The following is a 57,671-nucleotide window of genomic DNA, read 5'->3' as shown; positions in this document are numbered from 1 at the left end:
GCCCCCGGGCGCCGGGAAGACCATGCTGGCGGAGCGCCTGCCGAGCCTGCTGCCCCCACTGGACCGCCAGGAGTCGCTGGAGGTCACCGCGGTGCACTCGGTGGCCGGCCTCCTCCCGCCGGGCAAACCCCTCGTCGCCACCGCCCCCTACTGCGCCCCGCACCACTCGGCCACGCTCCAGGCGCTCGTCGGCGGCGGACCGGGCGTCGCCCGCCCCGGCGCGGTCTCGCTCGCCCACCGGGGCGTGCTCTTCCTGGACGAGACCCCCGAGTTCAGCAGCCACGCCCTGGACGCCCTGCGCCAGCCGCTGGAGTCCGGGCACGTCGTGATCGCCCGCAGTTCCGGGGTCGTGCGCTTCCCGGCCAGGTTCCTGATGGTGCTCGCGGCCAACCCCTGCCCGTGCGGACGGTTCTCCCTGCGGGACGGCTCCTGCGACTGCCCGCCCTCCGCGGTCCGCCGCTACCAGGCGCGGCTCTCCGGACCCCTGCTGGACCGCGTCGACCTCAGGGTGGAGGCCGACCGCGTCACCCGCGCCGAACTCACCGCCGCCGGCGCCCGAGGGGAGTCCACCGCCACGGTCGCCGCCCGGGTGCGCTCCGCCCGAGAACGCGCGGCGGCCCGGTTCGAGGGCACCCCGTGGCGCACCAACAGCGACATCCCCGGGCGGGAGCTGCGCAGCCGCTGGGGAGCAGCTCCCGGCGCCATGGACGACGCCGAGCGGAGCCTGGAGCGGGGCGTGCTCACCGCCCGGGGCCTCGACCGGGTGCTCAGGGTCGCCTGGACCGTCGCCGACCTGGTCGGCCACGACCGTCCCCAGGTCACGGACGTCGCCCTCGCCCTGCAACTGCGCACCGGCGTCCCCCGGGGCGTGCCGATGGCCATCGGAGCCCTGACGTGAGCGCCGGGGCGCGGGTGAGCGGCGGCGGGGCGGACGAGAAGGCCGGGACCGGCCCCGGCCGCGGCTCTGCCGGGCACGCCGCACCCGGGGACGGCCGGGTCCCGCACCGCGCACCGGGGTCCGCCGCCGGCCACGGTCCGCACGACGGCGGGTGCGCGCGGCGCGGGGACGGCGGGAACCACGACGGAGACCCCGCCGACGACCTCCTCGCCAGGGTCTTCCTCGCCCGGGTGTTCGAACCCGGCGACGAGGCCGGCGGACGGTGGGTGCGGGAGCGCGGGGCGCCGGCGGTGGTGCGGCGGCTGCGGTCGGCCGGGCAGCCCCTGCCGGGAGTGAGCGGCAAGCGGTGGGCCGGGCTCCTCAGCCGGGCCGATCGGGCCGACCCGCGCGCGGATCTCGCCGTCGCCCGGGAGGCCGGCGTGCGCTTCATCTGCCCCGGTGCCGCCGAGTGGCCCCGGCAGCTCGACGACCTCGGGGACGCGCGCCCCCTCGGACTCTGGGTGCGCGGCCCGGCCGACCTGCGGATGTGGGCCCTGCGCTCGGTCGCCGTCGTGGGGGCGCGCGCCTGTACCCCGTACGGCGCCCACATGGCCACTACGCTCTCCGCCGGACTCGTCGAGAGCGGCTGGGTCGTGGTGTCCGGCGGCGCCTACGGCATCGACGGCGCCGCGCATCGCGGGGCTCTCGGCTCCGGCGGCGCCACCGTCGCCGTCCTCGCCTGCGGCGTCGACCGCCCCTACCCGCGCGGCCACACCGGCCTCATCACCAGGATCGCGGAACAGGGCCTGGTCATCGGTGAGTTGCCGCCGGGCGACCATCCCACGCAGAGCAGGTTCATCCTCCGCAACCGGGTGATCGCCGCCCTCACCCGGGGCACCGTGGTCGTCGAGGCCGCCCACCGCAGCGGCTCCCTGGTGACGGTGCGGGCGGCCCGGCGTCTGGGACGTCACACGATGGGGGTACCGGGACCCGCCACCAGCGGCCTCTCCGCCGGCGTGCACGAACTGCTGCGGCAGGACGCCGTACTCGTCACCGACGCGGCCGAGGTCGTGGAAATGGTCGGCGGCATGGGCGACCTGGCACCCGAGCGCCGGGGGCCCGTGCTGCCCAGGGACCTGCTGGAACCGGCCGCCCGCCGCGTTCTCGCCGCACTGCCGGGACGCGGTACAGCCGGCCCCGACGAGGTCGCCCGCGGCGCGCAGACCACGCCGGACGACGCGGTCGCGAGACTGTACGAACTGCGAGCACTTGGATACGTCGAACGACACGGCGACGGCTGGAAGTTGACACGCCAGGCGGTGATCCCGGCCGAGCGGTGATCACTTCGCGTTCTGACCGAGCGTGTTCGGCCGTCCGGGGGAACGCCGACATCCCTTGGAAAATACGTCAGTTGGGACACCCGGGTGATCACTGAGAGCGACGGTCGGGCGGCCGTGCGGCCGGGTGCGGAACGTCGTGGTGCGGGGTCCGCCTCACCCTCTTCGCGCAACGCGACGCCTCAGTCACGCTACGCTCACAAGGGCCCGAACGGGCACGCACCCCACCACACCGGTACTCCGGCACCAGGCAGCACCACTCCACGGCAGAACGGCACAAGGCGACGAATGCCCCAGCACACCTCCGGGTCAGACCGGGCGGCGATCCCCCCAGCCGCCCGCGACCATGGCAACGTGCGGCCGCCCGCTCCCTCGACGCTCGACGAGCTGTGGCGGTCGTACAAGGAGACGGGGGACGAGCGGCTGCGGGAGCAGTTGATCCTGCACTACTCGCCGCTGGTGAAGTACGTCGCCGGCCGGGTCGGCGTGGGGCTCCCGTCCAACGTGGACCAGGCGGACTTCGTCTCCTCCGGCGTCTTCGGGCTGATCGACGCGATCGAGAAGTTCGACGTCGAGCGGCAGATCAAGTTCGAGACCTACGCGATCACCCGCATCCGGGGCGCGATGATCGACGAACTGCGCGCACTGGACTGGATCCCGCGTTCCGTGCGGCAGAAGGCACGCAACGTGGAGCGGGCCTACGCGACCCTGGAGGCGCGGCTCCGGCGCACCCCGTCGGAGAGCGAGGTCGCCCGCGAGATGGGCATCGCGGTGGACGACCTGCACGCGGTTTTCAGCCAGCTGTCGCTCGCCAACGTCGTGGCCCTGGAGGAGCTGCTGCACGTCGGGGGCGAGGGCGGCGACCGGCTGAGCCTGATGGACACCCTGGAGGACACCTCCGCCGACAACCCGGTCGAGGTGGCCGAGGACCGGGAGCTTCGGCGGTTCCTGGCCCGCGCCATCAACACCCTGCCCGACCGGGAGAAGACCGTCGTCACGCTGTACTACTACGAGGGCCTCACCCTGGCCGAGATCGGCAACGTGCTGGGCGTGACGGAGAGCAGGGTCAGCCAGATCCACACCAAGTCGGTGCTCCAGCTGCGGGCCAAGCTGGCCGGTTTCGCCCGCTGAGCCGAAGGCTCGGGGCGACCCTCGCGGAGGGGCGGGCACACACACTGCCCCGTTGCCCCCAGTCGGCGAATCGCCTGACGCCGACCGCCCCTGCGTCCGGCGGATGCCCCTGCGCCCGTTGGCTGCCCCTGCACCGTGGGCGCTTGCGTCCATCGCTTTTCGGCCGTGGCCGTGGCCGTGGCCGGGACCCGGTCGCGGAACGGCCGGGCACCGTCCGGCCGGAGGCCCGGCGACCTGCGGTTCCGGTCGGGTGACTCCCGTCCCGGACGGTCCATCCGTACAGTGGACGGCGTGCCAAGGATTCGAGCGGCCTCCGTGGCCGAGCACCGGTCGATGCAGCGAGCCGCCCTGCTGGACGCGGCACGCTCCCTGCTGTCCGAGGGCGGTACGGAGGCGCTGACCTTCCCCGCGCTCGCCGAGCGCACGGGTCTCGCGCGCTCGTCCGTGTACGAGTACTTCCGGTCGCGGGCCGCCGTGGTCGAGGAACTGTGCGAGGTCGACTTCCCGGTCTGGGCGGCCGAGGTCGAGGCGGCGATGGCCGCGGCCGAGGGGACCGACGCCAAGGTCGAGGCGTACGTCCGCACGCAGCTGGAACTCGTCGGCGACCGGCGGCACCGGGCCGTGGTGGCGATCTCGGCCAGCGAGCTGGACGCCGGCGCCCGGGAGAAGATCCGGGCCGCGCACGGCGGTCTCATCACCATGATCGTCGAGGCCCTGGACGAACTGGGCCACGCCCAGCCCCGCCTGGCCGCCATGCTGCTCCAGGGCGTGGTCGACGCGGCCGTGCGACGCCTCGAACTCGGCGCGGCGGAGGACCCCCGGACCATCACGGACGCGGCGGTCTCCATGGCCCTGCGGGGCGTCCGCGCCTGACCCTCCCGAAACCGCTGCCCGGCCGCCGGCGCGGCTCCCGGACCACAGACGACGGTGCACCGAGGCTGCGGTCACGCGGTGCAACGAGGCTCCGGTCACGCGGAGCACCGAACTCCGGTCGCGCGGAGCAACGTCACCCGGATCAGAGCGGGACCCGGACCCGGACCCGGACTACCGCCCAGGCCCGTCACCCGTCCCCGTCCCCGCTCCCGCACGCTCACCCCGGCACCGGAACGTCCAGCACCGGCAGGAGTCTCGACGGGCCGCGGTGCAGCAGCCACGGCGGGAGCAGGGTGAGCGGGTCCAGGTAGGTGTCCCCGCGGAGCAGCCCCCAGTGCAGGCACGGGGCGGCGGCGCAGTGGGAGCCCGTGGGTTCCACGGTGCCGAGGACCGTGCCCGCGCCGACCAGGTCCCCCTTCGTCACGGACACCCGGACCGGCTCGTAGGTCGTGCGCAGCGGAGGGTCCCCCGTGTCCGCCAGCTCCACCGACACGACCCCCTTTCCGGCCACCCGGCCCGCGAACGAGACCCGTCCCGCCGCCACCGCCCTCACCGGCGTCCCGGGAGGCGCCCCCAGGTCGACGCCGCGGTGTCCCCGCCCGTACGCCGTCGCCGGAGGCTCCCAGCCCCGCAGCACCCGTGGCCGCACCCCCACCGGCCAGGTCCGTCCCACCGCCGGGACCCCGCCCGGCGGCCCGGTGGCACCGCCGGCCGGAGCCGGATCCGCCGGCGACCGGACCGCGCCGGCGCCCGGCCGGGCGGAGCGCGCCGGGGGCGCGGCGGGGTCCGCGGCCACCCGCGACGCGGCAGCGGTCGGCCGGGAGGCGGCAGCGGTCGGCCGGGAGGCGGCAGGAGCCGTGCCCGGCCGCGTCGTGCCAGGGGTGCCCGCCGCCGACAACTGGGCCGGGGAGGGTGCCAGCAGCACCGTCGTGGTCATCAGCAGCAGCAGTGCCGTCCGCGCGCACCGCCGTGGCCACCCGGCGGCCCGGGGGCGGCCGGAGTCCCCGGCATCGGTCGTGGATCGCATGCCCGCAGCCTCCCGGAGATCCGTGATCACGGCGGCGGCCTGTGGACCGACCGGCGGTTGTGGACAACGGCGTCACCCGGCACGCCGTGGGTCCCGTACACTTCTATGGCGACCCGGGCAGCCGGGTCGACTTCGCACGCCCCGACATCGGGACCGGCCACGGCCGGAAACCCGGTGTCAGCGCCCCTCGGTCCTTCGTGGCACGGCGCGTCGTGGGCGTCAGGCGCGGGAGCCGTCCGGCACCCGCGGCACAACCGAGAAAATCAAGGAGATACGGCCATGGCCGTCGTCACGATGCGGGAGCTGCTGGAAAGCGGCGTCCACTTCGGTCACCAGACCCGCCGTTGGAACCCGAAGATGAAGCGCTTCATCTTCACCGAGCGCAACGGCATCTACATCATCGACCTGCTCCAGTCGCTGTCGTACATCGACCGCGCCTACGAGTTCGTCAAGGAGACCGTGGCCCACGGCGGCACGGTCATGTTCGTCGGCACGAAGAAGCAGGCGCAGGAGGCCATCGCCGAGCAGGCCACCCGCGTCGGCATGCCCTACGTCAACCAGCGCTGGCTGGGCGGCATGCTCACCAACTTCTCGACCGTCTACAAGCGCCTGCAGCGCCTGAAGGAGCTCGAGCAGATCGACTTCGAGGACGTGGCCGCCTCCGGCCTCACCAAGAAGGAGCTGCTGGTCCTCTCCCGCGAGAAGGCCAAGCTGGAGAAGACCCTCGGCGGTATCCGCGAGATGCAGAAGGTGCCCAGCGCCGTCTGGATCGTGGACACCAAGAAGGAGCACATCGCGGTCGGCGAGGCCCGGAAGCTCAACATCCCGGTCGTCGCCATCCTCGACACCAACTGCGACCCCGACGAGGTCGACTACAAGATCCCGGGCAACGACGACGCGATCCGCTCCGTCACCCTGCTCACCCGCGTGATCGCCGACGCCGTGGCCGAGGGCCTCATCGCCCGCTCCGGTGTCGCCACCGAGGGCAAGGGCGAGAAGGCCGCCGGCGAGCCGCTGGCCGAGTGGGAGCGCGACCTGCTCGAGGGCGAGAAGAAGGCGGAGGCCGCCGCCGAGGGTGAGAAGCCGGCCGAGGCCCCCGCCGCCGAGGCCGACAAGCCGGCCGAGGCCGAGAAGCCCGCCGAGGCCGCCCCGGCCGCCGAGGCCGAGCAGGCCTGACCGCGCCCGTCCGTGGTGTCGACGGCGGGAGCGGTGACATGACGTCCCCTCCCGCCGTTCACCCGTAGGCCCGCGGTGTGCCGGGCCCCCGCAGTCCCGCTGCGGACCCGGCCCGCGGACCTCCGAACCTCCAGACTTCGAGAAAGACACAGACTCATGGCGAACTACACCGCCGCCGACGTCAAGAAGCTCCGGGAGCTCACCGGCGCCGGCATGATGGACTGCAAGAAGGCGCTGGACGAGGCCGAGGGCGACGTCGACAAGGCCGTCGAGGCGCTCCGGATCAAGGGCCAGAAGGGCGTCGCCAAGCGCGAGGGCCGCTCCGCCGAGAACGGCGCCGTGGTCTCGATCATCGCCGACGACAACTCCTCCGGTGTCCTGGTCGAGCTGAAGTGCGAGACGGACTTCGTCGCCAAGGGCGAGAAGTTCCAGGCCGTGGCCACCGCCATCGCCGAGCACGTCGCCAAGACCTCCCCGGCCGACCTCGAGGCCCTGCTCGCCTCCGAGATCGAGGCCGGCAAGACCGTCCAGGCGTACGTGGACGAGGCCAACGCCAACCTCGGCGAGAAGATCGTCCTGGACCGCTTCGCGCAGTTCTCCGACGGTTACGTCACCGCGTACATGCACCGCACGATGCCCGACCTGCCCCCGCAGATCGGTGTCCTCGTCGAGCTGGACAAGCCGAACGCCGAGGTCGCCAAGGGCGTCGCCCAGCACATCGCCGCCTTCGCGCCGAAGTACCTCTCCAAGGAGGACGTGCCGGCCGAGGTCGTCGAGTCCGAGCGCCGCGTCGCCGAGGAGACCACCCGCGCCGAGGGCAAGCCCGAGGCCGCCCTGCCGAAGATCGTCGAGGGTCGCCTCAACGGCTTCTTCAAGGACGCCACGCTGCTCGGCCAGCCCTACGCGCTCGACAACAAGAAGTCCGTCCAGAAGGTCCTGGACGAGGCCGGTGTCACCCTGAAGCGCTTCACGCGCATCAAGGTCGGCATCTGAGTCCGTACCGCGACGGGCGGCCGGCCCCGATAGGGTCGGCAGCAGTCGTCCGGACATGCCGTCACGCACGCGCGCGTGCCGGGCGACAGCAGATCTGACGAGGAGGCCATTGCCGCATGGGATGCGAACCACGCCCCACCGGCAATGGCCTTCTTCGTATGTGCAACGAAAGAGGCGGGATCCCCGATGACCACCAAGGCTGAGAAGAGCGACGACGGCAAAGTACACGGCCGGTTCCTGCTGAAGCTGTCCGGAGAGGCCTTCTCCGGCGGCGGCGGCCTGGGCGTCGACCCCGACGTCGTGCACGCCATCGCGCGTGAGATCGCGGCCGTCGTCCGTGACGGCGCGCAGATCGCGATCGTCATCGGGGGCGGCAACTTCTTCCGCGGAGCCGAACTCCAGCTGCGCGGCATGGACCGGGCCCGCTCCGACTACATGGGCATGCTCGGCACGGTGATGAACTGCCTCGCCCTGCAGGACTTCCTGGAGAAGGAGGGCGTCGACTGCCGGGTGCAGACCGCCATCACCATGGGCCAGGTCGCCGAGCCCTACATCCCGCTGCGCGCCGTGCGCCACCTGGAGAAGGGCCGCGTCGTCATCTTCGGCGCCGGTATGGGCATGCCCTACTTCTCCACCGACACCACCGCCGCCCAGCGCGCCCTGGAGATCGACGCCGAGGCGCTGCTGATGGGCAAGAACGGTGTGGACGGGGTCTACGACTCCGACCCGAAGACCAACCCCGACGCGGTGAAGTTCGACCACCTCGGCTACGGCGAGGTCATCACGCGCGACCTGAAGGTCGCCGACGCCACGGCCGTGACGCTGTGCCGGGACAACAAGCTCCCGATCGTCGTCTTCGAGCTCCTGAAGGAGGGCAATATCGCCCGCGCCGTCAAGGGTGAGAAGATCGGCACGCTGGTCGGTGACCCGGTCAGCCAGGGCTGATCAGCCCGGCCGGGGGTGGACAACGACCCGCCGGTCGGGAACCGTGCAGAAGGAAGACACGACGCAGCCGGCCGCCGCCCCGACAGGCACCGCAGCCGGGCCTACTCAAGACACGCAGGAGCAAGTGGTGATCGAAGAGACCCTCCTCGAGGCCGAGGAGAAGATGGAGAAGGCCGTCGTGGTCGCCAAGGAGGACTTCGCCGCGATCCGCACCGGACGTGCGCACCCGGCGATGTTCAACAAGATCGTGGCCGACTACTACGGCGCGCTGACCCCGATCAACCAGCTGGCCTCGTTCTCCGTGCCCGAGCCGCGCATGGCCGTGGTGACGCCGTTCGACAAGACCGCGCTGCGCAACATCGAGCAGGCGATCCGCGACTCCGACCTGGGCGTCAACCCGAGCAACGACGGCAGCATCATCAGGGTGGTGTTCCCGGAGCTCACCGAGGAGCGCCGCCGCGAGTTCATCAAGGTCGCCAAGGCCAAGGGCGAGGACGCCAAGGTGTCCATCCGTGCCGTGCGCCGCAAGGCCAAGGACGCCATCGACAAGATGATCAAGGACGGCGAGGTCGGCGAGGACGAGGGCCGCCGTGCCGAGAAGGAGCTCGACGACACCACCGCGAAGTACGTCGCCCAGGTGGACGAGCTCCTGAAGCACAAGGAAGCGGAACTCCTCGAAGTCTGATGAACGACTCTTCCTGGAGGGCGTCGCCGCAGGCCGGGTACTGGGGGCCCTCCGACCAGGGGCCCGTCCAGGGGGCCGTCCCGGCGGGTCCCGCGTACGATGCGCATCCCGCGCAGCAGACTCGCCCCATGCCCATCGTGCCCGACGTGCCCGAACCCGGTGGAGACCAGGACCCGGACCAGGGGGCCGCTCGGCTGAGCGGTCCTTTGTTCCGGGACGAGACACCGCAGGCACGGCCCCACCCGGGGGAGGTGCCGCAGAATCCGGAGCCCATGCCCGACGCCCCGCAGCCGGCCCCCGCCCCGCAGAAGAAGAGCGCGGGCCGTGACCTGGGTGCCGCGATAGGGGTGGGCGTCGGACTCGGCGCGGTGATCGTCGCGTCCCTGTTCATCGTCAAGGCCGTCTTCGTCGGCGTGATCGCCGTCGCGGTCGTGGTGGGCGTCTGGGAGCTGACCAAGCGGCTCCAGGAGCGCAAGGACATCCGTGCGCCCTTCGTGCCCCTCGCGATCGGCGGCGCCGCGATGGTCGTCGCCGGGTACGCGCGGGGCGCCGAGGGCGCCTGGGCCGCCATGGCGCTCACCGCGCTCGCGGTCCTGGTCTGGCGGATGACCGAACCGCCACAGGGCTACCTCAAGGACGTCACGGCCGGCGTGTTCACCGCCTTCTACGTGCCGTTCCTGGCGACCTTCGTGGCGCTCATGCTGACCGCGGACGACGGTTCCTGGCGGGTGCTGACGTTCCTGGTGCTCACCGTCGTCAGCGACACCGGCGCCTACGCCGTCGGCTGGCGCTTCGGCACGCACAAGCTGGCCCCCCGCATCAGCCCCGGCAAGACCCGCGAGGGCCTGCTGGGCGCCATCGGCTTCGCGATGGTGGCCGGCGCGCTGTGCATGCAGTTCCTGATCGACGACGGCTCCTGGTGGCAGGGCCTGCTCCTCGGCCTCGCGGTCGCGGTCAGCGCCACGCTCGGCGACCTGGGCGAGTCCATGATCAAGCGCGACCTCGGCATCAAGGACATGGGCACCCTGCTCCCGGGCCACGGCGGCATCATGGACCGCCTGGACTCCCTGCTCCCGACCGCCCCGGTGGTCTGGCTGCTCCTGGTGCTCTTCGTCGGCTCGGCCTGACCCGGCACACCCTCCCGCCCGGCCCCCGCCCCGCTCACGGGACGGGGGCCGCGTCGTGGCCGGGCGGGCGGCGGTGCGCACGCCCCCGGCGCGTCCCTTCCTGTGCGGCGACGCCGTGGTCACACGTCCTCCGGCCTACCCGTCGCCGGGCGAGGGCACAGCGGCGGTGTCCCTGGTGTCGCGCAGGATCGCGACCAGCCCGCCCGTCATCGGAGCACACCACCGAGCGCCCACGGCCGGTATCGGGACGGGCGCGCGTATGCCGGTGCCCGCCAGTGCGGCCAGGAGCACCACCGGCAGGAGAAGGGCGTACGCGACCAGAAGCGTCGCAATCCTGCGCCGTGGACTCCAGCCCGCCGTGGGTGCGAAGACCCGCTGCCCGAGCGGCACGTCCGGCGTGCATCGGGGAACCGTCAGGACCTCCACTCCACGTAGGCCGCGAACGCGCGGCGGGGCATCCGGAGGGCAAGGCGGTCCTGCGTCTCGCGGGACAGACCGGCGAAGGAGCATCCCGCCGTCATCAGCCCCATGACGGTGACCACGAAGACCGCCAATACCGCATCGACACCGCCCTCCCTCGTGTATCCGCCGAGCAGCACCGTCCTGGCCCGTTCATGCTGCCCGGTCCGGCCGCCGGACCAGGAGATCCGCGCGTCCCGGTCGACGAGGCTCCCGTCATCGGAGACGAACACGCCGGAACACGACGTGTTCTTGCCGCCTCGGCCGCTCTCCTCCAGACGGCACTCATCGGCTGTGAAGACTCCCGGCGTCCCGGCCAGCCCGACCGTGGACGCACCCACTGTGCCGACCACCACCGTGCCGACGAAGAAGGCCAGTGCGGCACAGCACCACAGGAAGCGCCGAACGGGGCCGGGCCGGGTCCCCCGCGCAGCCGCTTTCCGCAGGGCCTGCCGCCGCGCGTCCGGGCTGTCCACGGCGGGTCGTTCGGCACGGGCAGGCAAGCGGCCTTCGTCGCCGTCACCCACCGCCCCCCTGCGCCGCCGCGCCCGAGCCGCCTTGCTCCTCGATCTCGCCACGCTTTCCCCACCAGCCGAGAAGAAGAGGAGCCCACCGTCCGCGGAGCCCCGTGCCTCGTGCCATGCTCGCATTCGCGACGCAGAGCCTCCATGGGCGCTTCTGCCCATGTCCAGGTCCTCGGAGACGCCGGACTGCGGGACGGTGAGCTTGAGGATCTCCACCTCGTCGGGCGTGGAGAACATGACCTCCACGACCATCAGGGTGGCACCGTCCTTGTCGAGGGCGATCTCACCGGTCCGACGATCCTTCACCTTGGGCTGAGGGGCCTTGGCGACCATCACGGTGGCGTTGGCGGTGTCCACGGGGATCTGACGCATCGTCTTGTCTCCAGTTGCTGTGAGGTGTTGACCGGCATCCCGTCGGTGAGATCAGGAGACCGTGAGAAGGAGTGGACGCATCACCGCCCGTATGGACGTTTGGGGACGTCTGAGCTACCGTCAAAACGTCCCTAGCCGTCCGAGTGAAGGGCACGTCATGGCGAACGAGCGGCTGCGCGCGGCGATTTCAGCGAAGGGCGAGACGATTCAGTCCGTTGCCGAGCACGTCGGAGTGGACCCCAAGAGCGTCGAGCGGTGGATCACCACCGGCCGCACTCCGCACCGCGGGCACCGCTGGAAGGCGGCGAGCTTCCTCGGCGTCGACGAGGTCTACCTCTGGCCGTCCGTGGAGAAGCAGGTGGAGAAGGCCAGCACGTCCGAGCTGATCACGTACTACCCGCACCGTGGCGCGGTGCCTGCCCCGCTCTGGTCATCCCTGATCGAGAAGGCGACGGACCAGGTCGACATCCTCGTGTACGCCGGACTGTTCCTCTTCGACAGCAACCCGGTCCTGCCCGACCAACTGGCTGAGAAGGCGAAGGCTGGCGCCCAGGTCCGCATCCTGCTCGGCGATCCCGACTCCGAAGCGGTCCGTCAGCGCGGCGAAGAGGAGGGCATCGGCGGCGACCTGGCCGCACGTGCCCGGATCACCCGGCGCTACCTCGAGCCCGCCATGTCGACGCCCGGCGTCGAAGTCCGGCTGCACGACACGATCCTCTACAACTCGATCTACCGGTTCGACGAGGACGTTCTTGTGAACCCGCACGTCCTCGGAGCTCCCGCCGGCCAGAACCCGGTGATGCACTTCCGGTACCTCCCCGGAGCGCGGACCTTCCGGCACTACATGCGGAGCTTCGACTATGCATGGGAGCGGGGCCGGGAGGCGTAACAGGCCCCGGACGTGCAACGCTGAACACATGGCCCGTGTCGACTACTTCAACGATCCCAACGCTCCGACGGCGAACAGCCTCGTCCCCTCCGTGACCGCCGTGGCCCGCAACGAGGTCGGAGAGGTCTTGTTGATCCACAAGACCGACAACGACCTCTGGGCTTTGCCCGGTGGCGGCGTCGACCTGGGCGAGTCGGCCCCGGACGCAGCCGTGCGCGAGACGAAGGAAGAGACCGGCTTCGACGTGGAGGTGACCGGCCTCGTCGGCATCTACACCAACCCCGGGCACGTCATGGCGTACGACGACGGCGAGGTCCGCCAGCAGTTCTCCATCTGCTTCCAGGCCCGCATCACCGGCGGCGAGCTGCGGACGAGCAGCGAGAGCAAGGAAGTGGCATTCGTCGACCCGAGCAAGCTGGACGAGCTGAACATTCACCCGTCGATGCGCATGCGGATCGAGCACGGCCTGGCCGACCGGACGGAGCCCTACATCGGCTGATGCGCCATGCGGTCGCGAGTCCGCTCGACAGCGCCCCGGAGATACGGCCGTGCCTTGCTGATCGCGTTGTGAACCTCGCTGCCGGGCTCGTAGCGGACCAGGATCTCGTCAATCCGGGTGTCGAAGTCGAAGGACTGCCCGGCGGGGCCGGTCGTCATATCAGCGAAGATCAGTGCGTCCAGGACGGGGGAGTCTTCCCGCTCGTAGACGGCCAGCTCTGCCGAGAGCCCGCGTTGCTCCGCTTCGTACACGGCTCCGGAGTGGTGAGCGACCAGCCGCACCAGGCGCGCCGGCGCACCCAGCGATTCGAGGTGCCGAGCACCGTCGAGGGGATGGAAACCGGTGTCACGCAGCTCGGGTGCGTAGCCGATGTCATGCAGCCATGCGGCAGCGACGAGGAGATCCCGGTCAGCCTCGGACACAGCCGCGGAAGCCTCGCGAGCCCGAGCGGCCACGGCCTGAGTGTGCAGCCAGCGGTTCCCGAGCGGAGGGAGCAGGGATTCGGCGAGTTCGGCCGCTCCCTGGGGCGTGTCCAGTGCAGAAGGCATGGATGGAACGTTAGCCGAGGCGAGCAGAGGGCCGACAGGCCACGATCGGGGCGGTTGCCGATCATGGGTGCGGTAAGACTTTCCCTACGTTCATCAAGCCCGCGCACGGCGCGGGTGCGCGCCGCCTGTACGGCGGGGCCGCCGCCCTGTCTTCGCCAGCGGCGGCCCCGCCCGGCGGCGCGCTAGCGGCAGCGGGCATGAAGTGGGATGACACCCTCTGTGGCTGGGGCGGTCGGCTCCACGGCTTTAGACGTCGTTTCTGATGGTGTGATCGCTCGTTGAGCCGCACATGACGGATCTGATCGAGCGGCTGGTGCCGGACGAGTTGTGGACGCTGTTCCGGCGGGTGGTCCCGCCGACGGAGGTCATACGCCCTCAGGGCGGCGGCCGCCGACGAGCTGGGGACCGCGAATGTTTGGCGGCGATCATCTTCGTGGCCACGTCGGGCTGCACTTGGCGGCAGTTGCCGCCGGTGTTCGGACCAGCCTGGCCCACCGTCTACCGGCGCTTCGCCCAGTGGAGCCGAGAGCGGGTGTGGGCCAGGCTGCACCGGGTGCTCCTCGACGAACTCGGCGCTCGGGGCGAGCTGGACTGGTCGCGATGCGCCATCGACTCCGTCAGCGTCCGGGCGGCAAAAGGGGGCCACTCACCGGACCGAATCCGACCGACCGTGGCAAGCCGGGATCGAAAATCCACCTGATCACCGACCGCAACGGACTGCCCCTGTCGCTGGGCATCTCCGGCGCCAACACGCACGACAGCCTCGGCCTGCAGCCGCTCGTGCGCGGAATCCCGCCCATCCGCTCCCGCCGCGGCCCGCGCCGCCGACGCCCGGCCAAGTTCCACGCCGACAAGGGCTACGACTACGACCACCTGCGGAAATGGCTTCGCGAGCGTCGCATCCGCCACCGCATCGCCCGCAAAGGCATCGAGTCCTCCACGCGGCTGGGCCGACACCGCTGGGTCGTCGAGAGAACGGTCTCCTGGCTGGCCGGGTGCCGAAGGCTGCACCGCCGCTACGAGCGAAAGGCCGAGCACTTCCTGGCCTTCGTCGGCATCGCCGCAGCCCTCATCAGCTACCGCCGACTCACCAACTGAAACGACGTCTTAGGCAGCCACTTTGGGGCGAGCCTCTAAGATCATGGCCCCAACGTCGTGCTTTAACGGGCAGGTCCACAGACTGCCCGACGCGCCGGAAGCTTACGGGGCCATGATCACTCGCCCCAAAGCAGCTCCAGCCCAAAGCCGCTCCACCGACCTTGAGCTGGACGCTGACGCCACGTCTCACTTAAGGGAATTTTTCATCGCGGAATGTTCCACGCATGCACCAGCGCATTATGAAGGATCAGCTTCCCTTTGAGGTAAACATCGGTATCCTCTCGTCGATGATAGAACTGCAAGTAGTTCTCCGCGCCTCCCCGAACGTTCCCCAGGGCGCCAGCAAAGAATAGCCATGTGAGAATTTTTTCAGAACTTTTGCGGCTTTCGACGCTCGAATCTCCGAAGCACTCGGTTGTGAATTCCGCAAGAGTAAATGTGCTTTTATGGAGGTGCCGGAGAGTGACCATTCCTTCTCGAACTAGATCATAGTCGTCACCTTCACGCCCTACGAGCTCATTGTTGATCGCGTCGACGAAGTATTTCGAAGAATATTGCAGCACTCCCTCTCTGATGATCTCTTGAGTGACCTTCCCATCGCGAGTCATTCTCAGGTTTCCAGCAGCAGCGACTCTACGAATATGCTCGAAAAGTCGGAGAATATCGCGAGGAGTATGCCGTGTTAGGTTGAGCAGGTATTTGTGAATATTCATCCACTCAGGAGCTCCTCCACCCCGACCACCAAGTTGCACGTCACTCGGGAAGTAAGCTCCTACGATATCCGCTGGAGCAGCGTCGACCAATGCCCCTGCTTTCTCATTGACCAACTTGAAAAGAGGCGCTTGGCGCGGCTGCCCGGAGAGGATCCTCCAGTCCAGATCGGCGCCGAAGTCTTCCCGCATCTTGCCTGCATCCGCCAATGTAAGTCGCGAGAAAAGGTCGTTTCTGACAAGTAGCACCACTAGCGCACTCGACTGTGAAGCGCGCAAGGTCTGATTGATCGAGTAAACAGCCTGCACCATGGCCGAAACGGATGTGAAGTACTGCGGGTCATTCAAGTAGATGGAGTCAATACCATCCAGAATCAAAGTATATTTGTTTGGCCCTCGACTCTCGGCGACCCACTTTTCCACGAAGGGTACGATGTTTGCCAAGTGGACGGAACTCGTCTTCTCCCTAGCGAAAACTTCCCCCAATTTCGGAATCGGAACCTTGTAAGTGCTTTTTGTGGTTTCCAGCACCGCCTTAATCGGAGTTGGATCCATGAATCCCTGCTTTCTTAGCTCCTTTTCCACTCGCTGAACTTCGGCAATCTGGTGTAGCGGGCTCGACTGATCCTTGAGGGCGAGATCTAGCAAGGCGCAGAGGATGATGAGTTTCCATGCTGTTACGGTCCGCCCCACGCCTGCACTATCACCGGTCTTCATGCGCTCCACGTCAGCGATAGGCAGTTCGCCGATGTCGCGGGCACTAATGAGCTCGGTTTCCGGGGAGGCCGTGAGATCCATGTACCACGCCACCGCGGACTTCCCTGCACCTTTAGGACCCAGCACGAGGAATTTTCTACGGTTCCTCAGGTCATCTACAACACCTTGCGGATCCACAAAGCTTTTGATAAAGGCTTCGGGGTTATCTCGCGCCTCATTTTTACTGTCCGCCATGCCGAAATAAAGTTCGGTGAACTTGGGTGACTGCGTCATGGTCAAACCCTCCGGTTGTGGCGCACTATCGCGGCGATTCAGCTGTCAAGAAGAAGCATGTCAGAGAGCTAGGTCCTGCGGGCGCCGTCTGGTGCAAACCCTCTACGAAGGAGACGGTCCTGAGCCCCCACAGCTTCAGCCAGCAGCCAGCGGAGTCACGTGCAAGCGCCCTCCCGGGCCGTCCTAGGAGTTGTCTTCAAATGTCACGTCCACATCAGCAGCGATGCGAGGGTGACGGCTGCTTGGTAGGACTCGGCGGTCTTGTCGTAGCGGGTCGCGATACCGCGCCACTGCTTCAGGCGGTTGAAGCACCGTTCCACCACGTTGCGCCGCTTGTAGAGCTGCTTGTCGAAGACTGGCGGGCGCCCTCCTCGGCTGCCACGCCGGAGCCGGTTGCGGACCTGGTCGGATCGCTCGGGGATGGTGTGGCTGATGCCCCGGCGTCGCAGCCAGGTCCGGATGGCCCTGGAGCTGTAGCCCTTGTCGCCGAGTACGTGGGCGGGCCGCACGCGGGGCCGTCCCGGTCCGATGCGGGGCACCCGGATCTCCTCCATCACGGCCGTGAACTGGGTGCAGTCGTTGGTGTTCCCACCCGTGACCGTGAAGGCGAGCGGGCGGCCAAAGGCGTCGCAGGCCAGGTGAATCTTGCTGGTCAGGCCACCCCGGGAGCGTCCGAGGCCGGGGCTGCGGAGCCCCCTTTTCGGGCTCCGGCGGCGTGCTGGTGGGCCCGCACGACCGTGGAGTCGACCGACACCAGCCAGTCGATGTCCCCGGCCGCATCCGCCCGTGCCTGGGCGGCACGGAGCATCCGCTCGAAGGTGCCGTCCAGGGCCCAGCGGCGGAAGCGGGTGTGCAGCGTGTGCCACGGACCGTACCGCTCGGGCACATCCCGCCAAGCGGTGCCGGTCCGGAACTTCCACACGATCCCGTTGAGCACGGTGCGGTCGTCCAACCGCTTCCGCCCCCGCAAGGACTCGGGCAGCAGCGGCCGGACGAAGTCCCACTCAGCATCGGACAGTTCATGGCGACGTATCACCCCACCATGATCCACTACTCAAGATCATTTGAAGACGCGACCTAGGGCCGTGGAAGGGCGCTCAACAATGACCAACGTCGACAGCTACCGACAGCTCAGCGGCAGGTCAGAACGTTGATCGATAAGGGGGCCGCAGGTCACGACCGCGCGTGATCAGTTGTGGCTGATCTGAGCACAGAGCGCTTGCCGCCGTGCCCTGGCCAGATCGCCACCTTGTGCGCCCTTCGTGTACGTGTCACACAGTTCGGAGGCTGCATCTGGGGGAGGGAGCACTACATGGCGGTGTTGGGTGGCTATCCGGCGGAGCCATCGGCCTGGGCCGTCGAGCGGTTTGGGCGGCATGCCGGCGCGGTGGCCGCTGCGGTTCCGGTGCAGCTGGCCGAGGCGCACGCGAAGGCTCATGCCGCGCACCTCGCTGCGGGGCTGAAGAAACGGAGTCCGTACGGTGTCGCCCTGGCGGGCCTGGTGCGCGAGCACCTGGCGGAGACGGCTCGTGAGCTGGGGGAAGCCGTACGAGACGTGCGCGGATACGAGTACGCCGTGATCAACGATCACGCACTCTTCCCCTTCCGCTACGCCGACAGGCCCAGGCCACTGGACCGGGCCCGGCTGCCCGCCAATGCGTCGCCCACGCGGCAACGGCTGTTCCGGGCGCACGGGCCGCAGTCTCCGGAGGGGCTGTTCGAGGTCGACGACGACCTGGTGACCGAGGAATACCTGGGGCTGCACGAAGCCTTCGAGGAGCTGGGAGCTTCCACCAGGCTCGTCTGCGTGTTTTTCACGGCCGACGCCGAGAACGGCATCCACGCCATTCACTGGGGCGACGCCCGTCTAGAGCCCGACCGCACCTTCACATGGCCGTACAAGGAACAGCTCCCGGTCGCTCCAGCGCAGATGGAATGACGAGCCGCGGGCGCCGGCACCTGCGCATCTACGGCGACGGCTAACCGAGTCCTGGGCCGTCCCTGGGCCGTCCGAGGCCGACCAACGCTGACAGACGGCACCCACGGGTGACCACCCCCACCCCACTCTGGCCTGGGCTCCCGCAGTCGATCTGCGACACTGGTACAGCCATGCCTAAGCCCGGAGAACTCACCTTCACAGCGCCGCGCGGAGCCAAGAAGCCGCCGCGGCACCTTGCCGACCTCACGCCCGCCGAGCGCAAGGAGGCGGTCGTCGCGGCCGGTGAGAAGCCGTTCCGGGCGAAGCAGCTGTCGCAGCACTACTTCGCGCGGTACGCGCACGACCCGGAGCAGTGGACGGACATCCCGGCCGGGTCGCGGGGGCGGTTGCAGGAGGCGCTGCTGCCGGAGCTGATGTCGGTGGTGCGGCACCTGTCGACCGACGAGGGGGCCACCCGCAAGACGCTGTGGAAGCTGTTCGACGGGACGCTCGTCGAGTCCGTGCTGATGCGGTACCCGGACCGGGTGACCATGTGCATCAGCTCGCAGGCGGGCTGCGGCATGAACTGCCCGTTCTGTGCGACGGGGCAGGCCGGGCTGGACCGGAACCTGTCCACGGCGGAGATCGTGCACCAGATCGTGGACGGCATGCGGGCGCTGCGGGACGGGGAGGTCCCCGGCGGGCCGGCGCGGCTGTCGAACATCGTGTTCATGGGCATGGGTGAGCCGCTCGCGAACTACAACCGGGTGGTCGGCGCGATCCGCCGGCTGACCGACCCCGAGCCGGACGGACTGGGGCTGTCGCAGCGCGGGATCACGGTGTCGACCGTCGGGCTGGTCCCGGCGATCCACCGGTTCTCCGACGAGGGGTTCAAGTGCCGGCTGGCGATCTCCCTGCACGCCCCCGACGACGAACTGCGCGACACCCTGGTCCCCGTCAACACGCGGTGGAAGGTGCGGGAGGTGCTGGACGCCGGGTTCGAGTACGCGGCCCGGTCCGGGCGGCGGCTGTCGATCGAGTACGCGCTGATCAGGGACATCAATGATCAGGCGTGGCGGGGTGACCGGCTCGGGCGGATGCTCAAGGGGCGGCCTGTGCACGTCAACCTGATCCCGCTGAACCCGACGCCCGGGTCGAAGTGGACCGCCTCGCGGCCGGAGGACGAGAAGGCGTTCGTCGAGGCCATCGCCGCGCACGGAGTGCCGGTGACCATCCGGGACACCCGTGGTCAGGAGATCGACGGGGCCTGTGGCCAGCTCGCCGCGAGCGAGAGGTAGCCTGGCCCGCAGGACAGTAGGACACGTGCGGGGTCCGGGAGGACACCTGCATGGATCGCCGTGGCCGGGCACCCGGCCCGTCACGGCAGTCACATCTTCATATTCCGACAGGGGAGCGCCACAGCGCTGAGAGTGCGGCACCGGCCGCAGACCCTCCGAACCTCGCCCAGGTCATTCTGGGTAGGGAGATCGGTCACCACTCGAGCTGTTGCGCCCTGCCCGGGCCCCTCACCGGTCCCGGGCAGGGCCGCGTCTCTTCCTGGTCGCCTCCAGGAGGAATGTCAGTGAGCATCACCCACAAGGTCACACAGCGGGCCACCGTCCTGGCCCTCGGGCTCGGACTGGTCACGCTGTCCGCCTGCTCGTCCGGCGGTGACGGCGACGGCGGGGCGTCCGGGTCCGGCGGGTCGAAGACCGTGACCCTCGTCAGCCACAACTCGTGGGCCGCGTCCAAGGACGTGATCGCCGCCTTCGAGAAGGAGTCCGGCTACAAGGTCAAGGTCCTCAAGGACGGCGACGCCGGCTCCGCGGTCAACAAGGCCATCCTGACCAAGGACAACCCGCAGGGCGACGTCTTCTTCGGCGTCGACAACACCTTGCTCTCCCGGGCCCTCGACAACGAGCTGTTCCAGCCCTACGAGGCGAAGGACGCCGACCTCGTCCTGCCGGAGTTCCGCGCCGACGAGGACCGGCACCGGGTCACGCCGATCGACAGCGGTGACGTCTGCGTCAACTACGACAAGGCCTGGTTCGAGAAGGAGGGCATCGACCCGCCGCAGACCCTCGACGACCTCGTCGAGCCGGAGTACAAGGACCTCCTCGTCGTGGAGAACGCCTCCACCTCCTCGCCCGGCCTGGGCTTCCTGCTCGGCACCGCCGCGAAGTACGGCGACGACGGGTGGGAGGGGTACTGGAAGAAGCTCAAGGCCAACGGCGTCAAGGTGGTCGACGGCTGGGAGCAGGCCTACAACGAGGAGTTCTCCGGCTCCGCCGGCGGCAAGGAGGCCAAGGCGGACCGTCCGCTCGTGGTGTCCTACGCCTCCTCCCCGCCCGCCGAGGTCATCTACGCGGACCCGAAGCCGGACACCGCCCCCACCGGCGTCGCCGAGGGCACCTGCTTCCGCCAGGTCGAGTACGCGGGGCTGCTGAGCAACGCCGCCAACCCCGAGGGCGGCAAGGCGCTGCTCGACTTCCTGATCAGCAAGCAGTTCCAGGAGGACATGCCGCTCAACATGTTCGTCCACCCCGTGCGCGAGGACGCCGAGGTGCCCGAGGAGTTCGCGAAGTTCGGTCCGCGGGCCGAGGACCCGCAGACCATGGAACCGGCGAAGATCGCCGAGAACCGTGACCAGTGGGTCAAGTCGTGGACCTCGCTCGTACTGAAGTGAAGCGACCCGCGGCGAGGTGGCGCGGAAGTGCGGCGCGGCTCGGCCTGATGGCCCTGCCCGTCGCCTTCTTCGCCGTCTTCTTCGCCTACCCCGTCGCCGCGATCGTCGCGCGCGGACTGAACATCGACGGGGCGTGGCAGTTCGGGCGGATCGGCGAGGTCCTGACGCAGCCCGACGTCCGCCAGGTGCTGTGGTTCACCACCTGGCAGGCCCTCGCCTCCACCGCCCTCACCCTGCTGATCGCGCTGCCGGGCGCCTACGTCTTCGCCCGCTTCGACTTCCCCGGCAAGCAGGTGCTGCGGGCCGTGGTCACCGTCCCGTTCGTCCTCCCCACGGTCGTCGTCGGCTCCGCCTTCCTGGCGGTCGTCGGACGCGGCGGGCTGACGGACGACCTGTGGGGAGTGCGCCTGGACACCACCGTCTGGGCGATCCTGCTCGCCCACATCTTCTTCAACTACGCGGTCGTCGTACGGACCGTGGGCGGCCTGTGGTCCCAGCTCGACCCGCGGCAGGAGGAGGCCGCGCGGATGCTCGGCGCCTCCAGGTTCGCGGCCTGGCGGACCGTCACCCTGCCCGCACTCGCGCCGGCCGTGTCCGCCGCCGCCCTGATGGTCTTCCTGTTCACCTTCACCTCCTTCGGCGTCGTCCAGATCCTCGGCGGACCCGCCTTCTCCACCCTCGAAGTGGAGATCTACCGCCAGACCGCCGAGATCTTCGACCTGTCCACGGCCGCGGTGCTGACGATGATCCAGTTCGCCGCCGTCGGCGCGATCCTCGCCCTGCACGCCTGGACCGTGCGGCGGCGCGAGGCCGCGCTGCGCCTGGTCGACGCCGCCACGACCGCCCGCAGGCCGCGCGGCGCCGGGCAGTGGGCGCTGCTCGGCACGGTCGTCGCCACGGCGGCCGTGCTGCTGGTCCTGCCGCTCGCGGTGCTGGTCGAACGCTCCCTGGGCGCGGCCGGGCTCGGCTACTACCGGGCGCTGACCCGCGACGATGGGGGAGTGTTCCTGGTGGCGCCCATCGAGGCGGTGGGCAACTCGCTGCGCTACGCCGTCGCCGCCACGGTGATCGCCGTGGTGATCGGCGGCCTCGCCTCCGTGGCGCTGACCCGGCGCGACGCCGGCCGCTGGGTGCGCGGGTTCGACGCGCTGCTGATGCTGCCGCTCGGGGTGTCGGCGGTGACGGTCGGCTTCGGGTTCCTGATTGCGCTCGACGAACCGCCGCTGGACCTCAGGGCGTCCTGGATCCTGGTGCCGCTCGCGCAGGCCCTGGTCGGCGTCCCCTTCGTCGTGCGGACCATGCTGCCGGTGCTGCGCGCCGTGGACTCCCGGCTGCGGGAGGCGGCGGCGGTGCTCGGCGCGTCGCCGTGGCGGGCCTGGCGGGAGGTGGACCTGCCGATGGTGCGGCGGGCCCTGCTGATCGCGGCCGGGTTCGCGTTCGCCGTGTCACTGGGCGAGTTCGGCGCGACGGTGTTCATCGCGCGGCCGGACAACCCGACCCTGCCGGTCGCCGTGGCCCGGCTGCTCGGGCGGCCCGGGGACCTCAACTACGGCCAGGCGATGGCCCTGTCGACGATTCTGATGATCGTGTGCGCGGTGGCGCTGCTCCTGCTGGAGCGCCTGCGGACCGACCGGACCGGGGAGTTCTAGATGCTGCTGAGCCTCACCGGCGCCACCGTCCGCTTCGGCGGCCGGGCGGTGCTGGACGCGGTCGGCCTGGAGGTCGCCGAGCGGGAGATCGTGTGTGTGCTCGGTCCCAGCGGCAGCGGCAAGTCGACGCTGCTGCGCGCGGTGGCCGGGCTGCAGCCGCTCGACGCGGGCCGCGTCCTGCTGGACGGCCGCGACCAGGCGGGCGTCCCCGCCCACCGGCGCGGTGTCGGGCTGATGTTCCAGGACCACCAGCTGTTCCCGCAGCGGGACGTGGGCGGCAATGTGGCCTTCGGCCTGCGGATGCACGGCGCCTCGCGCGCCGAACAGCAGGAGCGGGTACGGGAGTTGCTGGACCTGGTGGGGCTGCCCGGGGCGGCCCGCCGGGCGGTGGCCGGACTGTCCGGCGGCGAGCAGCAGCGGGTCGCGCTGGCGCGCGCCCTGGCGCCGCGGCCCCGGCTGCTGATGCTCGACGAACCGCTGGGCCAGCTCGACCGGTCGCTGCGGGAGCGGCTGGTCGTCGAACTGCGGGAGCTGTTCGGCCGGTTGGGCACCACGGTGCTCGCCGTGACGCACGACCAGGGGGAGGCGTTCGCCCTGGCCGACCGGGTCGTGGTGATGCGCGACGGGCGGATCGCCCAGTCGGGCACGCCGCTCGAGGTGTGGCAACGGCCGGCCGACGCCTTCGTGGCGCGCTTCCTGGGCTTCGAGAACGTCACCGGGGCGACGGTCGACTCCGGCGTCGCCCTCACGCCGTGGGGCAAGGTCCCGGTCCCGGAGGACACTCCGCAGGGCGCCCGGACGCTGCTCGTCCGGCCCGGCGGGGTCCGGCTGGTCCCGGCCGACGCGGGCCTGCGGTGCCGGGTCGCCGCGCGCACCTTCCGGGGCACGCATGTCGCGGTCCGGCTGCAGCCCGAGAACGCCCCCGTGCTGGAGGCCGCCTGCCCGCTGCGCGCGGCGCCGGAGACCGGCGCGGAGGTGGGGGTGGAGTTCGACGCGGCGGAGGTCGTCGTGCTGGACCGACAGTGAGGACGTCGTGGCCTCTCCGCCGGGTCCGACTCTCGGGCTGACCGACGACGGCCGGCTGTCTTGCAGCCGATTCGTCGGGCCGTCCCTGAAAGGGCGTCGCAACGGGCGGTGGCCCGCCCCCTCAGGGACGGGCCACCGCACGGCACGCGGAGCCGAGGGCCGTCAGCTGTCGTCGGTCTTCGCTCCACGGCGGCGCATGCCGAGGAAGACCGCGCCTCCGCCGACGGCGACCAGGGCGGCGGCGATGCCCGCGATGAGGCCGGTGTTGGAGTCGGCGCCGGTCGCGGCGAGGTGGGCTTCGCCGACGGCGGGGGACAGGGCGTTGCCCCCGGGGGCCTCCGCCGGGATGCCCTCGCTCGGCTCTGTCGTCGGCGCGCCGCTCTCCCCGGCCGGGGTCGAGGCGGAGTCCGAGGGCGTCGGCTCGGGTGAGGGAGACGTGGGGTCCTGCTGCTTCGCGCACGCCGTGGCCGGGGTGGTGAGGTTCGGCGTGATGTCCGCGTCCACGTAGCCGTCGGCGGTGACGTGGACGCGGTACTCGGCGTTCGGCTCCCAGTCCTCCTCGAAGGTGAGGGTGACGCCCTTGCTGGAGCCCCGGACCACCTGTTCGCCGACCTTCTTCACGTCGGCGCCGTTGTTCTCCAGGAACACGCTGACGGTGGCGGCGACGCCGCCCGGGTCGACGTCGGTGACGGTGATGACGCCCTTGTCGCCGACGCACTTGGCCTCGGCCGAGAAGTCGTCGATGTCGCAGGCGGCGGCGTTGCCGGCGAGGCCGAGTACGAGGGCTGCCGCGGCGGAGGCGACACCGAGGGAGCGAGCCGTACGGGTCGCGGTACGGCGGGAAACGGACGAAACAGTCACGTTTGTCCTTTACGGAGGAGCGCAAATGCGGGGGGTGGAGGGAGTGGTGACGAAACCTCAGCACTCCCGGGAGGCTCCCAGGTCTATAAGCGTCCCATAAGGATGTCAACGCATATGCCACCCGCGGGACTTGCCTTTGCCCATTTATTAACCGCCGATACGTTTCAGCGCCCCCGTACCCGCACAGGGGCGGGTCGACGGGGGCGCTGGACGCGGGTCGGACCGGGGCGGACGACGAGTGGCTCAGCCCTCCGCCGCCGCCGGGTCCATCCACACGATCTCCCAGGTGTGGCCGTCCAGGTCGTCGAAGGCGCGGCCGTACATGAAGCCCTGGTCCTGGGTCTCCCCGGTCACCGATCCGCCCGCGGCCACGGCCCGGTCCACCAGCTCGTCCACCTTCTCGCGGGTCTCGGAGCTGAGCGCCAGCAGGACCTCGCTGGTGCGGGTCGCGTCGGCGATCTCCTTCTTGGTGAACTCCGCGTAGCGCTGCCGGGTGTGCAGCATCGCGACGATGGTGTCGCCGATGACGACCGACGCGGTGTTCTCGTCGCTGAACTGGTCGTTGAGGGTGTAGCCCAGCTCCGTGTAGAACTTCTTCGAGGCGTCGAGGTCGTTCACGGCCAGGTTCACGAAGATCATCTGCTGGTACATGGTCGGTCGCTCCCGTTCGGTTCCGTGGTGTTCGGTGGGGTAGACCCGGGGACGGAGCGGAACTCATCGGCCTCCGGGGAACTTCTTCCGAGAGGTTTCTCCGTCCGGGCCGAGGGGCCGGACGGGCTGCCCGGTGCGGCGGGGGTCCGAGCGGCGGGAGTCCGAGCGGCGGGGGTGCGGGCGGCGGGTGTTCGGCCAGCGGGACACCACCGCGGGACACCGCACCGTGGGACACCCCACCGCGGGACACCGCACCACAGGGTCGTCAGGCCGACCGGCCGGCGGGCCCCGGATCACCCACCGCACGACCGGGCAGCCCGGCAGGCACAGCAGCCCGGCAGGCCCGGCAGCAGGTTCGTCGGGCCGCGAGGCTCAGCGCGTGAGCGGCAGCGCGGACACCTGCGCCACGGCCAGGGTCAGGGGACCGAACAGGGCGAGGAGCGCTCCGGCCCGCACGGCCGCGGCCTTGCGCAGCGTCGCCGGGGGCGCGCCGAGCAGCAGCAGGGCGGCCGTGGTGTCGGCGCGGGCCTGCCGGGCCTCGACGGCCGCCGTCAGCAGGGTCGCGACCGTGCAGCCGGTGACCAGGGCCGCCCCCAGCACCGTGAGCGGGCCGATGGCCCCGGCCTCCGGGTAGCGCAGGGCCGCCATGGCGTAAGTGGCCGCCGTGACCGCGCAGACCACGCCGATCGGACGGCCGATGCGGGTGGACTCCGCCATCAGGACCCGTCCGGCCAGCAGCCGCAGGGCGCCGGGGCGTGCCGTCTGCAGGAGCCGTCCGCACAGGTGGGTGAGGCCGGGTCCGGCCAGGGCGAGCCCGATCGCGGCGAGCACCAGGCCCACCAGGGCGCCGGGCCGGTCACCGGGCGTGCCGCCGGAGTCCGACGGGCTGGTGAGGGCCTCCACGGCCAGCCCCATGGCCAGCACCGCGATGCCCCACGGCAGCCCCGACGGCGCGGCGAGCGGGGTGGCCGGCGGGACGCTCGCGGCGGTCGTCCCGGCGGTCCCGGCCTCCACGGTGGCGGCGTCGCCCGCCACGCCGCCGGCCGCGGCCCGCTGTGCCTGACCCCGTAGCGGTTCCGTGCCGTCCGGCGCCGTCCCGTCCGGGGCCTGTGCCGTGCCGGCCGGCTGGGGGAGGCGGCCGGCCGTCACCAGGTGCTTGCCGAAGCGGCCGTACGCCCCGAAGGTCTCGCGCTGCGCGGTGCGCGCGTACGCCCCGAACCGTCCGAAGCCGCGGGCGGCCGTCGCCGGAGCCGCTTCCTCGCGCGGGCGCAGGGCCATCGCGACCGTGGCCGACGCGGTCAGCGGCACCAGGGCCAGCAGCGTGAGGGTGGCCGGGACCGGCAGGGGCTGCCCGGCGGCCAGGAAGTCGCTGCCGTCGCCGTCGACGGGGACGCCGGTGAGGTCGCCGCGCAGGTGCAGGAAGACCAGCAGCGCCACCAGCGAGCCGGCCGTGCAGGACAGGACGGTGGTGGCGGCCGAGACGAGCATCAGACGGGCCGGACCGAGCCCGACCGCCGACAGGCCCGGACGGGGCCGGGTGCCCGGGTCGGTCCGGGCCACCGCGATCGCGAGGTACACCGTGGCCGCGAGCGGGGCGGCGCACCAGGCGAGGCGCAGTGCCGAGGCGGGGGGTTCGGCGGTGTGGCCCAGCGCGTGGCCGAGCGCGCACAGGAGCAGGAAGCCGGTGCCCGCCGAGGCCGCCGCGACCAGCAGGCGGCGCAGGTGGACGGCGGGATGGGCGCCGCGGGTCAGACGGAGAGCGAGCACGCGGCCCGGCCTTCCGCCTCGGTGGTGCCGGAGACCGGCGGCAGGTGCACGGTCCGCACGCGCCGCCCGTCGAGCAGCGACACCGTGCGGTCCGCGAGGGCCGCGGTGTCCGGGTCGGAGGTCGCCAGGACCACGGTGATGCCGTGCGAGCGGGCCGCCGTGGTCAGGGTGCGCAGCACGTGCCGTCGGTCGGCGCGGTGCAGCGGCGCGGTCGGTTCGTCGGCGAACAGCACGGTGGGGGCCGGGGCGAGGGCCCGGGCGATGCAGACCCGCTGCCGCTCGGCGTGCACCAGTTCCGCGGGGTTCCGACGGGACTTGTCGCCGACGTCGAGGCGCTCCAGCCATTCGAGGGCGGCGGTCTTGGCGCGGCGCCGGCCGACGCCGCGCAGCATCAGGGGCAGCGCCGCGTTCTCCCACACGTTCAGCTCGGGGACCAGGACCGGGGCGGGGTCGATCCAGCCGAAGCGCTCGCGGCGCAGCCGCTCGCGGGCCACCGGGCCGAGGGTGTGCACGGGGCCGCTGTTGAACCAGACCTCTCCGCTGTGCACGGGCACCAGGCCGGACAGGCAGCGCAGCAGGGTCGTCTTGCCGCTTCCGCGCGGCCCGCCGACGGCGAGGATCTCGCCCTCCCGGACGCCGAGCGAGACCCCGCTCAGCCCGGGGGAGCCGTCGTTGTGCCGGTAGTGCAGGGCGCGCGCCCAGAGCACGTCGTTGTCCGGTGGGGCCACCATGGCGTACACCTCGGTTCGGATCGGAAATGCCGTGCGCGGTTCGGGAAATCCCCCGTGCGGGGGAACGAAACGCAGGGCCGATCGGTCACTGGCACGCTAGGCAGGCGACGCGGGGAGGCCGGACAGCACGCGGCCCCGGGCCTCCGTTTCTCACTCGAACGGGTGGCTCCGGGGCCGGTGTTGATCATCCAAAGGGAAGATCACAACCTCGGACGGCCCACGGTCCGTGACCGCGGGCTCCGGCCTACAGCTTCGTCCACGCCTCCGTGAGCGTCGCGCGCAGGATCTGCTCGATCTCGTCGAACGTCTCCTGGTTCGAGATCAGCGGCGGGGCGAGCTGGACGACGGGGTCGCCGCGGTCGTCGGCACGGCAGTACAGGCCGTTCTCGAACAGCTTCTTGGAGAGGAAGCCGTACAGGACGCGCTCGGTCTCCTCGGCGTCGAAGGACTCCTTGGTGGCCTTGTCCTTGACCAGTTCGATGCCGTAGAAGAAGCCGTTGCCGCGGACGTCGCCGACGATCGGCAGGTCCAGCAGCTTCTCCAGGGTGGCGCGGAAGGCGCCCTCGTTGTCCAGCACGTGCTGGTTCAGGCCCTCGCGCTCGAACAGGTCGAGGTTGGCCAGGCCGACCGCGGCCGAGACGGGGTGGCCGCCGAAGGTGTAGCCGTGCAGGAAGGTGTTGTCGCCCGAGTAGAACGGCTCGGCCAGCCGGTCGGAGATGACGCAGGCGCCGATGGGGGAGTAGCCCGAGGTCATGCCCTTGGCGCAGGTGATCATGTCCGGGACGTAGCCGAACTTGTCGCAGGCGAAGGTGGTGCCGAGGCGGCCGAAGGCGCAGATGACCTCGTCCGACACGAGCAGTACGTCGTACTGGTCGCAGATCTCGCGGACCCGCTGGAAGTAGCCGGGCGGGGGCGGGAAGCAGCCGCCCGCGTTCTGCACCGGCTCCAGGAAGACCGCGGCGACCGTGTCCGGGCCCTCGAAGAGGATCTGCTGCTCGATCTGGTCGGCGGCCCAGCGGCCGAAGGCCTCCGGGTCGTCGCCGTGGATCGGCGCGCGGTAGAGGTTGGTGTTGGGCACCTTGTGCGCGCCCGGCACCAGCGGCTCGAACGGGGCCTTCAGGGCGGGCAGTCCGGTGATGGACAGGGCGCCCTGCGGGGTGCCGTGGTAGGCCACCGCGCGGGAGATGACCTTGTACTTGGTCGGCTTGCCGGTGAGCTTGAAGTACTGCTTGGCCAGCTTCCAGGCGGTCTCAACCGCCTCGCCGCCACCGGTGGTGAAGAAGACCTTGTTCAGGTCGCCCGGCGCCTCGTGGGCGAGCCGCTCCGCCAGTTCCACGGCCTTGGGGTGGGCGTAGGACCAGATCGGGAAGAAGGCCAGTTCCTGCGCCTGCTTCAGGGCCGTCTCGGCGAGTTCGGTGCGGCCGTGTCCGGCCTGGACGACGAACAGGCCGGCGAGACCGTCGAGGTACCGCTTGCCCTGGTCGTCGTAGATGTGGGTGCCCTCACCGCGGACGATGGTGGGGACGGAGGCGTTCTCGTACGAGGACATGCGGGTGAAGTGCATCCACAGGTGGTCGTACGCGGACCGGCTGAGGTCCTTGGGGCTGTCGCTGCTCACGATTATCGGGTTCCCCACATGTAGGTCTGCTTCTTGAGCTTGAGGTAGACGAAGCTCTCGGTGGAGCGCACGCCGGGCACGGCCCGGATGCGTTTGTTGATGACCTCCAGGAGGTGGTCGTCGTCCTCGCAGACGATCTCGACCATGAGGTCGAACGAGCCCGCGGTCATCACCACGTACTCGCACTCGGACATCGCGGCCAGCGCGTCGGCGGCGGCGTCCACGTCGCCCTCGACGTTGACACCCACCATCGCCTGGCGGCGGAAGCCCACGGTGAGCGGGTCCGTGACGGCGACGATCTGCATCACGCCCTGGTCGAGCAGCTTCTGCACCCGCTGGCGCACCGCCGCCTCCGACAGGCCCACGGCCTTGCCGATGGCCGCGTACGGCCGGCGGCCGTCCTCCTGCAGCTGCTCGATGATGGCGAGGGAGACGGCGTCGAGCTGCGGGCCGCCGCCGTTCTTGGACTCCTTGGAGTCCCTCGGTTCTGCGCTTCGACTGGCCACGGGGTCACTGTGCACGACGTCTCGACAGTTTCGCAAGGCTCGATCGATGAAATTCGTTGTTGCCGGGTCGTTATCGTGCGGATTTCGCAGATGCCGGGCGGTCGGGGGTGTTGAAAACGTCAGAGGTCGGACTAGGGTGGGTGTCTCAGAGGTTGGACACCTCGGACAACGACCAGGAGCACCAGGAGGGCTTGCAGTGAGCACCGAGCTGCGTCGTCTGCGCAACTACATCGGCGGTGAGTTCCGGGACGCCGCCGACGGACGGACCACCGAGGTGGTCAACCCCGCGACGGGCGAGGCCTACGCGACCGCTCCGCTGTCCGGCCAGGCGGACGTGGACGCCGCGATGGCCGCCGCCGCCGAGGCGTTCCCCGGCTGGCGGGACACCACCCCGGCCGAGCGGCAGAAGGCCCTGCTGAAGATCGCCGACGCCTTCGAGGAGCGGGCCGAGGAACTCATCGCGGCCGAGGTGGAGAACACGGGCAAGCCCATCGGGCTGACCCGCACCGAGGAGATCCCGCCGATGGTCGACCAGATCCGCTTCTTCGCGGGTGCGGCCCGGATGCTGGAGGGCAAGGGCGCCGGCGAGTACATGGAAGGCCTGACCTCCTTCGTGCGCCGCGAGCCGGTGGGCGTCTGCGCCCAGGTCGCGCCCTGGAACTACCCGATGATGATGGCCGTGTGGAAGTTCGCCCCGGCGATCGCCGCCGGCAACACCGTCGTCCTCAAGCCCTCGGACACCACGCCGGCCTCCACCGTGCTGCTCGCCGAGATCCTCGGCTCGGTGCTGCCCAAGGGCGTCTTCAACGTGGTCTGCGGCGACCGTGACACCGGCCGCCTGATGGTCGAGCACCCCACCCCGGCGATGGCCTCCATCACCGGTTCGGTGCGCGCGGGCATGTCGGTGGCCGAGTCCGCCTCCAAGGACCTCAAGCGGGTCCACCTGGAGCTGGGCGGCAAGGCCCCGGTCGTCGTCTTCGAGGACACCGACATCGCCAAGGCCGTCGAGGGCATCTCCGAGGCGGGCTTCTTCAACGCCGGCCAGGACTGCACGGCCGCCACCCGCGTCCTCGTCCACGAGTCCATCCACGACGAGTTCGTCTCCCAGCTCGCCAAGGCCGCCGCCGACATCAAGACCGGCATGCCCGACGACGAGGACGTCCTCTACGGCCCGCTGAACAACCCCAACCAGCTCAAGCAGGTCGAGGGCTTCATCGAGCGGCTGCCCGCCCACGCCCGGGTGGAGGCCGGCGGCAAGCGCGTCGGTGACCGGGGCTACTTCTACGCGCCGACCGTCGTCTCGGGCCTGAACCAGGACGACGAGATCATCCAGAAGGAGGTCTTCGGCCCGGTCATCACCGTCCAGCGCTTCACCGACGAGGACCAGGCCGTCGAGTACGCCAACGGCGTCGAGTACGCGCTGGCCTCCTCGGTGTGGACCAAGGACCACTCCCGTGCGATGCGGATGTCCCGGAGGCTCGACTTCGGCTGCGTGTGGATCAACACCCACATCCCGCTGGTCGCGGAGATGCCGCACGGCGGCTTCAAGAAGTCCGGCTACGGCAAGGACCTCTCGGCGTACGGCTTCGACGACTACACGCGCGTCAAGCACGTGATGACGTCGCTGGACGCCTGACGCTTCGCGGGCACCGTCGCACGACTGCCCCGGGCCGCACGGACGCGGCCCGGGGCAGTCGCGCGTGTGGCCGCAGCCGCGTCGCTGCCGCGACCGTGGCACGGGTGGCGGCCGAAGCCGGGCGCGGGACGTCGTCCCGGGCGGGGCCGCCCCGGCCGCTCTCCCGTCGCCCCTCCGGGCACGGAGCCCGGCGCCTGACGCGGCCCTACCGGCGCCGCCCCGGCCGTCGCGAGGCGTCCCGCAGGGCGCACAGCACGTCGACGCGGTTGGTGGTGACGGAGTCGACGCCGAGGGCGAGAAGGCGGCGCATGGCGCGGCGGGTGTCCGGGGTCCAGGCCGCGAGCAGCAGGCCGTCGGCGTGGACCCGGTCGGCCAGGGCGCGGTCGACCAGGCCGAAGCGGTAGTTCAGCCAGCGCGGCCGGATCGCCTCGACCAGGGCTGGGCGGGGCGGTGCCGCGCTGGTGCGGGTGAGCGCGATCTCGGCCGACGGGTCGGCGGCCCGGAGGGTCAGCATCGTCTCGGCCCCTGCGCAGTAGTACACGCGCTCCCGCGCGTCGCAGGCCCGCACCACGTCGACGACGCGGCGCACCGACCGCAGGTCCGGGGAGCCGGGGAGGTCGATCAGGACACGGTGACCGTCGGTCGCCGCCAGCGCGTCCGCCAGTGCCGGGACGCCGTCGCCGGTCAGCCCCCGCACCTCGTCCCGGGACAGGACCGCGAGCGGCCGCTCATGCTGCCACAGCCGCTTCAGGGTCGCGTCGTGCAGCAGGACCGGCACGCCGTCACGGGTGAGCCGGACGTCGATCTCGACCGCGTCCGCACCCCGCCGCAGCGCCGACCGCAGGGAGGCGAGGGTGTTCTCGCGGACCCGGTAGGGGTCACCGCGGTGGGCGACGGCCCGGACGCGCAGCGCGGGAACGGACGGCTCCGACTCGGACGGCCCCGCGGGGGCGGTCAACGGGCGAGCCACGACGTGGTGAAGGCGTCGATCTCGGCGCTCAGGGCCGCCTTGCCGGCCGTGTCCAGGAAGGACGCCTCGACCGCGTTCTTCGCCAGTTCGGCCACGCCCCGCTCGTCCAGGTCCAGCAGCCGGGCCGCGACCGCGTACTCGTTGTTGAGGGACGTGCCGAACATCGGCGGGTCGTCGGAGTTGACGGTGACCAGCACACCGGCCCGCACGAACTCCTTGATCGGGTGCTCGTCGAGGTCGGTCACCGCCCGGGTGGCGATGTTGGAGGTGGGGCAGACCTCCAGCGCGATGCGGTGCTCGGCCAGGTGCCGCAGCAGCTCCGGGTCCCGGGCGGAACTGGTGCCGTGCCCGATGCGCTCGGCCCCCAGCTCGTTCAGGGCGTCCCACACCGTCTGCGGTCCGGTGGTCTCCCCGGCGTGCGGCACCGAACGCAGGCCGGCAGCGCGGGCGCGGTCGAAGTAGGGCTTGAACTGCGGGCGGGGCACCCCGATCTCCGGGCCGCCGAGACCGAAGGACACCAGGCCCTCCGGGCGCAGCCGGTCGTCGGTGGCCAGCCGGGTGGTCTCCTCGGCCGCCTCCAGACCCGCTTCGCCGGGGATGTCGAAGCACCAGCGCAGCACGGTCCCGAACTCGCTCTCGGCCGCCTTGCGGGCGTCCTCGATGGCGTCCATGAAGGCCCGTTCGTCGATCCCGCGACGGGTGGACGAGAACGGTGTGATCGTCAGCTCGGCGTACCGCACCTGCTGGCGCGCCAGCTCGCGGGCCACCTCGTACGTCAGCAGCCGGACGTCCTCCGGCGTGCGGACGAGGTCGACGACCGACAGGTACACGTCGATGAAGTGGGCGAAGTCGGTGAACGTGAAGTACTCGGCCAAGGCCTCGGGGTCGGCGGGGACCGTGGAGTCCGGGTGCCGGGCGGCCAGTTCGGAGACGATCCGCGGGGAGGCGGAGCCGACATGGTGGACGTGCAGTTCGGCCTTGGGCAGACCCGCGATGAAGTCCTTCAGATCGCGTGGCACGCGCGGCTCGACGAGATGTTCGATCAAGGGGGTCCTCCCCGGGGACGGCGTCCCGGACCACGACGGGCGGCGGGGCGCGGATGATCGGCTGATCGGTGACTCCCGGTCATCGTAGGCGGTGGGGGGAGGCCGCCGGGTGCCCCCGGGCGGGGGGACGCGGAGGGCGCCGTAGCATGGCGGGACGATCGACCAGGGGGGACAACCCAGAATGACGGACGCGACACAGCCCGGCGGTGGTCCGGCGGGCGGCAACGACCCCTGGGCTCCGCCGGAGCACAGGACCTCGCTCACCAAGGGCGACGGGACGGGGGCCGGGCAGTCGATACCCGGGACGCCGTCCCCCGCGGGCGGCCAGGGCGGGGCACAGCCGCCGTCCGTGCACGACCAGCCCACCGTCGTCTCCATGCCGGCCGTCGGTCCGACGCCGCCCGGAGCGACGCCGCCGGGCGGCTCGCCGTTCGGTCCTCCCGGTGGCGCGGTGCCGCCTCCGCCGCCGGCCCCCACCGGCCCCGGCGCCGCGGTGCCGCCCGGCGGCTTCATGGGGCCCGGCGGCCCGTCGCCCCACGGCTACCCCGGCTACCCGCAGGGCTACGGCTGGACCGGCATGCCGCTGCCGCCGCAGAACGGCGCGGGCACCGCGGCGATGGTGCTCGGCATCCTGGCCTGCTGCATGTTCTGCGCCTACGGGGTGGTCTCCGTGGTGCTCGGCGCCCTGGCCATCGTGTTCGGCATCAAGGGGCGCAGGAAGGCCGCGGAAGGGCTGGCCGACAACCACGGGCAGGCCCAGGCCGGTCTGATCACCGGCATCATCGGCCTCGTCCTCGGGCTCGCCGTGATGACCCTGCTCATCGTGAGCATCGTGATCGCGGTCAACAGCGAGGACGACAGCTACCAGGACGACGAGTACTACTACGGCGTCCAGCGCCCGGCGGCCACCGCGCCTGCCGTTCTCCGAGGCGCCTGAAGGCAGCTGAGGCACCTGAGGTCGTGTGAGGCGCCTGACGGAATCTGAGGCGCCTGAAGGCATGTGAGGCGCTGTGGTGTCCGAGACACCTCAGTCACCACAGGCACCCCGCGCGCCTCACGCACCCGCGCACGACGACGACCGTGCGCACGACCGGGCCGCCCCGCACGGGCATCTCCCCGCGCACGCGGCGGGGAGGCCCGGCCGCACGCGGCAGGGAGGCCCGGCCGCGGCCGGCCGCGCCGGCGTCGGGGAAGCGACGACTCCTCCGGTCCGCCGCCGCCCCCTCCGCCTCCGCCCGGAGCCGCGCCTCGCCTGCGCTGCCGGCTGCGGGCCGTCCCGTCGGGCGGCCCGCAGCCGCCCCGTTCACCCCCCGCGCAGCCGCTCCCGGGCCGCCATCAGCGCGAAGCCCAGCAGGTTCTCCCCCCGCCAGCGTTCGGGGTCGTCCGCCCGCTCGTCGTTCGCCGCGAGCCCGATGCCCCAGATGCGGTCCACCGGGCTGGCCTCGACCAGCACCCGGCCGCCCGCGTCCGGAGCCGGCGCGGACCCGTCCCGCCCGGCCGTGCCCAGCAGGAACGACCGCAGGGCGGGATCGGCGGCGAACTTGTGCACGCTGCCTTCGACGACGATCCGGAACCGCTCCCGGCGCCACACCTCCTCGTCGAACCCCCGCACCCGGCGGCCCGCCTTCTGCGCGGCCCCCGGGTGGTCCGCGGCCAGGATCTGCCGCTCCGCCTCACGGTCCCCGAACAACCGGGCCTTTTCGGCCATCATCCAGTACTCCGCCGTGGCGTACCGGACGCCGTCCACCGTGAACGGCGACGGCCACCACTGGCTCAGGCAGCTCGCCCCGATCCGGCCGTCCGGCAGCGGCCGGTGCCCCCAGAAGTGCAGGAACTTCACCCGCGCGCCACCCCGCAGCGCCTCGATCAGCTCCTGCCGCGAGCCGATCGTCCCCGTCGTCCCGTTCACGGGCGCCCCCCTGGCCGTGTATCTGTTCCGTGCACGTGAGTCTGCCAGCCACCACGGACACTCTGTCCGCCCTTTTCCGTGGCCGCTGGACATCTGGTCGACAGATTCCGTCGCGTAACCAAAAGGCAACAACGGAATCACTTGTTGGAGTGCGGTCCCTCTGTCAGGATCGGCACTCAAATCGAGCTGCAGCCACGCCGCCCCCTCTCGGGGACACGGAGGAGAGCGACATGCACAACCCGGGCCACGCCACCCCGGAGCGATTTCCGGCCAAGGACCGCTGGGCGGACGGCGCGCAGTTCATCGCCGGACGCCTCACCCGGGGCACCTCGGGCCGCACCCACGCGGTCGTCGACCCCGCCACCGGCACCGAGGTCCTGACCTACGAACTGGCCGGCACCGACGACGTCGACGCGGCCGTCGCCGCCGCCCGCGCGGCGTTCCCCGGCTGGGCCGGCGCCACCCCCGGCGAACGGTCCGACGCGATGCACCGCTTCGCGGCCGTGGTCGCCGACCGCGCCGAGGAGTTCGCGCGGGCCGAGTCGCTGCAGTGCGGCAAGCCGCTGAAGCTGAGCCGCGAGTTCGACGTGCCGGGCACCATCGACAACATCGCCTACTTCGCCGGCGCCGCCCGCCACCTCCAGGGCCAGTCGGCCGGCGAGTACTCCGGCGACCACACCTCCTACGTCCGCCGCGAACCCATCGGCGTCGTCGGTTCCATCGCCCCCTGGAACTACCCCCTCCAGATGGCCGCCTGGAAGATCCTCCCGGCGATCGCCGCGGGCAACACCATCGTGCTCAAGCCCGCCGAGCTGACCCCGCTGACCTCGCTGCTCTTCGCGCAGGCCGCCACCGACGCCGGCATCCCGGACGGCGTGATCAACATCGTCACCGGCACCGGCAAGGAGGCCGGGGAGCACCTGGTGGGCCACCCCGACGTGGCCATGACCTCCTTCACCGGCTCCACCGCCGTCGGCAAGCGGGTCGCCGAACTCGCCACTGCCACCGTCAAGCGCATCCACCTCGAACTCGGCGGCAAAGCCCCCTTCGTCGTCTTCGACGACGCCGACCTCGACGCCGCCGTCAACGGCGCGGTCGCCGGGGCCCTCATCAACACCGGCCAGGACTGCACCGCCGCCACCCGCGCCTACGTGCAGCGCCCCCTCTACGAGGAGTTCGTCGAACGGACCGCCGCCCTGATGGAGTCGGTACGGCTCGGCGACCCCTTCGCCCCCGGCACCGACCTCGGCCCGCTGATCTCGCACACACAGCGCGACAGGGTGGCCGGGTTCGTCGACCGGGCGCGCGGCTACGCCCGGATCGTGACCGGCGGCGAAGCGCCTCTGGGCGAACTGGCGGACGGCGCGTACTATCGCCCCACTCTCGTCGCGGACGCCCCGCAGGACAGCGAGATCGTGCAGTCGGAGATCTTCGGACCGGTCCTGGTGGTCCTGCCGTTCGACAGCGACGACGAGGGCCTCGCGCTGGCCAACGACACCCCCTACGGGCTCGCCGCCTCCGCCTGGAGCCGTGACGTGTACCGGACGGGACGGGCCACGCGCGAGATCAAGGCGGGATGCGTGTGGATCAACGACCACATCCCGATCATCAGCGAGATGCCGCACGGCGGCTACAAGGCGTCCGGCTTCGGCAAGGACATGTCCGCGTACTCCTTCGAGGAGTACACGCAGGTCAAGCACGTCATGTTCGACAACACGGCGGTGGTCCGCAAGGACTGGCACCGCACGATCTTCGGGGACCGATAGCAGCCTGGCCGCCCGACCCGCGGCCCCCTCCCGAAAGGGCACCACGCGCATGGAGCAGTACGAGCCCGACCGCCTCTCCCCGGCCCAGGTGGCCGCCATGCGGCGCAGCTTCCGCAACGGCCGGGCCTCCCTGACCCGCCGTTCCCTGCTGCGCGCCTCCGCCGGCGGCGCACTCGCGATCGGCGGCGCCGGGGCACTCGGCGCCTGCGGCATCCCCGCGGCCGGGAACACCGAGGGCGGCGTCTCGGCGGAGGACCACTCGGCGAAGGAGAAGAGCGTCAACTTCTCCAACTGGACCGAGTACATGGACGTCGACGACAGCGGGCGGAACCACCCGACGCTGGACGCGTTCACCCGGCGCACCGGCATCAAGGTCAAGTACACCGAGGACATCAACGACAACACCGAGTTCTTCGGGAAGATCAAGCCGCAGATGGCCGCAGGCCAGGACACCGGGCGCGACATCATCGTGCTCACCGACTGGCTGGCCGCCCGCCTGATCCGGCTCGGCTGGGTGCAGAAGCTGGACCCCTCCAACCTGCCGCACGCCTTCACCAACCTCTCGGCGCAGTTCCGCAACCCCGACTGGGACCCCGGACGCGCCTACTCCTATCCCTGGCAGGGCATCTCCACCGTCCTCGCCTACAACAAGAAGGCGCTCGACGGCATCGAGGTGAAGACCCTCTCCGACCTGCTGGACAACCCGAAGCTGAAGGGCCGGGTCGGACTGCTCACCGAGATGCGCGACACCATCGGGATGACGCTGCTGGACATGGGCAAGGACCCGGCCAAGTTCACCGCCGACGACTACGACGCGGCGATCGCGCGGCTGCAGAAGGCCGTGGACAAGAGCCAGATCCGCCGCTTCACCGGCAACGACTACACCGCCGACCTCACCAAGGGCGACATCGCCGCCTGCCTGGCCTGGGCCGGCGACATCGTGCAGCTCAAGGCGGACAACCCGGACATCGAGTTCCTGATCCCGGACAGCGGCTACATGACGTCCAGCGACAACATGCTGATCCCCAACAAGGCGCGTCACAAGACCAACGCCGAACGGCTCATCGACTACTACTTCGAGCCGAAACCGGCCGCCGAACTCGCCGCCTACATCAACTTCGTCTGCCCGGTCGAGGGAGTGAAGGACGAGCTCGCCAAGCTGGACGAGGACGCGGCGAACAACCCGCTGATCCTCCCCGACAAGGCGATGCAGGCCAAGTCCCGTGCCTTCCGCTCGCTGAGCTCCGAGGAAGAGACGGCGTTCGAAGAGAAGTTCGCGAAGCTGACGGGGGCGTGACCAGATGAAGACCACCCAGGACACCACGGGCCACGGCGGCGACGTCCGCCTCACCGGCATCAGCAAGACCTACGGCGCCTTCACCGCCGTCCACCCGCTCGACCTCACCGTCCCGCAGGGCTCCTTCTTCGCCCTGCTCGGCGCCTCCGGCTGCGGCAAGACCACCACCCTGCGGATGATCGCCGGCCTGGAGGAGCCCTCGGCAGGCACCGTCCACCTCGGCGACCAGGACGTCACGGCGCTCCCGCCGTACAAGCGCCCGGTGAACACCGTCTTCCAGTCCTACGCGCTCTTCCCGCACCTCGACATCTTCGAGAACGTCGCCTTCGGCCTGCGCCGGCGCGGCATCAAGAGCGTGAAGAAGCAGGTCGAGGAGATGCTGGAGCTGGTCCAGCTCGGCGAGCAGGCCCGCAAGAAGCCGCACCAGCTCTCCGGCGGCCAGCAGCAGCGCGTCGCGGTCGCCCGCGCCCTGATCAACCACCCCAGGGTGCTGCTGCTCGACGAACCGCTCGGCGCCCTCGACCTGAAGCTGCGCCGCCAGATGCAGCTGGAGCTGAAGCGGATCCAGACCGAGGTCGGCATCACCTTCGTGCACGTCACGCACGACCAGGAGGAGGCCATGACCATGGCCGACACCGTGGCCGTGATGAACGCCGGCCGGGTCGAGCAGCTGGGCGCGCCCACCGAGCTGTACGAGAACCCGCGGACCACCTTCGTCGCCAACTTCCTCGGCACCTCCAACTTCATCGAGGCCGAGGTCGACTCGCGCAGCGGCGAGGACATCGTGCTGAAGGCGGGCGGCGGCAAGCTGGTCCTGCCCCGGGCCCGCAGCAGCGCGGCCACCACGGCCGGCGGGAAGGTGCTGGTGGGGGTGCGCCCGGAGAAGATCTCCCTCACCCACGCCGACGACGCCGGGGAGATACCCGAGGGCCGCAACCGCATCACCGGCCGGATCGCCGACTCCAGCTTCATCGGCGTCTCCACGCAGTTCGTCGTCGACAGCCCCGTCTGCACCGACTTCGAGGTCTACGTGCAGAACATCGACCGCGACGCCCGGCTGGTGCCCGGCGCCGAGGTGGTCCTGCACTGGAACCCGGCCCACACCTTCGGCCTGGACGCCGCCCAGGACATCGACGCCGGGGTGGAGACCGTCGAGGAAGAGGTCGCCTGATGGCCGCGGTCACCCAGGCGCCACCGGTGGCGCCCGCCCCCGAACGGAAACCGCCCCGCAAACGGGGCCGCTGGACGCCGTACCTGCTCCTGCTGCCGGGCCTGCTGTGGCTGGTCGTCTTCTTCGCCCTGCCGGTGATCTACCAGGCGTCCACGTCCGTCCAGACCGGCTCTCTGGAGGAGGGCTACCGGGTCACCTGGCACTTCGCGACCTACTGGGACGCCCTGTCCGAGTACTGGCCGCAGTTCGTCCGCTCCGTGTTCTACGCGGCCTCCGCGACCGTGCTGTGCCTGCTGCTCGGCTACCCGCTGGCGTACCTGATCGCCTTCCGCGCGGGACGCTGGCGGAACCTGATCATGATCCTGGTGATCGCGCCGTTCTTCACCAGCTTCCTGATCCGCACCCTCGCCTGGAAGACGATCCTCGCCGACGGCGGACCGGTGGTCGGCGCCCTGGACGCGCTGCACGTCCTGGACGTCACCGCCTGGCTCGGCTGGACGGCCGGCGACCGGGTGCTCGCCACCCCGCTGGCGGTCGTCTGCGGTCTGACGTACAACTTCCTGCCGTTCATGATCCTGCCGCTGTACACCTCGCTGGAGCGCATCGACCCCCGCCTGCACGAGGCGGCGAACGACCTCTACGCGAAGCCCTCCACGACCTTCCGCAAGGTCACCTTCCCGCTGTCGATGCCGGGCGTGGTCTCCGGCACGCTGCTGACCTTCATCCCGGCGACCGGCGACTACATCAACGCGGACCTCCTCGGCTCGACCGAGACCCGCATGGTCGGCAACGTCATCCAGTCCCAATTCCTGCGGATCCTCGACTATCCGACGGCCGCGGCCCTCTCCTTCATCCTGATGGCCGCGATCCTCTTCATGGTCACCTTCTACATCCGCAGGTCCGGCACGGAGGATCTGGTTTAACAATGGCCTTCGTCACCTGGCTCAAGCGCCACCTCGTCGTGATCGCGGGACTGCTCACCCTCGCGTACCTGCTGCTGCCCAACGTCGTCGTCACCGTCTTCTCCTTCAACAACCCCAAGGGACGCTTCAACTACGAGTGGCAGGAGTTCTCCACGGACGCCTGGCGGGATCCCTGCGGAGTCTCCGGCATGTGCGCCTCGCTGTCGCTCAGCCTCCAGATCGCATTGTGGGCGACCCTCGGAGCGACCCTGCTCGGCACGCTGATCGCCTTCGCCCTGGTCCGCTACCGGTTCCGGGCCCGGGGCGCGGTCAACTCGCTGATCTTCCTGCCGATGGCGATGCCCGAGGTCGTCATGGCGGCCTCGCTGCTGACCCTGTTCCTCAACATGGGGGCCCAGCTCGGCTTCTGGACGATCCTCATCGCCCACATCATGTTCTGCCTCAGCTTCGTCGTGGTCGCCGTCAAGGCGCGCGTGATGTCGATGGACCCGAGGCTGGAACAGGCCGCCCAGGACCTGTACGCCGGACCGTTCCAGACCTTCTGGCGGATCACCCTGCCGATCGCCGCCCCCGGCATCGCGGCCGGCGCGCTGCTCGCCTTCGCCCTGTCCTTCGACGACTTCATCATCACCAACTTCAACGCCGGCTCGACCGTCACCTTCCCGATGTTCGTCTGGGGCTCCGCCCAGCGCGGCACACCCGTGCAGATCAACGTCATCGGGACGGCCATGTTCGTCGTCGCCGTCCTGCTGGTGCTGGTCTCGATGGCGATCGGCAACCGCCGCAAGCGGCAAAGGGCGTGACCGCTGCAAGCGCCAGAAGGCGTGACCGCCGCACCGGCGTCAGCAGGAACACCGCACCACTCGTAGGGAGTTGACATCATGGCCCCAGCCGCCATGAGCCGTTGGACACAGTCCCTCTCCGAGGCCCGGCCGGCCGCCTACTGGCTGGACGACCCCGGCCGGCCGGACCCCGAGCCCGCCCTCACCGGCACCGAGACCTGCGACCTGCTGGTCGTCGGCGGCGGCTACAGCGGACTGTGGACCGCGCTGCTCGCCAAGGAGCGCGACCCCGGCCGGGACGTGGTGCTGCTGGAGGGCCGCGAGGTGGGGTGGGCCGCCTCCGGCCGCAACGGCGGGTTCTGCGCCGCCTCCCTCACCCACGGCCTGCCCAACGGCCTGACCCGCTGGCCGGACGAGATCCACCGCCTGGAGGAACTGGGCGCCCGCAACCTCGACGCCATCGAGGAGACGGTCGCCCGCTACGCCATCGACTGCGACTTCGAACGCACCGGAGAGCTCGATGTCGCCACCGAGCCGTACCAGGCCCGCGAACTGCGCGCCTGGTACGAGGAGATCGACCGGGCCGGCCTCGCCGACGGCATCGAGTTCCTGGACACCGACGCGGTCCGGCAACAGGTCGACTCGCCCACTTTCCACGCCGGCCTCTGGGACCGCCGGGGCGTGGCCATGCTGCACCCTGCCAAGCTGGCCTGGGGCCTGAAGCGCGCCTGCCTCGACCTCGGCGTCCGCGTGTACGAGCACACACCCGCCCTCGACCTGAAGCAGGCCGGCGCCGGCATGGGCGTGCGCACCCCGTACGGACGCGTCCGCGCCCGCCGGGTCGCCCTCGGCACCAACGTCTTCCCCAGCCTGGTGCGCCGGGTCCGCCCGTACACCGTGCCGGTCTACGACTACGCGCTGATGACCGAGCCCCTCACCGAAGCCCAACTGGCCTCGGTCGGCTGGAAGAACCGGCAGGGCCTCGGCGACAGCGCCAACCAGTTCCACTACTTCCGCCTGTCCGCCGACAACCGGATCCTGTGGGGCGGCTACGACGCCGTCTACCCCTACGGCGGCCGGGTCCGCGCCGAGTACGACGACCGCCCCGAGACCTACGCCCGCCTCGCCGGCCACTTCTTCACCTGCTTCCCGCAACTGGAGGGCCTGCGCTTCACCCACGCCTGGGGCGGCGCCATCGACACCTGCTCCCGCTTCTCCGCCTTCTTCGGCACCGCCCACGCGGGCCGCGTCGCCTACGCCGCCGGATACACCGGCCTCGGCGTGGGCGCCACCCGCTTCGGCGCCGAGGTGATGCTGGACCTGCTGGCGGGGGAGCGCACCGAGCGGACGGAACTGGAGATGGTGCGCAACAAGCCGCTTCCCTTCCCCCCGGAGCCGTTCGCCTGGGCCGGCATCACCCTCACCAAGTGGTCCCTGGCCCGCGCGGATGCCCGGGAGGGCCGCCGCAACCTCTGGCTGCGCGCGATGGACCGGGTGGGGCTGGGGTTCGACAGCTGACGGCCGGGGCCCTGACGCCCGGGGCTTCCCGTGCCCTGCCCGGCCGCACCGCGTGCGCAGGGAGGCGGGCCGCCGGGCGACGGGCCGCCCACGGCCGGGACTCACGGGACCGGGGCGCTCATCACCGTACCGTCGGCGAACGTGAGGAAGTAGGCGCCACCGGACACCAGCGCCGTGGTCGGCTGGGCGCTGCGTCCGTCGTCCCGGGGCCAGTTCCGGACGGTCCGGAACTCCCCTTCCGGCGTCCCGTCGTCGAGGGCGAACGCACGGGCCCCGCCGGCCCCGAGGATCAGCAGGCGGTCCCCGGCGACGGCCACGGCGTCCCCGGGGCTCCAGGTCACCGACCACTGCTCCTTTCCGCTGCGCGCATCGACCGTCCGGAGGTACCGGGAGCCCTGCCGGCGGCCGTCCCCCTCGACGAGGAGCAGGCCGTCACGGCTCACAGCCTCCGGCGACCGGAGCTCGGACCTGTGCACCTGCCGCAGGGTCCGGGCGTCCACGATGGTGCCGCCGCACACGTCGTAGAGGGCGTCGCGGATGTGCGTCTCGCACACCCAGGGGGCGCTGGCCAGGGTTTTCCCCGTGGCCGGGTCCAGGGTCTGTGTCTTCTGCGTGCCGGTGATCCACACGCGGTCGCCCACGATGTCCAGGTCCAGCGGGAATGCCCAGGGAATCACCCGCTCCCACAACTGGGTACGGTCGCCGGCGTCGTACCCGCGGAAGAGCATGTTGCCGGAGTGCCCCGGTCCGGCGCCGCCCGCGTACGAGACCACGATCCGCCCGTCGTGGACGCGGACGGCCGCCGGGTCGTACCCGGTCCGGCCGGGCAGCCGGGCGACCGGCTCCCCGTCGGACAGGTCCAGCACGTCGAAACCGTCCCCGGCGGCGGCCCGGACGTAGACGTGCCGGTCGTCCACGCCGAAGTGACCGACGCCCAGCTGTCCCGAGGGTTCGCCCTTGGCGGGGTAGGTCCACAGCCGGGAACCCTCGGAGGCGCTCCTCGCCTCCAGCCTGCTCTGCCGTGTCGTCTCGTCGTAGAGGCGGCAGACGAGCACACCGCGGCTGAGCGCGCAGTCGTCCGCCACGCCGGGCGCGTCGAAGGAAGCCGCCCAGGGGCGCCAGTCGTCGGGCTGGAGCGTGCGGTCCAGGGCGTCGGGACCGAAGTCGGTCATCCCGCTGGAGGCCACGGGGGCGGTGCGCGCGGGCGCCGCGGCCGAGGGGCTCCGCGTCCCGCCGGTCTGCCCCGGTGACGCCCCGCCGTTCTCCCCGCCGGGGTCGTCGCCCTGGACGAGCAGCAGCGCGGCGGCGATCAGTGTCCCGGACAGAAGCCCCACGCCGGCGGCGAGGCCCAGCCGGCGCAGGCGCGTCCTCGTCGGCCGGCCGGCGCCCCGGAGGCCCGGCTCCGGGCCCTGCCCCGTTCCGGCCTCCCCGGTGGAGGCGGCGACGGCGGCCGGAGCCGCCGCCCGGGGTCTCGGGGGAGCCGTCAGGGCGGCGGTCACGGCGGTCTCGTACGCGCCGATCAGTTCGCGCACGTGGTCCGGCCAGGGGAAGGGACCCGTGGGGGGTGCCGGGGGGACGCCCGGGCGGTCCGGTGCGGGCGAGGCGTCCAGGGCGCGGATCAGCTCGGCGGTCGTGGGTCTGCGGCCGGGGTCCCGGTGCAGGCAGTCGGCGATGGTCCGCCGCAACTCCTCCGGCACCCGGGACAGGTCGGGCCGCCCCTGGGCGATGCGGTGCACGATCGCGGCGAGTTCGGTGTCCTCGAACGGCCCGTGGCCGGTCGCGGCGAAGCAGAGCACCGCGCCGAGGCAGAAGACGTCGGACGCACTGCTCACGGACCGGTCGCCCGCGACGTGTTCGGGAGACATGAAGCCCGGTGAGCCGACCATGACCCCGGTCGCGGTGAGCGCGGTCGCGTCGTACGCCTGGGCGATGCCGAAGTCGATCAGCCGAGGCCCGTCGGCGCCGAGGACGATGTTCGCCGGCTTCAGATCCCGGTGGACGAGCCGGGCGCCGTGCACCGCCGCCAGTCCACGGGCCACGGCCACACCGAGTCCTCGTACCACGGGGACGGGGAGCGGCCCCCGCCCGGCCACCGCCTCGTCGAGCGAGGGCCCGGCGACGTACTGGGTGGCCAGCCATGGCCGTTCCGCTTCCGGAGCGGCGTCGACGAGCGCGGAGACGTACGGTCCGCGGACGGCACGCGCCGCCTCCGCCTCACGCCGGAACCGGACCCGGAAGGCGTCCTCCTGCTCCAGATCGCGGCGGACGGTCTTCAGCGCGACCAGGTCCCCGGCCCCGCCGCCGGCCGGGACGGCGAGATGGACGGTGCCCATGCCGCCGGAACCGAGTCCGGCGAGCAGCCGGTACGGGCCGATGGCGTACGGGGCGTCGGCTTCCAGCGGGCGCAGCACGCGGTACCTTTCCGGAACGGTTGGCCGTCATGGTTCGACGGACGGTCGGAGGTCACGGACGGAGGAGGCAGGGGTCGGGGAGCGCGGGGCGGGGCCGAGGGGCGTCCTGCCGGGCGGCGGGCCGGCCGGGGCGCTCAGCCGGGAAGTTCGAGGGACCGGACGGTTCCGTCGTGGAAGACGAGGTAGAGCACTCCGCCGAGCGAGATGACCTCGGGGGCCCACACCTTGTTCTGGACGTCTTCGAAATCTCCGGGGTCTTTGGCGTCGGCACCGCCGGGCGGTCGGTTGCCGGGTGCTCCCTCGATCGCGTGCCGGACGCTCTTCCCGCCGCGCAGGGGCAGGGTGTGCAAAGCCCGGTTGTCGGCGAACAGCGCGGTGGGGCCGACGATCACCGGCTCCGAGTGGAGGGCTCCGGCCTTCGCGTTCTCCGCCTCGTCCGGCTCCGGTCCGGCTGGTGCGCCGACGGTGCGGGGGGCTCGTCCGGCCGCGTCGGTGGCCGAGAGGTCGACGAGTTCGACCGTGCCTCCGGAGTCGCCCGGTCCCAGGGCGTACTCCCTGCCCGCCGCGGCCACCACGCCTGCGGCCTGCGGGGCGCGGGCCTGGGGGTCCTCGTCCGGTGGGACCTCGCGCAGGGTGACCGCGTCCAGGGTCACGGTGTCCTGACCCTCGATGTCGCAGTAGACCTGCCCGCCGTGGGAGCGCATCGCGGTGCAGCCGTTGTCGCCCCGCACGGGCACCGGTGTCCGTTTCCCGCTCCGGGCGTCGAACGCGACCAGGCCGCCGTCGGTCAGGGCGATGAGCCTGCCCTCCACGAAGATCTCGGCGCGCTGCATGCCGTACCCGGCCGTGGCCGGGTCGTGCGCGGCCAGTTCCGCCGTCCACAGCCGCTTGCCGCTGCTGACGTCGACCGCGTAGATGCTCCCGGCGCCGCCCAGGGTGAAGAACGCCGCTCCGTCGCCGAGCAGGGGGTCGCCGTGGACCTCGACCTCCTCGCCGGCGCCCGTGTCGCTCTCCCAGCGGACCGTGCCGTCCGTGGCCGAACGGCCCCGCACCACGCCGGCCTCCAGGGTGACGACGGTGCCGCCCTGGATCAGCGGGCCGGTGCCGCGGCCCGGGAGAACCACACCCCTGTTGCTGCTCATGGCACGGCCGCGGGGGGAGGGCGAGGCCGCCTTCCACAGCGGCTTGCCGTCGGACGGGCGCACGGCCTCCAGTCCGCCGTCGAGCGTGCGGCACACCAGGACCTCGCTGCTGAGCGCGCAGCTCCACGGCCGCTCCGTCAGCCTCCCCGACCACGGTTTCCAGCCGTCCGGCCGGGAGGCGGGGTCCGCGGGGAAGTACCGGCTGCGTTCGACGCCGAGCCGGTCGAGCCCGGTGCCGTCCGCCACGGTCCCCGCCGACGGGGAGGCCGACGGTCCGGTGGACGTCCCCGACCCCGTGCCGGCACTCCGGTCCTCGTCCCCGCCACCGTTCTGCAGCGTCCGGAGCCCGACGGCGCCCAGCACGCCGACGGCGACCGCAGTCGCCACCACGGCGACGACGGTGCGCCGTCGCCCGCCGGTGCGCGCTCCGGAAGGGAGCCCGCCCGGCGGGGCGGCGGCCGGGTCACGGTCCGGCGGGCGGGTGACCGTCTCCGCGCTGTGTACGGGGGAGGCGCCGGGCATCGTCGGCACCGGGGTGGCGAGCGGGCCCGCCGCCGCGACAGCGGCGGCCACCTCGGCCTCGTGCGCGGCCACCGACTCCCGTACGACGGGCGGCCAGACGGCCCAACCGGCCTCCGTGCCCTCCGTCTCCCCGGCCCCGGCCGCCGCGCGGAAGCGGCCCTCCAGGGCGGCCGTGTCGGGACGGTGGGCGGGGTCGCGGGACAGGCAGTCCTCGATCAGTTCCCGCACGTCGGCGGGTACTTCGGAGAGGTCGGCTTCGGCCTGGGAGATCCGGTAGAGCACGGCGGCCAGCGGGCCGTCACCGAAAGGGGACCTGCCGGTGGCCGCGTAGCACAGGAGCGACGCCAGGCAGAAGACGTCGGACGCCGCCACCACGTGCCGCCCGCCCAGCACGTGCTCGGGCGACATGTGTCCCGGCGAGCCGATCACCGCCCCGGTCGCGGTCATCGTGTCGGCGCCGAAGGCGCGCGCGATGCCGAAGTCGATCACCTTGGCGCTGTTCCGGCCGATCAGGACGTTCGAGGGCTTCAGGTCGCGGTGCTGGACGCGGGCGTGGTGGATGCCGCTCAACCCCCGCACGAGGTCGAGCCCGAGGGCCCGCACGGTCTCCACGGGGAGCGGTCCCGCCTCGCGGACCGCGCGCTCCAGGGTAGGACCGGCCACGTACTCGGTGGCCAGCCAGGGTTGTGCGGCCTCCGCGTCGCCGGCCAGCAGCCGGGCGGTGAAACGGCTCTCGACCGCGCGGGCCGTGTCCATCTCGCGGCGGAACCGGTCACGGAACGCCCCGTCCCCGACCAGTTCGGGCCGCACGGTCTTGACCGCCGCCAACTGCGGTCCCACGTCGTCGTGTCCGGTCCCGGAGCGGGTGTCGGCGCCGAGGTAGACCTCGCCCATACCGCCCGCGCCGAGGCGCGCGAGGATGCGGTACGGGCCGACGCGTCGTGGTGCCCGGTCCGGCAACGCGCGGAGCACTGCGCGGCGCCTCTCGCCCGGCACGTCAACCACCATGGTGCACACCCCCGTTGACCCGTCATCACCTCGTCGGCCGCCCGACGATCAAGCCTCGCATCCCCCGGGCCCGAACGCCACCCGCCGACGGTGGTGCGAGGGAAGCCGTTCCCGCCGCGCGGGGCGTCGGGACCAGGACGAGCCGGCGCACCGGCGGCCGGTGCCTCCGGCGCCACGTCCGGGCCGGACGCCACGCAGGGGGTGCCGCGTCAACTCTCCTGTGACCCGCCTCACCCCAACGAGGAGCCCCGACCCGCGTAATGCCCCCCGTCGAACCGCCTCTCCCTCCGTGACGCGCACCCGCGTCGACGAATGAGAGGGAGGTCTCTTCATGGCTGGTGTGAGGACCGCGGTCGCCTGGCTGGCGTCGGTCGCGCCCGATCCCGAGTCCTGTCTGCGGGAGTGGGAGGAGGATCCGCTGGGCGTCGCCCTGCTGCCCGCGGGCAGGGGCTGGGACGTGCTGATCCTGCCGGGCCGGCTCGGGCGGCCGACGCTGGACGTGCTGTGCCGGGTGCTGGACCAACCGGGGCCGGTGCTCGCCGACTTCGGCGACGCGCGCATCGGGTTCCTGGTGCCACCCGGTACGGCCGCGCGCTGGCTGGGCACCGGGATCCGCACGGCCGGGGCGGGCACCTGGATCGTCGTCCCGCATCCGCAGCGGATGACGTCCGGCGGCATCCGCTGGCTGATCCCGCCGGACGGGTCCGGCACGCTCACCGATCCGGCCCTGCTCGAACTGGCGATGCACGAGGCGGCGGCGGGTCTCGCGGGGGAGGGGCGCGAGCCGGACGACGCGTGAGGTGCGCGAGGGGTTGACAAGCATATTGGTCTGGACCAAGTTGGGCGCGCTCCACCCTCCCCATCTCCCCCATGTCCGGAGGCACTTGTGGTACGCATCAGACCGCCCGCCCGTCGCCCCCTGCCCACGCTCCTCACGCTGCTCACCGCCGCGGCCCTCGCCCTGTCCGGCACGACCGCGCTCTCGTCGGCCGCCCGTGCGGCCGACGCGGACCTCGTGCGCAACGGCGGTTTCGAGTCCGGCCTCGACCACTGGACCTGCACCGCCGGGGAAGCCGTCACCTCCCCGGTCCGCAGCGGCGCTTCCGCGCTCCGGGCCACCCCGGCCGGCGCGGACCACGCCCGCTGCTCCCAGACCGTCACGGTGCGGCCCGACTCCACGTACACGCTCACCGGCCACGTCCGCGGCTCCTACGTGTACCTGGGGGCGAGCGGCACCGGCACCACCGACGTCTCCACCTGGACCCAGTCCGCCCCCGACTGGCAGCCCCTCACCACCACCTTCCGCACCGGCCCCACCACGACCAGGGTCACCGTCTACACCCACGGTTGGTACGGCACCGGCGCCTACCACGTCGACGACCTCTCCCTGACCGGTCCCGGCGGCGAGACGGGTCAGCCGCCCGCGCCGCCCACCGGCTTGAAGACCGGGACGGTCACTGCCACGAGCGTGGCCCTGTCCTGGTCACCCGCCCCCGGCGCCACGAGCTACGCCGTCTACCGCGACGGCGCCCGGATCCGCACCGTGGACGGCACCTCCACCACCGTCTCCGGACTGACGCCCGCCACCGCCTACGCCTTCCAGGTCACCGCCGTCAACGAGGCGGGCGAGTCCGCCCGTTCGGCCACCGTCACCGCCACCACCACCGATCCCGGCTCCGGCGGCGGCCCCTCCGACCTCCCGCGGCACGCCCTGGTCGGCTACCTGCACGCCAGTTTCGCCAACGGCTCCGGCTACACCCGCCTGGCCGACGTCCCGGACAGCTGGGACGTCATCGACCTCGCCTTCGGCGAGCCCACGTCGGTGACCTCCGGAGACATCCGCTTCGAACGCTGCCCGCAGGCGGAGTGCCCGGGCGTGGAGAGCGACGCCGAGTTCAAGGCCGCGATCCGCGACAAGCAGGCGGCGGGCAAGAAGGTGCTGATCTCCATCGGCGGCCAGAACGGCCAGGTGCGGCTCACCACGGCCGCCGCCCGCGACACCTTCGTCTCCTCCGTCTCGAAGATCATCGACGAGTACGGACTCGACGGCCTCGACATCGACTTCGAGGGCCACTCCCTCTCCCTGGACGCCGGTGACACCGACTTCCGGAACCCGACGACCCCGGTGATCGTCCACCTCATCTCCGCGCTGAAGACCCTCAAGGCCAAGTACGGCGACGACTTCGTGCTGACCATGGCCCCGGAGACGTTCTTCGTCCAGCTCGGGTACCAGTTCTACGGCTCCGGGCCGTGGGGCGGGCAGGACGCGCGGGCCGGGGCCTACCTGCCGGTGATCCACGCCCTGCGCGACGACCTCACCCTGCTGCACGTCCAGGACTACAACTCCGGTCCGATCATGGGCCTGGACAACCAGTACCACTCCATGGGCGGGGCCGACTTCCACATCGCCATGACCGACATGCTGCTCACCGGCTTCCCCGTCGCCGGGAACGCGGACCGCGTCTTCCCGCCGCTGCGCGCCGACCAGGTCGCCATCGGCATGCCGGCCACCGTCAACGCGGGCAACGGCCACGTGTCCCCGGCCGAGGTCACCAAGACCCTCGACTGCCTGACCCGGAAGGTGCAGTGCGGCTCCTACGCCACCCACGGCACCTGGCCCGACCTGCGCGGACTGATGACCTGGTCGATCAACTGGGACCGGTTCGGGGGCTGGGAGTTCCAGCGGACGTTCGACGGCTACTTCCGCTGACCACGCGGTACAGGCCGGCCAGCAGCACCGTCCCCAGGCACCAGGAGGCCACCACGTCCAGCGGCCAGTGGTAGCCGCGGCGCACCAGCCCGTAGGAGGCGCCCAGGACGAGAGCGGAGCACAGCAGGACGAGCGTGCGCCGGGCGGCGGCGGACCGCAGCAGCGGGAGGAGGAGCAGGGCCGCCGCCCCGTACGCGACGACGGCGGTGGCGGTGTGCCCCGACGGGTAGTAGCCGACCGCCGGCGGCACGGCCGGGGTGCCGGGGCGGTCGGTCCACGCCTTCAGCGGGGCGACCAGCACCGGCACCAGGACCATCGCGCCGGCCGCCGCCGCGGCCGGCAGCCACCATCGGTCCGCCCCGGCCACGCGCCCCTGCCACGCCGCGACGGCCGCCGCCAGGGCGAGCACCGGCACGGCCACCTCCACGTTGCCGAGGTCGGCGAGCAGTTCGGAGGCCCGGTCGGGCACGACGAGCACCCCGCTCAGCCGCTCGTCGACGCCCACCAGCGGGCCGTCGGCCACGACCTGCCAGGTGATCAGCGCGAACAGCAGCAGGGGCAGGACGAGCAGGAGCATGGGGCACAGCCTGGCAGGAAGCCGTGAAGGGCCGACGCAAGGGGGTGCCTCCATGCCTTGTGTCGCGCGGGTGGCCCCCTCACAAGACCGCGAAGAAGATGACGGGGCTTTTGCGCAGCAGCCCTCGCCTGGCGGAAGGGGAGGCCTACGAGCAGTGCATCAGCGGCCAGTACAACTGCACCTACGGCCGCAGCACCGGAGACGTCAAGAAGGTCACGTTCGGCAAGAACTACAAGAAGGAGACCAAGGCCCGGGGCGGCACCATCTCGCCGAACTACACCATCCAGCAGAACACCAACTACCGCCACGTCTACACCAAGGGCAAGGGCGTCACCCGCCCCACCACCGCCCAGCGGGCCCGGTCTGCCCAGATCGAAAAACAGAATCGTCACGAGCAGGAACGCAAGGCCGCCGATGACCGGCGCAAGAAGGCCGAAAAGCAGGACAACAAGAACAAGCAGGACGAGGGCTTCTTCGCCAAACTCCGGAGCGGAGATATTTCCGGAGCGGCAGGTAGGGGTTGGAGTAACACCAAGTCGGTTGTGAGGACTGTGGCCAGAGCGGCAGGCGATCACTTCTCCGACCACTGGCGCGACTACCTCGGAAATGGCCTCCTTATAGCAGGAGCCGCAGGAGTTCTAGTATGTGTTGCATCTGTTGTGTGCGGAGCTGCAGGGCTCGTGGCAATTGGTGCAACAAGTGCAGGTGCTTCCTACGCGGCATTCAATGCCGGAACAAAAAACTGGAATACCACAGGGTTTTTGATGTCCACGGCGACCGGCGGGGTGACCGGCTATATGGGTGGAAGTTCGGCCGTTGCGAGCAGGGTTGCAAGTACAATGAGCCTGTGGCGGCTGGAGCGATCGCTGAGGCGCATAGAGGGGTCAGTGGGAAGAATGAGGAATTTTGAATGAGTAGGAGGCGGAGGCTTGTTCTGGCCTGCTTTCTCCCTATGGCAGCCCTGATCGTGCTGGTAACTCAGCTCGCCCGTATGGTGGATGGCATGTTCGCCGCTATCGTGCCGCCCCTGTTTGCGTTCGCAGTTGCTGCACTGTGTGGAAATGTGATTCGCCGAAACTCGCGAGAGGGAAAGGAGGAGGAATCGTGAATGGTTGTTTCTAGTCCTCTTTTGGATCGGCTCAGGGTTGCGTCGTTCTCGCGGTGAGGGTGGCATGACTGCCTTGTTTGGGCAGCGGTAATTCCTTCAGGATGCCAGCCATTTCGATGGTAGGGGGTGTTAGCCGTGCAGATCCTTAGGCGCCGCTCCTGGCTCGTCTTCTCTTAGGCTCCGTTGGCTGCTCTTCCTCTCTTTCTGGTCGGCATGGCCGTCAAGGGACGGGAGCTCACCACACCCGATGCCTTGTTCGTTCTTGCCGTGCTCTTCGGTGGCGCGGCGTTCATCCACCGAATCGGCAGTAGCCGGGTGGAGTTGCGGAGTGACTCCTTGGTGGTGGTGAACGCTGTGGGGACGCGGGAGATCGTCTATGCGGCGGTGCGCACGGTGGGCTTGAACAGCCAGGGACACCTGGATATCCAGACGGTGCACGGGGAGTCCTATGCGCCACTGGTGTTCATGGGCTCTTTGGTTGACCGGTTCGTCAAGACATCCGATCGTGCGGCGCTGGAGATCCGTAAAAGGCTGCCCGATAAGCGCCTGACGGCAGAGGAAGCCCCTCCAGTGCGGAAGCGACTGATCCGCCCCTGCTTGCCGGGGGATGTGTGTCTGGCCCTTGCCCTGGTGGCGGTGGTGTCCGGCGGGGTGAGGGCGCTGCTGTAAGCGCGGGAACGACCACTGCAACGGCGGTGCGTGGGCAGCTTCGGCACCTGCGTGTTGGCGCTGGGAGGGCCGGCGTTCGGTCTGGCACAGGAGCACTGTCGGCGGTACGTTCCCACGCGCGGGAGAGGCGGCAGTGCGGGGAGCGAGAGGATAGTGAATGCGCTGATATCCGCATTTTCCTGACACGACGCGGTCAGAAGGTCCCCGAGCCGGCCGTCGAAGGTGAAGTCGGCGCGTTCAGTGCGGTCTTCCAGCGCATGGTCTGGGGCCGGTTCGGCGGCGAGGAGGTCCGGGAGGGCTTCGACGCCTGTCTCAAGGAGGGCCGGGCGCACACAGCCGCGCACGTACGGCAATGCCGAAGGGCCGACGCAACGGGGGGAGCTGCGTCGGCCCTACGGGGAGCGGGCGGCTTGTCGCCGTCCGTTCGGACCGGAACGCCGCGCGCCCCGGGGGGTGTGGGGCGGGCGACCGTCCGATCGTGAGGAGACCCGGAACTCAGGGCTCCGGCTGTGTGCGCGAGGGCACGACCAGGTCGAAGCTGGGGAGGCCCCGGCCTGTGCCGCCCGCAGTGCCCTGCGGGCGGGGTGTATCTCTCATCCGGTACGAACCTACGGCAGGGGGTGGGCCCGCGACAGGGGATCGGGCCCCCTGTCATCCACCTCGCACACGTTCTTCACACGCTCTGCCTCCCGCGGCCGGGCGGTCCGGCCGCGGGTCGCCCACCTGCCCGGACGCACGCTCACCTGTGCGGCAACGCGGGCCGCACGCGGCGTCCTCAGATGCGGGCGAACGCCTGCTCGATGATGTCCAGGCCCTCGTTCAGCAGGTCCTCGCCGATGACCAGCGGCGGCAGGAAGCGCAGCACGTTGCCGTAGGTGCCGCAGGTCAGGACGAGCAGGCCCTCCTGGTGGCACGCCTTGGCCAGCGCGGCGGTCGCCTCCGGATGCGGCTCCTTGGTGGTGCGGTCCTTGACCAGCTCGATGGCGATCATCGCGCCGCGGCCGCGGACGTCGCCGATGACGTCGAACTTCTCGGCCATGGCGGTCAGGCGGGCCTTCATGACCGCCTCGATGTTCTTCGCCCGGGCGTTGAGGTCCAGCTCCTTCATCGTCTCGATGGAGCCGAGCGCGCCCGCGCACGCCACCGGGTTGCCGCCGTAGGTGCCGCCGAGGCCGCCGGAGTGCGCGGCGTCCATGATCTCGGCGCGGCCGGTGACGGCGGCGAGCGGCAGGCCGCCCGCGATGCCCTTGGCCGTGGTGATCAGGTCCGGGACGATGCCCTCGTCCTCGCAGGCGAACCACTGGCCGGTGCGGCAGAAGCCGGACTGGATCTCGTCGGCGACGAAGACGATGCCGTTGTCGGTGGCGAACTTGCTGATCGCCGGCAGGAAGCCCTTGGCCGGCTCGATGAAGCCGCCCTCGCCGAGCACCGGCTCGATGATGATCGCGGCCACGTTCTCCGCCCCGACCTGCTTGGAGATCTGGTCGATCGCCTGCGCGGCGGCCTCCGGACCGGCGTTCTCGGCGCCGGTGGGCCAGCGGTAGCCGTAGGCCACCGGCACCCGGTACACCTCGGGCGCGAACGGGCCGAAGCCGTGCTTGTACGGCATGTTCTTCGCGGTCAGCGCCATCGTGAGGTTGGTCCGGCCGTGGTAGCCGTGGTCGAAGACCACGACCGCCTGGCGCTTGGTGTACGCCCGCGCGATCTTGACGGCGTTCTCCACGGCCTCGGCGCCGCTGTTGAACAGCGCCGACTTCTTGGCGTGGTCGCCCGGGGTCAGCTCGGCCAGCGCCTCCGCGACGGCCACGTAGCCCTCGTAGGGCGTGACCATGAAACAGGTGTGCGTGAAGTCGGCGAGCTGGGCCGAGGCGCGGCGGACGACGGCCTCGGCGGAGGCGCCGACGGAGGTCACGGCGATGCCGGAACCGAAGTCGATCAGCCGGTTGCCGTCGACGTCCTCGATGATGCCGCCGCCCGCCCGCGCGGTGAACACGGGCAGCACCGAGCCCACGCCCTGCGCGACCGCGGCGGTACGGCGGGCCTGCAGCTCCTGCGACTTCGGGCCGGGGATGGCTGTGACGACGCGGCGCTCCTGCGGAAGTGCGGTCATGCGGGGCTCCTGGGGGTGAAGACGGACGTTTTCCTCTTTTCTCGCAGGCTAGGGCGGCCCCGGGGGCCTGGGCATGCTCCATGTGGGCGTTGTCGGGGGGACCGGCTTGTCCGCGGTGGACATGGCGCCGCCGGGGCTCCCGTCCGGGCGCGGCGCACCCGCAGCGGCCGGACCCGGCCGCGTATGCGGTGAACTCGCCCTGCCGGGGCGTTAGATTGGCTCGCTGACGGTGACGGAGAGCGGCTGGTCAGGGGGCAGGGCGATGGACAGCGACGGGACCCAGGACGCGCGGGGCACTCACGCGAACCCCGTACCGCGCCCGGCGGGCCCTCCGGACATGCCCGCGGTGCCGCCGCGGCCCGCCCGGGCGCCGGGGATGCCGCCGCTGCCGCCCGGGGCACCGGGAGCGCCCCTCGCATCGGGCCGGAATCCCGTCCCCGCGTCCACCGTGGCGGCCTGGCTCGACGCGCCGCGGCCGGCCGCACGGCCGGGCATCTGGCGGTTCGGACATCGGCCGCCGGAGCCGGAACCGGAGGCTCTCAGGCCGGTGACGGTCGCCGGGATGCTGATCCCGCTCGTCGTGGCCGCGCTGATCTGGTCGCTCTGGCAGCGCGGTGTCACCTCGTACCAGATGGCGCCGCTGCGCGCGTTCACACCGGACGACTGGTGGTGGGGCGGCACGGTCGTGTCACCCAGGGAGCTGCCGGGGGAGGCGGTGGCGTTGCCCGGCGCGGAAGCCCTGGTGGTCTACGAGGGCCTCTGCTTCGCCCTGCTGGCCGCCGCCGTCGCCGTACTGGGCAGCTGGCGCGCCATCGTCCGCTACTACGTCAGCCGCAGGCCGCAGCCGGCCCGGGCCGTGCTCGCCGCCCTGCTCGCCCTCGTCGCCCTCGCCTTCGTCTTCCCCGACGCCTTCCCACTGGTGGGCTGGGACCCGGTGCCGCTCGTCGACCCGCTGCTGTCCCTCACCGTGCTCCTCACGGACAGCTACGACCTGATGTCGTCGTCCTTCTACACGAACACGCTGTACGCGGCCGTCACCCTGCTCGTCGTCTGGCCGTTCGCCCGCCTCGGTGCCTGGCTGCCGTACGCCAGGGAACTGCTGGCCGCCCGCTCGGACGCCGCCGGTGCCGAGGCCGCCGCGCCCGAGCGGCCCCGCTCCCAGTGGCCCGACCTGCGGGACGCCGGCCTCGGGCAGGCCGCGGACGTGCTCACCGCCGAGGTCGCCGGTGACCGGATGAACGACGTGGACTGCGCCCGGGTCGGGCACGCCTTCACCGCCGCCCGGCGGGAGGGCACGTCCGCCGCCTTCCAGGACACCGTGCTCCGGCAGGCCGGAGCCGCCTGGACGCACCCCTCCGGCGCCCGGGACCTGCCGCGCCGGACCGCCCGCCACGACCTGCTCACCGAGCAGGTGCGGATCGGCAGATGGACGGAGGCCGACCGCGTCCCGGTCCCGTACCGGGGCGCGGGCGCGGCCCTCGGCCCGGACGTGCTCGGCACCTCCCTGCTCGCCGTCGGACCCTCCGGCTCCGGCAAGACCCGCACGCTCGTCGAGCCGGTGACCGAGGCGCTGGCGCTTCAGGCGCTCACCGGGCGCTGTTCCGTCGTCGTCGTGTCCGCGCCCGGCAGCCCGCTGGGTGCCGACGACGCCTTCGACGTGGTCGTCCGGATCGGTGATCCCGCCTCGGTGCACGACCTCGATCCGTACGCGGAGTCCGAGGATCCCGACGAGGCGGCGGCCCTGCTGGCCGAGGCGCTGACGGGCGGCCTGGACGGCGTCGGAGCGCAGGGTGCCGCCACCGCGCTGGCCCAACTGCTCGGCCCCTTCCGGGCGGTGCACGCCCGCTTCCCCACCCTGCGGGAGCTGCGGGAGCTCCTGGAGGGCGACGAAGGGACCCTGGCCCCGTTGCGGGAGGCGCTCACCGCCGCCGCGAACGACGTGATGCTGCGCGAACTCGACGCGCACGTCCGGCAGGCGGGCACCCGGGGTGACGTGAGCCGGGTCCTGGCCGACCGGCTGGCCCTGCTGAACCGGCCGGTCTTCGCCGAATTCCTCGGCGGTGGCGGCCCGGGACGGCCCTTCTCCCTGCGGGCGGTCGCCCACCACCCCCTGCGGGTCCGGATCGACCTGCCCGAGCACGGCCAGGAGGAGGCCGGGCGGATGATCACGCGCCTGGTCCTCGCCCAGTTCCTCGCCGTCGTCCGGGAGGAGCGGCGGCCCCACTTCGCCTGCCTGGTCCTGGACGACGCGACCGGCACGGTCACCGGCGAGTCGGTGCGCCGCATCCAGCGGCTGCGCACGCGCAACGCGGGAGTGGTGCTGGCCCTGAGGTCCGTGGCCGACGTCCCCGAGGCGCTGCACGGACCGCTCTACGCCGCGGTGGGCTGCCGCATGGCCTTCTCCGGGGTCACCACGTGGGACGGCAGCCGGTTCGCCGAGGCATGGGGCACCGAGTGGGTGGAGACCACCGAGGTCGCCAAGCACACGGTGTTCGCCGACCAGCCGATGACGCGGGCGATCCACGCGCTGCGCAAGCTGGTGACCGGCAGGGCGGTCACCACCGACGCGGTCACCGTCCGCCAGGTCGAGCGGGAACGCTGGTCCGCCTCCGAGCTGGCGCACGCCGTGCCGCCGGGGCACGCGGTGCTGTCGCTGACCGACGTGCGGGGCGAGCACGCGCCGCCGCTGCTGGTCGACCTGCGGGGGTGAGTCACCCGTCCGG

45 protein-coding genes and 3 pseudogenes (1 of these 48 running past the window's edge) are annotated in these 57,671 nt (G+C 71.3%); 30 read left to right on the top strand and 18 right to left on the bottom strand.

The window, feature by feature from the left end:
• From ACSU53_RS08185 to ACSU53_RS08170, 4 genes are all read left to right on the top strand, one after another.
• Nucleotides 1–898, top strand: partial view of a YifB family Mg chelatase-like AAA ATPase gene (locus ACSU53_RS08185; RefSeq protein WP_437026002.1) — the 3' portion only. Its footprint begins 734 nt before the window's first position; only the last 898 of its 1,632 coding nucleotides appear in the window; its start codon lies beyond the left edge, outside the window; the stop codon is at nt 896–898.
• A gap of 230 nt (nt 899–1,128) precedes the next feature.
• Nucleotides 1,129–2,217, top strand: a complete 1,089-nt coding sequence (gene dprA / locus ACSU53_RS08180; RefSeq protein WP_437033079.1) for a DNA-processing protein DprA — start codon at nt 1,129–1,131, stop codon at nt 2,215–2,217.
• A 285-nt stretch (nt 2,218–2,502) separates the two neighbouring features.
• Entirely contained in the window at nt 2,503–3,345 is an 843-nt protein-coding gene (gene whiG, locus ACSU53_RS08175; protein WP_362092320.1) for an RNA polymerase sigma factor WhiG, read from the top strand.
• A 315-nt stretch (nt 3,346–3,660) separates the two neighbouring features.
• Nucleotides 3,661–4,218 (top strand): TetR/AcrR family transcriptional regulator, encoded by a 558-nt coding sequence (locus ACSU53_RS08170; RefSeq protein WP_437033077.1) that lies wholly within the window; start codon nt 3,661–3,663, stop codon nt 4,216–4,218.
• A gap of 217 nt (nt 4,219–4,435) precedes the next feature.
• Here ACSU53_RS08170 and ACSU53_RS08165 read toward each other — a convergent pair whose 3' ends face one another.
• Nucleotides 4,436–5,014, bottom strand: coding sequence for a murein hydrolase activator EnvC family protein (locus tag ACSU53_RS08165; RefSeq protein ID WP_437033075.1), 579 nt, complete (start codon nt 5,012–5,014; stop codon nt 4,436–4,438).
• A gap of 510 nt (nt 5,015–5,524) precedes the next feature.
• On the opposite strand from ACSU53_RS08165, the gene rpsB reads away from it, so the two are divergent.
• From rpsB to ACSU53_RS08140, 5 genes are all read left to right on the top strand, one after another.
• A complete protein-coding gene (gene rpsB, locus ACSU53_RS08160) occupies nt 5,525–6,421 on the top strand; it encodes a 30S ribosomal protein S2 (protein ID WP_432055541.1) in 897 nt (298 codons plus the stop codon).
• 156 nt (nt 6,422–6,577) lie between these two features.
• On the top strand, nt 6,578–7,414 hold the full coding sequence (tsf, locus tag ACSU53_RS08155; protein WP_437025998.1) for a translation elongation factor Ts: 837 nt from the start codon (nt 6,578–6,580) through the stop codon (nt 7,412–7,414).
• A gap of 186 nt (nt 7,415–7,600) precedes the next feature.
• Nucleotides 7,601–8,359, top strand: coding sequence for a UMP kinase (gene pyrH, locus ACSU53_RS08150; protein WP_362092331.1), 759 nt, complete (start codon nt 7,601–7,603; stop codon nt 8,357–8,359).
• Between the two features lie 127 nt (nt 8,360–8,486).
• On the top strand, nt 8,487–9,044 hold the full coding sequence (frr, locus tag ACSU53_RS08145; RefSeq protein ID WP_362092334.1) for a ribosome recycling factor: 558 nt from the start codon (nt 8,487–8,489) through the stop codon (nt 9,042–9,044).
• A complete protein-coding gene (locus ACSU53_RS08140) occupies nt 9,044–10,171 on the top strand; it encodes a phosphatidate cytidylyltransferase (RefSeq protein ID WP_437025996.1) in 1,128 nt (375 codons plus the stop codon). Before frr ends, ACSU53_RS08140 begins: the two co-directional genes overlap by 1 nt.
• A 1,139-nt stretch (nt 10,172–11,310) precedes the next feature.
• Here the strand turns inward: ACSU53_RS08140 and ACSU53_RS08135 are convergent.
• Nucleotides 11,311–11,526: pseudogene (locus ACSU53_RS08135) on the bottom strand (SCO3933 family regulatory protein); the annotation flags it as partial.
• A gap of 157 nt (nt 11,527–11,683) precedes the next feature.
• Here ACSU53_RS08135 and ACSU53_RS08130 point away from each other — a divergent pair.
• Nucleotides 11,684–12,415, top strand: a complete 732-nt coding sequence (locus tag ACSU53_RS08130; protein WP_437025994.1) for an XRE family transcriptional regulator — start codon at nt 11,684–11,686, stop codon at nt 12,413–12,415.
• Between the two features lie 28 nt (nt 12,416–12,443).
• Nucleotides 12,444–12,914, top strand: a complete 471-nt coding sequence (locus ACSU53_RS08125; RefSeq protein WP_437025992.1) for an NUDIX hydrolase — start codon at nt 12,444–12,446, stop codon at nt 12,912–12,914.
• Here the strand turns inward: ACSU53_RS08125 and ACSU53_RS08120 are convergent.
• The gene (locus tag ACSU53_RS08120) at nt 12,902–13,462 is read right to left on the bottom strand and encodes an HDIG domain-containing metalloprotein (RefSeq protein ID WP_048572337.1); all 561 of its coding nucleotides are present in this window, start codon (nt 13,460–13,462) and stop codon (nt 12,902–12,904) included. The genes ACSU53_RS08125 and ACSU53_RS08120 overlap by 13 nt on opposite strands.
• Before the next feature lie 289 nt (nt 13,463–13,751).
• Here ACSU53_RS08120 and ACSU53_RS08115 point away from each other — a divergent pair.
• Nucleotides 13,752–14,560 (top strand): IS5 family transposase gene (locus ACSU53_RS08115; RefSeq protein WP_437025989.1). Its coding sequence is split into 2 segments (ribosomal slippage): nt 13,752–14,099 and nt 14,102–14,560, totalling 807 coding nucleotides; the frame shifts between segments, so codons are not numbered across the junction.
• 203 nt (nt 14,561–14,763) lie between these two features.
• Here the strand turns inward: ACSU53_RS08115 and ACSU53_RS08110 are convergent.
• The gene (locus ACSU53_RS08110) at nt 14,764–16,260 is read right to left on the bottom strand and encodes a P-loop ATPase, Sll1717 family (protein WP_158698229.1); all 1,497 of its coding nucleotides are present in this window, start codon (nt 16,258–16,260) and stop codon (nt 14,764–14,766) included.
• 203 nt (nt 16,261–16,463) lie between these two features.
• A pseudogene (locus ACSU53_RS08105) lies at nt 16,464–17,293 on the bottom strand (IS5 family transposase).
• A gap of 279 nt (nt 17,294–17,572) precedes the next feature.
• On the opposite strand from ACSU53_RS08105, the gene ACSU53_RS08100 reads away from it, so the two are divergent.
• From ACSU53_RS08100 to ACSU53_RS08080, 5 genes are all read left to right on the top strand, one after another.
• Nucleotides 17,573–18,199: a hypothetical protein gene (locus ACSU53_RS08100; protein ID WP_037641855.1), complete on the top strand. Its 627-nt coding sequence runs from the start codon at nt 17,573–17,575 to the stop codon at nt 18,197–18,199.
• A gap of 170 nt (nt 18,200–18,369) precedes the next feature.
• The gene (gene rlmN / locus ACSU53_RS08095; protein ID WP_437025987.1) at nt 18,370–19,476 is read left to right on the top strand and encodes a 23S rRNA (adenine(2503)-C(2))-methyltransferase RlmN; all 1,107 of its coding nucleotides are present in this window, start codon (nt 18,370–18,372) and stop codon (nt 19,474–19,476) included.
• Nucleotides 19,477–19,754: 278 nt separating this feature from the next.
• Complete coding sequence (locus tag ACSU53_RS08090) at nt 19,755–20,864, top strand: thiamine ABC transporter substrate-binding protein (protein ID WP_437025985.1); 1,110 nt, start codon at nt 19,755–19,757, stop codon at nt 20,862–20,864.
• 47 nt (nt 20,865–20,911) lie between these two features.
• Nucleotides 20,912–22,513 (top strand): ABC transporter permease, encoded by a 1,602-nt coding sequence (locus tag ACSU53_RS08085; RefSeq protein ID WP_437025983.1) that lies wholly within the window; start codon nt 20,912–20,914, stop codon nt 22,511–22,513.
• Nucleotides 22,514–23,539, top strand: coding sequence for an ABC transporter ATP-binding protein (locus ACSU53_RS08080; RefSeq protein WP_437025981.1), 1,026 nt, complete (start codon nt 22,514–22,516; stop codon nt 23,537–23,539).
• A 162-nt stretch (nt 23,540–23,701) separates the two neighbouring features.
• Here ACSU53_RS08080 and ACSU53_RS08075 read toward each other — a convergent pair whose 3' ends face one another.
• The 6 genes from ACSU53_RS08075 to ACSU53_RS08050 all read right to left on the bottom strand — a co-directional run bounded on the left by ACSU53_RS08075 (nt 23,702) and on the right by ACSU53_RS08050 (nt 29,688).
• Nucleotides 23,702–24,400, bottom strand: a complete 699-nt coding sequence (locus ACSU53_RS08075; RefSeq protein WP_437025979.1) for an LAETG motif-containing sortase-dependent surface protein — start codon at nt 24,398–24,400, stop codon at nt 23,702–23,704.
• Nucleotides 24,401–24,643: 243 nt separating this feature from the next.
• On the bottom strand, nt 24,644–25,051 hold the full coding sequence (locus ACSU53_RS08070; protein ID WP_437025977.1) for a VOC family protein: 408 nt from the start codon (nt 25,049–25,051) through the stop codon (nt 24,644–24,646).
• Between the two features lie 372 nt (nt 25,052–25,423).
• Nucleotides 25,424–26,818, bottom strand: a complete 1,395-nt coding sequence (locus tag ACSU53_RS08065; protein ID WP_437025976.1) for a hypothetical protein — start codon at nt 26,816–26,818, stop codon at nt 25,424–25,426.
• Nucleotides 26,800–27,549 carry an ABC transporter ATP-binding protein gene (locus ACSU53_RS08060; protein ID WP_437025974.1) on the bottom strand — a complete coding sequence of 250 codons (750 nt, stop codon included), beginning with the start codon at nt 27,547–27,549 and terminating at the stop codon, nt 26,800–26,802. The genes ACSU53_RS08065 and ACSU53_RS08060 overlap by 19 nt, the downstream gene beginning before the upstream one ends.
• 244 nt (nt 27,550–27,793) lie before the next feature.
• Entirely contained in the window at nt 27,794–29,167 is a 1,374-nt protein-coding gene (locus tag ACSU53_RS08055) for an aspartate aminotransferase family protein (protein ID WP_437025972.1), read from the bottom strand.
• 2 nt (nt 29,168–29,169) lie between these two features.
• Entirely contained in the window at nt 29,170–29,688 is a 519-nt protein-coding gene (locus ACSU53_RS08050; RefSeq protein WP_437025970.1) for an Lrp/AsnC family transcriptional regulator, read from the bottom strand.
• A 181-nt stretch (nt 29,689–29,869) separates the two neighbouring features.
• On the opposite strand from ACSU53_RS08050, the gene ACSU53_RS08045 reads away from it, so the two are divergent.
• Nucleotides 29,870–31,309, top strand: coding sequence for a gamma-aminobutyraldehyde dehydrogenase (locus tag ACSU53_RS08045; RefSeq protein WP_437025969.1), 1,440 nt, complete (start codon nt 29,870–29,872; stop codon nt 31,307–31,309).
• 205 nt (nt 31,310–31,514) lie between these two features.
• On the opposite strand, the gene ACSU53_RS08040 is transcribed toward ACSU53_RS08045, so the two are convergent.
• On the bottom strand, nt 31,515–32,267 hold the full coding sequence (locus ACSU53_RS08040) for a glycerophosphodiester phosphodiesterase (protein WP_437025967.1): 753 nt from the start codon (nt 32,265–32,267) through the stop codon (nt 31,515–31,517).
• Nucleotides 32,264–33,359: pseudogene (locus ACSU53_RS08035) on the bottom strand (adenosine deaminase). The gene ACSU53_RS08040 and the pseudogene ACSU53_RS08035 overlap by 4 nt, the downstream one beginning before the upstream one ends.
• Nucleotides 33,360–33,506: 147 nt before the next feature.
• Here ACSU53_RS08035 and ACSU53_RS08030 point away from each other — a divergent pair.
• Nucleotides 33,507–34,262: a DUF4190 domain-containing protein gene (locus tag ACSU53_RS08030; RefSeq protein ID WP_437025965.1), complete on the top strand. Its 756-nt coding sequence runs from the start codon at nt 33,507–33,509 to the stop codon at nt 34,260–34,262.
• A gap of 366 nt (nt 34,263–34,628) precedes the next feature.
• Here the strand turns inward: ACSU53_RS08030 and ACSU53_RS08025 are convergent, their stop codons facing one another.
• The gene (locus tag ACSU53_RS08025) at nt 34,629–35,234 is read right to left on the bottom strand and encodes an NADAR family protein (protein ID WP_437025963.1); all 606 of its coding nucleotides are present in this window, start codon (nt 35,232–35,234) and stop codon (nt 34,629–34,631) included.
• A gap of 230 nt (nt 35,235–35,464) precedes the next feature.
• On the opposite strand from ACSU53_RS08025, the gene ACSU53_RS08020 reads away from it, so the two are divergent.
• The 6 genes from ACSU53_RS08020 to ACSU53_RS07995 all read left to right on the top strand — a co-directional run bounded on the left by ACSU53_RS08020 (nt 35,465) and on the right by ACSU53_RS07995 (nt 42,691).
• On the top strand, nt 35,465–37,000 hold the full coding sequence (locus ACSU53_RS08020; protein WP_437025961.1) for a gamma-aminobutyraldehyde dehydrogenase: 1,536 nt from the start codon (nt 35,465–35,467) through the stop codon (nt 36,998–37,000).
• 49 nt (nt 37,001–37,049) lie between these two features.
• On the top strand, nt 37,050–38,297 hold the full coding sequence (locus ACSU53_RS08015) for a polyamine ABC transporter substrate-binding protein (protein WP_437025959.1): 1,248 nt from the start codon (nt 37,050–37,052) through the stop codon (nt 38,295–38,297).
• 4 nt (nt 38,298–38,301) lie between these two features.
• Entirely contained in the window at nt 38,302–39,468 is a 1,167-nt protein-coding gene (locus ACSU53_RS08010; protein ID WP_437025957.1) for an ABC transporter ATP-binding protein, read from the top strand.
• Complete coding sequence (locus ACSU53_RS08005; protein ID WP_437025955.1) at nt 39,468–40,391, top strand: ABC transporter permease; 924 nt, start codon at nt 39,468–39,470, stop codon at nt 40,389–40,391. Before ACSU53_RS08010 ends, ACSU53_RS08005 begins: the two co-directional genes overlap by 1 nt.
• A gap of 2 nt (nt 40,392–40,393) precedes the next feature.
• A complete protein-coding gene (locus ACSU53_RS08000) occupies nt 40,394–41,194 on the top strand; it encodes an ABC transporter permease (protein WP_437025953.1) in 801 nt (266 codons plus the stop codon).
• A 78-nt stretch (nt 41,195–41,272) separates the two neighbouring features.
• On the top strand, nt 41,273–42,691 hold the full coding sequence (locus tag ACSU53_RS07995; RefSeq protein WP_437025951.1) for an NAD(P)/FAD-dependent oxidoreductase: 1,419 nt from the start codon (nt 41,273–41,275) through the stop codon (nt 42,689–42,691).
• Nucleotides 42,692–42,792: 101 nt separating this feature from the next.
• Here the strand turns inward: ACSU53_RS07995 and ACSU53_RS07990 are convergent, their stop codons facing one another.
• Both ACSU53_RS07990 and ACSU53_RS07985 read right to left on the bottom strand, forming a co-directional pair.
• Nucleotides 42,793–45,102 (bottom strand): protein kinase domain-containing protein, encoded by a 2,310-nt coding sequence (locus ACSU53_RS07990; RefSeq protein ID WP_437025949.1) that lies wholly within the window; start codon nt 45,100–45,102, stop codon nt 42,793–42,795.
• A gap of 134 nt (nt 45,103–45,236) precedes the next feature.
• A complete protein-coding gene (locus tag ACSU53_RS07985) occupies nt 45,237–47,774 on the bottom strand; it encodes a protein kinase domain-containing protein (RefSeq protein WP_437025947.1) in 2,538 nt (845 codons plus the stop codon).
• Between the two features lie 331 nt (nt 47,775–48,105).
• Between ACSU53_RS07985 and ACSU53_RS07980 the strand changes: the two genes are divergently transcribed.
• Together ACSU53_RS07980 and ACSU53_RS07975 are read left to right on the top strand one after the other, a co-directional pair.
• The gene (locus tag ACSU53_RS07980; protein WP_437025946.1) at nt 48,106–48,573 is read left to right on the top strand and encodes a hypothetical protein; all 468 of its coding nucleotides are present in this window, start codon (nt 48,106–48,108) and stop codon (nt 48,571–48,573) included.
• An 87-nt stretch (nt 48,574–48,660) separates the two neighbouring features.
• Entirely contained in the window at nt 48,661–50,484 is a 1,824-nt protein-coding gene (locus ACSU53_RS07975) for a chitinase (protein WP_437025944.1), read from the top strand.
• On the opposite strand, the gene ACSU53_RS07970 is transcribed toward ACSU53_RS07975, so the two are convergent.
• Complete coding sequence (locus ACSU53_RS07970; RefSeq protein ID WP_437025943.1) at nt 50,423–51,061, bottom strand: phosphatase PAP2 family protein; 639 nt, start codon at nt 51,059–51,061, stop codon at nt 50,423–50,425. The two genes, ACSU53_RS07975 and ACSU53_RS07970, sit on opposite strands and share 62 nt — an antisense overlap.
• Before the next feature lie 110 nt (nt 51,062–51,171).
• Between ACSU53_RS07970 and ACSU53_RS07965 the strand changes: the two genes are divergently transcribed.
• The gene (locus ACSU53_RS07965; protein ID WP_437025941.1) at nt 51,172–51,975 is read left to right on the top strand and encodes a hypothetical protein; all 804 of its coding nucleotides are present in this window, start codon (nt 51,172–51,174) and stop codon (nt 51,973–51,975) included.
• 407 nt (nt 51,976–52,382) lie between these two features.
• The gene (locus ACSU53_RS07960) at nt 52,383–52,838 is read left to right on the top strand and encodes a hypothetical protein (RefSeq protein ID WP_437025939.1); all 456 of its coding nucleotides are present in this window, start codon (nt 52,383–52,385) and stop codon (nt 52,836–52,838) included.
• 775 nt (nt 52,839–53,613) lie between these two features.
• Here ACSU53_RS07960 and gabT read toward each other — a convergent pair.
• The gene (gene gabT, locus ACSU53_RS07955) at nt 53,614–54,948 is read right to left on the bottom strand and encodes a 4-aminobutyrate--2-oxoglutarate transaminase (RefSeq protein ID WP_437025937.1); all 1,335 of its coding nucleotides are present in this window, start codon (nt 54,946–54,948) and stop codon (nt 53,614–53,616) included.
• A gap of 262 nt (nt 54,949–55,210) precedes the next feature.
• Here gabT and ACSU53_RS07950 point away from each other — a divergent pair, with 262 nt between their 5' ends.
• Nucleotides 55,211–57,658 carry an ATP/GTP-binding protein gene (locus ACSU53_RS07950; protein ID WP_437025935.1) on the top strand — a complete coding sequence of 816 codons (2,448 nt, stop codon included), beginning with the start codon at nt 55,211–55,213 and terminating at the stop codon, nt 57,656–57,658.
• Nucleotides 57,659–57,671 lie beyond the last annotated feature (13 nt).

It is taken from the genome of Streptomyces sp. enrichment culture (genome assembly GCF_964273255.1).
GTDB lineage: Bacteria > Actinomycetota > Actinomycetes > Streptomycetales > Streptomycetaceae > Streptomyces.
Note: the sequence above shows the minus strand (reverse complement) of the source record. Positions and strands in the feature narration are given on the sequence as shown.

Coding starts and splice junctions, on each gene's coding strand:
- ACSU53_RS08100 (WP_037641855.1), top strand. CDS start 17,573: ATGGCGGTGTTGGGTGGCTATCCGGCGGAGCCATCGGCCTGGGCCGTC.
- ACSU53_RS08015 (WP_437025959.1), top strand. CDS start 37,050: ATGGAGCAGTACGAGCCCGACCGCCTCTCCCCGGCCCAGGTGGCCGCC.
- ACSU53_RS07950 (WP_437025935.1), top strand. CDS start 55,211: ATGGACAGCGACGGGACCCAGGACGCGCGGGGCACTCACGCGAACCCC.
- ACSU53_RS08000 (WP_437025953.1), top strand. CDS start 40,394: ATGGCCTTCGTCACCTGGCTCAAGCGCCACCTCGTCGTGATCGCGGGA.
- ACSU53_RS08090 (WP_437025985.1), top strand. CDS start 19,755: ATGTCAGTGAGCATCACCCACAAGGTCACACAGCGGGCCACCGTCCTG.
- ACSU53_RS08070 (WP_437025977.1), bottom strand. CDS start 25,051: ATGTACCAGCAGATGATCTTCGTGAACCTGGCCGTGAACGACCTCGAC.
- ACSU53_RS08080 (WP_437025981.1), top strand. CDS start 22,514: ATGCTGCTGAGCCTCACCGGCGCCACCGTCCGCTTCGGCGGCCGGGCG.
- ACSU53_RS08110 (WP_158698229.1), bottom strand. CDS start 16,260: ATGACGCAGTCACCCAAGTTCACCGAACTTTATTTCGGCATGGCGGAC.
- ACSU53_RS08125 (WP_437025992.1), top strand. CDS start 12,444: ATGGCCCGTGTCGACTACTTCAACGATCCCAACGCTCCGACGGCGAAC.
- rpsB (WP_432055541.1), top strand. CDS start 5,525: ATGGCCGTCGTCACGATGCGGGAGCTGCTGGAAAGCGGCGTCCACTTC.
- ACSU53_RS08060 (WP_437025974.1), bottom strand. CDS start 27,549: ATGGTGGCCCCACCGGACAACGACGTGCTCTGGGCGCGCGCCCTGCAC.
- ACSU53_RS07995 (WP_437025951.1), top strand. CDS start 41,273: ATGGCCCCAGCCGCCATGAGCCGTTGGACACAGTCCCTCTCCGAGGCC.
- tsf (WP_437025998.1), top strand. CDS start 6,578: ATGGCGAACTACACCGCCGCCGACGTCAAGAAGCTCCGGGAGCTCACC.
- ACSU53_RS08130 (WP_437025994.1), top strand. CDS start 11,684: ATGGCGAACGAGCGGCTGCGCGCGGCGATTTCAGCGAAGGGCGAGACG.
- whiG (WP_362092320.1), top strand. CDS start 2,503: ATGCCCCAGCACACCTCCGGGTCAGACCGGGCGGCGATCCCCCCAGCC.
- ACSU53_RS07960 (WP_437025939.1), top strand. CDS start 52,383: ATGGCCGTCAAGGGACGGGAGCTCACCACACCCGATGCCTTGTTCGTT.
- ACSU53_RS08010 (WP_437025957.1), top strand. CDS start 38,302: ATGAAGACCACCCAGGACACCACGGGCCACGGCGGCGACGTCCGCCTC.
- ACSU53_RS08085 (WP_437025983.1), top strand. CDS start 20,912: ATGGCCCTGCCCGTCGCCTTCTTCGCCGTCTTCTTCGCCTACCCCGTC.
- ACSU53_RS07980 (WP_437025946.1), top strand. CDS start 48,106: ATGGCTGGTGTGAGGACCGCGGTCGCCTGGCTGGCGTCGGTCGCGCCC.
- gabT (WP_437025937.1), bottom strand. CDS start 54,948: ATGACCGCACTTCCGCAGGAGCGCCGCGTCGTCACAGCCATCCCCGGC.
- ACSU53_RS08120 (WP_048572337.1), bottom strand. CDS start 13,462: ATGCCTTCTGCACTGGACACGCCCCAGGGAGCGGCCGAACTCGCCGAA.
- pyrH (WP_362092331.1), top strand. CDS start 7,601: ATGACCACCAAGGCTGAGAAGAGCGACGACGGCAAAGTACACGGCCGG.
- ACSU53_RS08030 (WP_437025965.1), top strand. CDS start 33,507: ATGACGGACGCGACACAGCCCGGCGGTGGTCCGGCGGGCGGCAACGAC.
- ACSU53_RS07970 (WP_437025943.1), bottom strand. CDS start 51,061: ATGCTCCTGCTCGTCCTGCCCCTGCTGCTGTTCGCGCTGATCACCTGG.
- ACSU53_RS07985 (WP_437025947.1), bottom strand. CDS start 47,774: ATGGTGGTTGACGTGCCGGGCGAGAGGCGCCGCGCAGTGCTCCGCGCG.
- ACSU53_RS08005 (WP_437025955.1), top strand. CDS start 39,468: ATGGCCGCGGTCACCCAGGCGCCACCGGTGGCGCCCGCCCCCGAACGG.
- ACSU53_RS08140 (WP_437025996.1), top strand. CDS start 9,044: ATGAACGACTCTTCCTGGAGGGCGTCGCCGCAGGCCGGGTACTGGGGG.
- ACSU53_RS08020 (WP_437025961.1), top strand. CDS start 35,465: ATGCACAACCCGGGCCACGCCACCCCGGAGCGATTTCCGGCCAAGGAC.
- rlmN (WP_437025987.1), top strand. CDS start 18,370: ATGCCTAAGCCCGGAGAACTCACCTTCACAGCGCCGCGCGGAGCCAAG.